Origin of the sequence: Desulfurococcus amylolyticus Z-533 (genome assembly GCF_000513855.1) — an archaeon.
GTDB classification, from domain to species: Archaea; Thermoproteota; Thermoprotei_A; order Sulfolobales; family Desulfurococcaceae; genus Desulfurococcus; species Desulfurococcus amylolyticus.
The window spans coordinates 113,113-169,548 of the sequence record NZ_KI911318.1 but is presented as its reverse complement, the minus strand read 5'-3'; the positions used below and the strand labels follow the sequence as shown (position 1 = coordinate 169,548).

Annotated in this window: 63 protein-coding genes, 7 tRNA genes and 2 pseudogenes (2 of these 72 cut by a window edge); 43 read left to right on the top strand and 29 right to left on the bottom strand. The window is 44.4% G+C overall.

The genetic code is table 11. The annotated features are described in order from the left end of the window. Window positions 1-561 carry the beginning of a glycosyltransferase family 87 protein gene (locus SPHMEL_RS00995; RefSeq protein WP_042666846.1) on the bottom strand. 768 nt of this gene lie to the left of the window's left edge, so 561 of the gene's 1,329 nt are visible here — the first part of the coding sequence; its start codon is at window positions 559-561; its stop codon lies off the left edge, out of view. Window positions 562-660: 99 nt separating this feature from the next. Here SPHMEL_RS00995 and SPHMEL_RS00990 point away from each other — a divergent pair, with 99 nt between their 5' ends. Then, window positions 661-1,449 carry an isopentenyl phosphate kinase gene (locus SPHMEL_RS00990; protein ID WP_042666845.1) on the top strand — a complete coding sequence of 263 codons (789 nt, stop codon included), beginning with the start codon at window positions 661-663 and terminating at the stop codon, window positions 1,447-1,449. A gap of 245 nt (window positions 1,450-1,694) precedes the next feature. After that, window positions 1,695-1,940, top strand: a complete 246-nt coding sequence (locus SPHMEL_RS00985) for a hypothetical protein (RefSeq protein WP_012609108.1) — start codon at window positions 1,695-1,697, stop codon at window positions 1,938-1,940. A 5-nt stretch (window positions 1,941-1,945) separates the two neighbouring features. Here the strand turns inward: SPHMEL_RS00985 and eno are convergent, their stop codons facing one another. Next, window positions 1,946-3,253, bottom strand: coding sequence for a phosphopyruvate hydratase (eno, locus tag SPHMEL_RS00980; protein ID WP_042666843.1), 1,308 nt, complete (start codon window positions 3,251-3,253; stop codon window positions 1,946-1,948). A gap of 28 nt (window positions 3,254-3,281) precedes the next feature. Between eno and SPHMEL_RS00975 the strand changes: the two genes are divergently transcribed. The 11 genes and pseudogenes from SPHMEL_RS00975 to SPHMEL_RS00935 all read left to right on the top strand — a co-directional run bounded on the left by SPHMEL_RS00975 (window position 3,282) and on the right by SPHMEL_RS00935 (window position 9,769). Then, window positions 3,282-3,578, top strand: a complete 297-nt coding sequence (locus SPHMEL_RS00975) for a hypothetical protein (RefSeq protein WP_232216699.1) — start codon at window positions 3,282-3,284, stop codon at window positions 3,576-3,578. A gap of 6 nt (window positions 3,579-3,584) precedes the next feature. Then, a complete protein-coding gene (locus SPHMEL_RS00970) occupies window positions 3,585-3,890 on the top strand; it encodes a zinc ribbon domain-containing protein (protein ID WP_042666841.1) in 306 nt (101 codons plus the stop codon). Window positions 3,891-3,895: 5 nt separating this feature from the next. Beyond that, a complete protein-coding gene (locus tag SPHMEL_RS00965; RefSeq protein WP_012609104.1) occupies window positions 3,896-4,354 on the top strand; it encodes a signal peptidase I in 459 nt (152 codons plus the stop codon). 242 nt (window positions 4,355-4,596) lie between these two features. Beyond that, window positions 4,597-4,671: transfer RNA gene (locus SPHMEL_RS00960), tRNA-Glu, on the top strand. Between the two features lie 475 nt (window positions 4,672-5,146). Further along, a complete protein-coding gene (locus SPHMEL_RS00955) occupies window positions 5,147-5,836 on the top strand; it encodes an FmdE family protein (RefSeq protein ID WP_042666840.1) in 690 nt (229 codons plus the stop codon). Further along, entirely contained in the window at window positions 5,826-6,983 is a 1,158-nt protein-coding gene (locus SPHMEL_RS00950) for an ABC transporter substrate-binding protein (protein WP_042666839.1), read from the top strand. Before SPHMEL_RS00955 ends, SPHMEL_RS00950 begins: the two co-directional genes overlap by 11 nt. A 6-nt stretch (window positions 6,984-6,989) precedes the next feature. Beyond that, on the top strand, window positions 6,990-8,021 hold the full coding sequence (locus SPHMEL_RS00945; RefSeq protein ID WP_051400970.1) for a FecCD family ABC transporter permease: 1,032 nt from the start codon (window positions 6,990-6,992) through the stop codon (window positions 8,019-8,021). Window positions 8,022-8,023: 2 nt separating this feature from the next. Then, the gene (locus SPHMEL_RS00940) at window positions 8,024-8,782 is read left to right on the top strand and encodes an ABC transporter ATP-binding protein (RefSeq protein ID WP_042666838.1); all 759 of its coding nucleotides are present in this window, start codon (window positions 8,024-8,026) and stop codon (window positions 8,780-8,782) included. A gap of 159 nt (window positions 8,783-8,941) precedes the next feature. Beyond that, a pseudogene (locus SPHMEL_RS07660) lies at window positions 8,942-9,144 on the top strand (4Fe-4S dicluster domain-containing protein). Between the two features lie 190 nt (window positions 9,145-9,334). Beyond that, a complete protein-coding gene (locus SPHMEL_RS07105) occupies window positions 9,335-9,475 on the top strand; it encodes a hypothetical protein (RefSeq protein ID WP_012609098.1) in 141 nt (46 codons plus the stop codon). 218 nt (window positions 9,476-9,693) lie between these two features. Continuing rightward, a tRNA-Gly gene (locus SPHMEL_RS00935) sits at window positions 9,694-9,769 on the top strand. Window positions 9,770-10,047: 278 nt separating this feature from the next. On the opposite strand, the gene SPHMEL_RS07655 is transcribed toward SPHMEL_RS00935, so the two are convergent. The 3 genes from SPHMEL_RS07655 to SPHMEL_RS00920 form a co-directional block, all read right to left on the bottom strand. Further along, entirely contained in the window at window positions 10,048-10,548 is a 501-nt protein-coding gene (locus SPHMEL_RS07655) for an ASCH domain-containing protein (protein ID WP_051400969.1), read from the bottom strand. Between the two features lie 260 nt (window positions 10,549-10,808). Further along, a complete protein-coding gene (locus tag SPHMEL_RS00925; protein WP_084322059.1) occupies window positions 10,809-12,053 on the bottom strand; it encodes an ORC1-type DNA replication protein in 1,245 nt (414 codons plus the stop codon). Window positions 12,054-12,058: 5 nt separating this feature from the next. After that, window positions 12,059-12,553, bottom strand: a complete 495-nt coding sequence (locus SPHMEL_RS00920; protein WP_042666837.1) for an RNA-binding protein — start codon at window positions 12,551-12,553, stop codon at window positions 12,059-12,061. 245 nt (window positions 12,554-12,798) lie between these two features. Here SPHMEL_RS00920 and SPHMEL_RS00915 point away from each other — a divergent pair, with 245 nt between their 5' ends. The 5 genes from SPHMEL_RS00915 (at window position 12,799) to SPHMEL_RS00895 (ending at window position 16,462) form a co-directional block, all read left to right on the top strand. Next, window positions 12,799-14,805 carry a hypothetical protein gene (locus SPHMEL_RS00915; RefSeq protein ID WP_042666836.1) on the top strand — a complete coding sequence of 669 codons (2,007 nt, stop codon included), beginning with the start codon at window positions 12,799-12,801 and terminating at the stop codon, window positions 14,803-14,805. A gap of 15 nt (window positions 14,806-14,820) precedes the next feature. Continuing rightward, a complete protein-coding gene (locus tag SPHMEL_RS00910) occupies window positions 14,821-15,615 on the top strand; it encodes a translation initiation factor IF-2 subunit alpha (protein ID WP_042666835.1) in 795 nt (264 codons plus the stop codon). Continuing rightward, window positions 15,612-15,812: an RNA-protein complex protein Nop10 gene (locus SPHMEL_RS00905; RefSeq protein WP_012609090.1), complete on the top strand. Its 201-nt coding sequence runs from the start codon at window positions 15,612-15,614 to the stop codon at window positions 15,810-15,812. The genes SPHMEL_RS00910 and SPHMEL_RS00905 overlap by 4 nt, the downstream gene beginning before the upstream one ends. A gap of 54 nt (window positions 15,813-15,866) precedes the next feature. Beyond that, window positions 15,867-15,941: transfer RNA gene (locus SPHMEL_RS00900), tRNA-Asp, on the top strand. A 125-nt stretch (window positions 15,942-16,066) separates the two neighbouring features. Further along, complete coding sequence (locus SPHMEL_RS00895) at window positions 16,067-16,462, top strand: hypothetical protein (protein ID WP_042666834.1); 396 nt, start codon at window positions 16,067-16,069, stop codon at window positions 16,460-16,462. A gap of 27 nt (window positions 16,463-16,489) precedes the next feature. Here the strand turns inward: SPHMEL_RS00895 and SPHMEL_RS00890 are convergent, their stop codons facing one another. From SPHMEL_RS00890 to SPHMEL_RS00845, 11 genes are all read right to left on the bottom strand, one after another. Then, window positions 16,490-16,993, bottom strand: coding sequence for a hypothetical protein (locus tag SPHMEL_RS00890; protein WP_012609088.1), 504 nt, complete (start codon window positions 16,991-16,993; stop codon window positions 16,490-16,492). Then, window positions 16,990-18,117, bottom strand: a complete 1,128-nt coding sequence (locus SPHMEL_RS00885; protein WP_042666833.1) for a DNA primase small subunit domain-containing protein — start codon at window positions 18,115-18,117, stop codon at window positions 16,990-16,992. Before SPHMEL_RS00885 ends, SPHMEL_RS00890 begins: the two co-directional genes overlap by 4 nt. Beyond that, window positions 18,095-18,844, bottom strand: coding sequence for a proliferating cell nuclear antigen (pcna) (gene pcn, locus SPHMEL_RS00880; protein WP_042666832.1), 750 nt, complete (start codon window positions 18,842-18,844; stop codon window positions 18,095-18,097). The genes SPHMEL_RS00885 and pcn overlap by 23 nt, the downstream gene beginning before the upstream one ends. A gap of 63 nt (window positions 18,845-18,907) precedes the next feature. Then, the gene (locus tag SPHMEL_RS00875; protein ID WP_084322058.1) at window positions 18,908-19,252 is read right to left on the bottom strand and encodes a transcription factor S; all 345 of its coding nucleotides are present in this window, start codon (window positions 19,250-19,252) and stop codon (window positions 18,908-18,910) included. Window positions 19,253-19,394: 142 nt separating this feature from the next. After that, window positions 19,395-19,637 carry a hypothetical protein gene (locus SPHMEL_RS07100; RefSeq protein ID WP_012609084.1) on the bottom strand — a complete coding sequence of 81 codons (243 nt, stop codon included), beginning with the start codon at window positions 19,635-19,637 and terminating at the stop codon, window positions 19,395-19,397. Window positions 19,638-19,781: 144 nt separating this feature from the next. Beyond that, window positions 19,782-20,063 (bottom strand): DNA-directed RNA polymerase subunit L, encoded by a 282-nt coding sequence (locus tag SPHMEL_RS00870; protein WP_042666830.1) that lies wholly within the window; start codon window positions 20,061-20,063, stop codon window positions 19,782-19,784. Between the two features lie 18 nt (window positions 20,064-20,081). Next, window positions 20,082-20,699 carry a DUF2067 family protein gene (locus tag SPHMEL_RS00865; protein ID WP_012609082.1) on the bottom strand — a complete coding sequence of 206 codons (618 nt, stop codon included), beginning with the start codon at window positions 20,697-20,699 and terminating at the stop codon, window positions 20,082-20,084. Window positions 20,700-20,703: 4 nt separating this feature from the next. Further along, window positions 20,704-21,249, bottom strand: coding sequence for an exosome complex RNA-binding protein Csl4 (locus SPHMEL_RS00860; protein ID WP_012609081.1), 546 nt, complete (start codon window positions 21,247-21,249; stop codon window positions 20,704-20,706). Window positions 21,250-21,255: 6 nt separating this feature from the next. Beyond that, window positions 21,256-21,894, bottom strand: a complete 639-nt coding sequence (locus tag SPHMEL_RS00855; protein WP_012609080.1) for an METTL5 family protein — start codon at window positions 21,892-21,894, stop codon at window positions 21,256-21,258. Between the two features lie 3 nt (window positions 21,895-21,897). Beyond that, a complete protein-coding gene (dph2, locus tag SPHMEL_RS00850) occupies window positions 21,898-22,899 on the bottom strand; it encodes a diphthamide biosynthesis enzyme Dph2 (protein ID WP_042666829.1) in 1,002 nt (333 codons plus the stop codon). A 135-nt stretch (window positions 22,900-23,034) separates the two neighbouring features. Then, window positions 23,035-23,559: a 50S ribosomal protein L16 gene (locus SPHMEL_RS00845; RefSeq protein ID WP_042666828.1), complete on the bottom strand. Its 525-nt coding sequence runs from the start codon at window positions 23,557-23,559 to the stop codon at window positions 23,035-23,037. A 127-nt stretch (window positions 23,560-23,686) separates the two neighbouring features. Here SPHMEL_RS00845 and SPHMEL_RS00840 point away from each other — a divergent pair. From SPHMEL_RS00840 to SPHMEL_RS00790, 11 genes are all read left to right on the top strand, one after another. Further along, window positions 23,687-23,787, top strand: a tRNA-Leu gene (locus tag SPHMEL_RS00840). 86 nt (window positions 23,788-23,873) lie between these two features. Next, window positions 23,874-25,223 carry a signal recognition particle protein Srp54 gene (locus SPHMEL_RS00835; protein ID WP_051400967.1) on the top strand — a complete coding sequence of 450 codons (1,350 nt, stop codon included), beginning with the start codon at window positions 23,874-23,876 and terminating at the stop codon, window positions 25,221-25,223. A gap of 15 nt (window positions 25,224-25,238) precedes the next feature. After that, window positions 25,239-26,582, top strand: coding sequence for a tRNA pseudouridine(54/55) synthase Pus10 (locus tag SPHMEL_RS00830; RefSeq protein ID WP_012609076.1), 1,344 nt, complete (start codon window positions 25,239-25,241; stop codon window positions 26,580-26,582). A gap of 80 nt (window positions 26,583-26,662) precedes the next feature. Further along, window positions 26,663-26,980, top strand: coding sequence for a 50S ribosomal protein L21e (locus SPHMEL_RS00825; RefSeq protein ID WP_042666827.1), 318 nt, complete (start codon window positions 26,663-26,665; stop codon window positions 26,978-26,980). 52 nt (window positions 26,981-27,032) lie between these two features. Continuing rightward, the gene (locus SPHMEL_RS00820; protein WP_012609074.1) at window positions 27,033-27,407 is read left to right on the top strand and encodes an RNA polymerase Rpb4 family protein; all 375 of its coding nucleotides are present in this window, start codon (window positions 27,033-27,035) and stop codon (window positions 27,405-27,407) included. A gap of 37 nt (window positions 27,408-27,444) precedes the next feature. Next, on the top strand, window positions 27,445-28,095 hold the full coding sequence (locus SPHMEL_RS00815; RefSeq protein ID WP_042666826.1) for a DUF655 domain-containing protein: 651 nt from the start codon (window positions 27,445-27,447) through the stop codon (window positions 28,093-28,095). After that, complete coding sequence (gene rsmA, locus SPHMEL_RS00810; protein ID WP_042666825.1) at window positions 28,079-28,915, top strand: 16S rRNA (adenine(1518)-N(6)/adenine(1519)-N(6))-dimethyltransferase RsmA; 837 nt, start codon at window positions 28,079-28,081, stop codon at window positions 28,913-28,915. Before SPHMEL_RS00815 ends, rsmA begins: the two co-directional genes overlap by 17 nt. Window positions 28,916-28,944: 29 nt before the next feature. Further along, window positions 28,945-29,526 (top strand): methyltransferase, encoded by a 582-nt coding sequence (locus tag SPHMEL_RS00805; protein ID WP_042666824.1) that lies wholly within the window; start codon window positions 28,945-28,947, stop codon window positions 29,524-29,526. Continuing rightward, window positions 29,498-30,202 (top strand): RNA methyltransferase, encoded by a 705-nt coding sequence (locus SPHMEL_RS00800; protein WP_042666823.1) that lies wholly within the window; start codon window positions 29,498-29,500, stop codon window positions 30,200-30,202. The genes SPHMEL_RS00805 and SPHMEL_RS00800 overlap by 29 nt, the downstream gene beginning before the upstream one ends. 62 nt (window positions 30,203-30,264) lie before the next feature. Continuing rightward, the gene (locus tag SPHMEL_RS07095) at window positions 30,265-30,561 is read left to right on the top strand and encodes an SDR family NAD(P)-dependent oxidoreductase (RefSeq protein ID WP_338033506.1); all 297 of its coding nucleotides are present in this window, start codon (window positions 30,265-30,267) and stop codon (window positions 30,559-30,561) included. Between the two features lie 277 nt (window positions 30,562-30,838). After that, the gene (locus SPHMEL_RS00790) at window positions 30,839-31,627 is read left to right on the top strand and encodes an SDR family oxidoreductase (RefSeq protein ID WP_042666821.1); all 789 of its coding nucleotides are present in this window, start codon (window positions 30,839-30,841) and stop codon (window positions 31,625-31,627) included. Window positions 31,628-31,643: 16 nt separating this feature from the next. On the opposite strand, the gene SPHMEL_RS00785 is transcribed toward SPHMEL_RS00790, so the two are convergent. Further along, complete coding sequence (locus SPHMEL_RS00785) at window positions 31,644-32,756, bottom strand: AAA family ATPase (protein WP_042666820.1); 1,113 nt, start codon at window positions 32,754-32,756, stop codon at window positions 31,644-31,646. Between the two features lie 99 nt (window positions 32,757-32,855). Beyond that, the gene (gene pyrH / locus SPHMEL_RS00780; RefSeq protein ID WP_042666819.1) at window positions 32,856-33,533 is read right to left on the bottom strand and encodes a UMP kinase; all 678 of its coding nucleotides are present in this window, start codon (window positions 33,531-33,533) and stop codon (window positions 32,856-32,858) included. A 67-nt stretch (window positions 33,534-33,600) separates the two neighbouring features. Between pyrH and glmS the strand changes: the two genes are divergently transcribed. After that, on the top strand, window positions 33,601-35,439 hold the full coding sequence (gene glmS / locus SPHMEL_RS00775; protein ID WP_042667883.1) for a glutamine--fructose-6-phosphate transaminase (isomerizing): 1,839 nt from the start codon (window positions 33,601-33,603) through the stop codon (window positions 35,437-35,439). Between the two features lie 46 nt (window positions 35,440-35,485). Here glmS and SPHMEL_RS00770 read toward each other — a convergent pair whose 3' ends face one another. Both SPHMEL_RS00770 and SPHMEL_RS00765 read right to left on the bottom strand, forming a co-directional pair. After that, entirely contained in the window at window positions 35,486-35,926 is a 441-nt protein-coding gene (locus SPHMEL_RS00770) for an RpiB/LacA/LacB family sugar-phosphate isomerase (protein ID WP_042666818.1), read from the bottom strand. Between the two features lie 44 nt (window positions 35,927-35,970). Next, the gene (locus tag SPHMEL_RS00765) at window positions 35,971-36,972 is read right to left on the bottom strand and encodes an MDR/zinc-dependent alcohol dehydrogenase-like family protein (protein ID WP_042666817.1); all 1,002 of its coding nucleotides are present in this window, start codon (window positions 36,970-36,972) and stop codon (window positions 35,971-35,973) included. Window positions 36,973-37,110: 138 nt separating this feature from the next. On the opposite strand from SPHMEL_RS00765, the gene SPHMEL_RS00760 reads away from it, so the two are divergent. From SPHMEL_RS00760 to SPHMEL_RS00725, 7 genes and pseudogenes are all read left to right on the top strand, one after another. Beyond that, a complete protein-coding gene (locus SPHMEL_RS00760) occupies window positions 37,111-38,343 on the top strand; it encodes a BMP family lipoprotein (RefSeq protein WP_042666816.1) in 1,233 nt (410 codons plus the stop codon). Window positions 38,344-38,429: 86 nt separating this feature from the next. Continuing rightward, window positions 38,430-39,932: an ABC transporter ATP-binding protein gene (locus tag SPHMEL_RS00755; protein WP_042666815.1), complete on the top strand. Its 1,503-nt coding sequence runs from the start codon at window positions 38,430-38,432 to the stop codon at window positions 39,930-39,932. Continuing rightward, complete coding sequence (locus SPHMEL_RS00750) at window positions 39,925-40,953, top strand: ABC transporter permease (RefSeq protein ID WP_042666814.1); 1,029 nt, start codon at window positions 39,925-39,927, stop codon at window positions 40,951-40,953. Before SPHMEL_RS00755 ends, SPHMEL_RS00750 begins: the two co-directional genes overlap by 8 nt. A gap of 1 nt (window position 40,954) precedes the next feature. Beyond that, a complete protein-coding gene (locus SPHMEL_RS00745) occupies window positions 40,955-41,875 on the top strand; it encodes an ABC transporter permease (protein ID WP_042666813.1) in 921 nt (306 codons plus the stop codon). A gap of 949 nt (window positions 41,876-42,824) precedes the next feature. Beyond that, window positions 42,825-43,340 (top strand): annotated as a pseudogene (locus SPHMEL_RS00740) (ferredoxin domain-containing protein). A 161-nt stretch (window positions 43,341-43,501) separates the two neighbouring features. Next, a complete protein-coding gene (locus tag SPHMEL_RS00735) occupies window positions 43,502-43,711 on the top strand; it encodes a hypothetical protein (RefSeq protein ID WP_232216695.1) in 210 nt (69 codons plus the stop codon). Window positions 43,712-44,080: 369 nt separating this feature from the next. After that, window positions 44,081-44,401 carry a MoaD/ThiS family protein gene (locus SPHMEL_RS00725; protein WP_232216694.1) on the top strand — a complete coding sequence of 107 codons (321 nt, stop codon included), beginning with the start codon at window positions 44,081-44,083 and terminating at the stop codon, window positions 44,399-44,401. Here SPHMEL_RS00725 and SPHMEL_RS00720 read toward each other — a convergent pair. The 4 genes from SPHMEL_RS00720 to SPHMEL_RS00705 are packed head-to-tail and all read right to left on the bottom strand — an operon-like array spanning window position 44,379 to window position 46,740. Then, window positions 44,379-45,146 carry a HesA/MoeB/ThiF family protein gene (locus tag SPHMEL_RS00720; protein WP_042666811.1) on the bottom strand — a complete coding sequence of 256 codons (768 nt, stop codon included), beginning with the start codon at window positions 45,144-45,146 and terminating at the stop codon, window positions 44,379-44,381. The genes SPHMEL_RS00725 and SPHMEL_RS00720 overlap by 23 nt on opposite strands. Window positions 45,147-45,148: 2 nt before the next feature. Beyond that, complete coding sequence (locus SPHMEL_RS00715; protein ID WP_232216693.1) at window positions 45,149-45,349, bottom strand: ubiquitin family protein; 201 nt, start codon at window positions 45,347-45,349, stop codon at window positions 45,149-45,151. Next, window positions 45,324-46,166: a GTPase gene (locus SPHMEL_RS00710; protein ID WP_012609052.1), complete on the bottom strand. Its 843-nt coding sequence runs from the start codon at window positions 46,164-46,166 to the stop codon at window positions 45,324-45,326. The genes SPHMEL_RS00715 and SPHMEL_RS00710 overlap by 26 nt, the downstream gene beginning before the upstream one ends. Beyond that, the gene (locus tag SPHMEL_RS00705; RefSeq protein WP_042666809.1) at window positions 46,159-46,740 is read right to left on the bottom strand and encodes an adenylate kinase family protein; all 582 of its coding nucleotides are present in this window, start codon (window positions 46,738-46,740) and stop codon (window positions 46,159-46,161) included. Before SPHMEL_RS00705 ends, SPHMEL_RS00710 begins: the two co-directional genes overlap by 8 nt. Window positions 46,741-46,830: 90 nt before the next feature. Here SPHMEL_RS00705 and tes point away from each other — a divergent pair, with 90 nt between their 5' ends. Beyond that, on the top strand, window positions 46,831-48,549 hold the full coding sequence (gene tes, locus SPHMEL_RS00700; RefSeq protein ID WP_051400965.1) for a tetraether lipid synthase Tes: 1,719 nt from the start codon (window positions 46,831-46,833) through the stop codon (window positions 48,547-48,549). Window positions 48,550-48,601: 52 nt separating this feature from the next. Here the strand turns inward: tes and SPHMEL_RS00695 are convergent, their stop codons facing one another. Then, a complete protein-coding gene (locus tag SPHMEL_RS00695; protein WP_042666807.1) occupies window positions 48,602-50,005 on the bottom strand; it encodes an alanine/glycine:cation symporter family protein in 1,404 nt (467 codons plus the stop codon). A gap of 126 nt (window positions 50,006-50,131) precedes the next feature. Here SPHMEL_RS00695 and SPHMEL_RS00690 point away from each other — a divergent pair, with 126 nt between their 5' ends. Both SPHMEL_RS00690 and SPHMEL_RS00685 read left to right on the top strand, forming a co-directional pair. Further along, a complete protein-coding gene (locus SPHMEL_RS00690) occupies window positions 50,132-50,356 on the top strand; it encodes a hypothetical protein (RefSeq protein WP_042666806.1) in 225 nt (74 codons plus the stop codon). Window positions 50,357-50,393: 37 nt separating this feature from the next. Beyond that, window positions 50,394-51,749, top strand: a complete 1,356-nt coding sequence (locus SPHMEL_RS00685; RefSeq protein ID WP_042666805.1) for an aspartate aminotransferase family protein — start codon at window positions 50,394-50,396, stop codon at window positions 51,747-51,749. Window positions 51,750-51,833: 84 nt separating this feature from the next. On the opposite strand, the gene SPHMEL_RS00680 is transcribed toward SPHMEL_RS00685, so the two are convergent. Next, window positions 51,834-51,906: transfer RNA gene (locus SPHMEL_RS00680), tRNA-Gln, on the bottom strand. A 91-nt stretch (window positions 51,907-51,997) separates the two neighbouring features. Here SPHMEL_RS00680 and SPHMEL_RS00675 point away from each other — a divergent pair. Then, window positions 51,998-52,071 (top strand) — tRNA-Lys (locus SPHMEL_RS00675). Between the two features lie 38 nt (window positions 52,072-52,109). On the opposite strand, the gene SPHMEL_RS00670 is transcribed toward SPHMEL_RS00675, so the two are convergent. The 3 genes from SPHMEL_RS00670 to SPHMEL_RS00660 form a co-directional block, all read right to left on the bottom strand. Next, on the bottom strand, window positions 52,110-54,002 hold the full coding sequence (locus SPHMEL_RS00670) for a phosphoenolpyruvate carboxykinase (GTP) (protein WP_042666804.1): 1,893 nt from the start codon (window positions 54,000-54,002) through the stop codon (window positions 52,110-52,112). Between the two features lie 104 nt (window positions 54,003-54,106). Beyond that, window positions 54,107-54,676, bottom strand: a complete 570-nt coding sequence (locus SPHMEL_RS00665; protein WP_042666803.1) for an endonuclease dU — start codon at window positions 54,674-54,676, stop codon at window positions 54,107-54,109. Window positions 54,677-54,693: 17 nt separating this feature from the next. Beyond that, entirely contained in the window at window positions 54,694-55,878 is a 1,185-nt protein-coding gene (locus SPHMEL_RS00660; RefSeq protein WP_042666802.1) for a Cdc6/Cdc18 family protein, read from the bottom strand. Between the two features lie 151 nt (window positions 55,879-56,029). Between SPHMEL_RS00660 and SPHMEL_RS00655 the strand changes: the two genes are divergently transcribed. Both SPHMEL_RS00655 and SPHMEL_RS00650 read left to right on the top strand, forming a co-directional pair. Continuing rightward, window positions 56,030-56,103, top strand: a tRNA-Ala gene (locus SPHMEL_RS00655). 125 nt (window positions 56,104-56,228) lie between these two features. After that, window positions 56,229-56,436: the 5' portion of a DNA-directed RNA polymerase subunit H gene (locus SPHMEL_RS00650; RefSeq protein WP_012609043.1), read on the top strand. 44 nt of this gene lie beyond the right edge of the window; the window shows 208 of its 252 coding nt (coding positions 1-208); it begins with the start codon at window positions 56,229-56,231; its stop codon lies off the right edge, out of view.

Sequence of the window (56,436 nt, the reverse complement as noted above, 5' to 3'; positions counted from 1 at the left end):
CCGGGCAAGCAGTATTAATGGTATAAATAGAAAGAACACCGCTAGTAACTGCTTTATAAGCGCTGAAAGCACTATCATTATGGTTGACCTCACATACCTCCCCTCGGTTAAGTATATGAAGCCCATGAGCAGGAATAATACTGCTACCATGTCGAATTGAAAACTAGCTATTATAGCGTACCCAATGTAGTTCAAGAGCCATAGATTGCCGGCTGAACTTCCATATCTCCTCCTCAAGATGAAGTATATACAGTTGAATGCCATGATTAAGGGAAGCTTATCTATTAGCTTAACAGCGAGATTACCACCTATGCTAGAAGCTATGAGGTGGGTTGAAATAAATAGGTATACCGCTAATGGTGGATAAGCAACTTTAGCCCTAAACGGCCCGCTATATATTTCTAGTAACCTGCCTTCCTTAAAGTAGTCGAACCAGTAGTTTATAAAGTACCTTACATCATAGTAGTTCCAGCCGGATACAGCTAATACAAACACCACTATGTTAGCTGCTATTATTCTCCATTCACGCCTGAGAAAGCTAGTGTTAAAGCCCGTCTTCACATTAGAGGCACCGCCGAATACTATTACTCAATAATGCTAGGAAAAACAATAAAATGTTTACCTGTGTTTCCAATACTTGAAACGCGAAGGGTGCACGAATTGACACCGTTACAGGACACAGTATATGTTAAATTAGGAGGCAGCTTCATAACCATAAAAGACAAGCCTGTCACACTCAGGAGAGAATCCCTCGATGCTGTGGCAGAGATCTTAAGGCAAGTATATGGTAGGGTAAAACTTATACTAGGGAATGGAGGGGGAAGCTTCGCTCACTATGCTGTGAGAAAGTATTGTGGAGACGGACGAATCGATTGTGTTGTGAAATGTCACCAGGCAACAAGGTTATTGAATAGGATAATCACAGATCACCTTGTCGAGGCCGGTATACCTGTATCAAGTATTCAAACAAGTGCAGTGATCACGGTAAGCCAGGATGGGGAATTCAAGGTTTTCTCGGAACCGGTGTACAATTTTATCTCGGCTGGACTCATACCGCTTCTATACGGGGAATGTATACCATGGAGCAATGGATACCATGTGGTATCCACTGAGAAAGTATTCGAATTACTTGCAGAAAGCATTAAACCAGCACGCATTGTGCTTTTAACAGATGTTAAAGGAGTATATACTTGTAACCCTTCCAGGTGTAGTGATCCGGTTTTAATTAAATCTATAAATAAGAATAATATCAGTCAAGTCCTTGAGCAACTTAGCAAAGAGAAGAATAATGATGCAACGGGTGGGATATATAGTAAGGTGAAATCAATGCATGAGTTATCTGAGAGACTAGGGGTTAGAGTGATCATAGCGTCCGGCTTCAGTAGGCAGGACGTTGTTAACGCTATTCTACATGGAGATATCTCCGAGGGTACTATAATAGAGCCATAGCTTCAACATCAGAAGCCTGGTGTATGTCATCGCCAAAGCGGCTACACGCTTTTAACCATCATCATCGATTAATACTACATGGCAAACTCGTTTAAATACATGGTTTATTAATTGGAGACTTTCACCCTGATATGATGTTTTTCAACGTTATCCTGAGGGGAATCGATAAAGGAACTGGAACAGTAATATCACTAGCCCTAGGATTTAAATGTCTTTAACAAGGGCATAATGATAAAGGGGTTTAAATGTGGATCGATAAAATAAGCAACGTGCTAAACGGGTTCTTTACGGTCTTAAGCGGTATAAATGGTGTAGGGGTATGGTTATTTCTAATAGGGTTCACCATACTAATGATTATTGGTCTATCAATAGCTATAACTATACTCATTAGGGCGGTAAAAGAGATACCGAACCTCACTGTGAGTCAGTTTATCAAGCTAACAGTGATAACGGCCATAGTATTAATGATTATAGGTATATTTATCCCGTGAAAAAATCATGGTTTTCTCGGGAACACCCTGAATCCAGGATACCTCGGCTTTTCCAATTCCTCGGCTATCTCTAGTAGCCTATTATATTTAGCAGTTCTCTCCCCTCTACCCGGCGCACCAGTCTTAATTAGTCCAGTGGATAATCCAACAGCTATATCAGCTATACTGGTGTCCTCTGTTTCACCACTCCTATGACTGATTATTGCTTTATACCTGTTTTCATGTGCCATCCTAACTACTTCAATGGTTTCGCTCAGGGTTCCAACCTGATTGACCTTAACTAATACGGCGTTTCCAGCATTGCTTTCGATACCCTTAGAGAGCCTGGCAGGGTTTGTTGTAAATAAGTCATCTCCAACTATCAGGATCTTATCCCCAAGTCTTCTACGCATTTCAGCGAATCCCTCGAAGTCCTCCTCGTATAACGGGTCCTCTATACTTACTATCGGGTAGTCCCCTACTAGTTTCTCGTATAATTCAAGCATTTCATTCCTACCTAACTCCCTTCCTTCAATGACGTATACCCCCTTATCCTCTCTATAAAATTGAGAGCTGGCTGCATCAAGTGCTATCGCTATCTCTCCACCCGGCTCATACCCAGCCTTCTTTACCGCTTCAACTAAGAGATCTAGTGCATCACGTATCTTCTCGAGGGGAGGAGCATACCCGCCTTCATCACCAACATTAACTGCTGAAGGACCATACTTGTTCTTTAAGACTATTTTTAATTCATGGTATACCTCGACAGCCGCCCTTATGGCGTCGTGGAAGCTGTTGAAGCCGGCGGGAACAATCATAAATTCTTGGAAATCTAGCTTGTTCCCAGCGTGTACCCCGCCATTAATTATATTTAGAAGCGGTACCGGGAGTAATTCCGCTGTCCTACCACCTAGATAGTAGTATAGGGGCACACCCATGGTTGATGCCGCAGCCTTGGCTACAGCGAGGCTTGTCGCCACAATAGCGTTTCCACCAAGCCTGGCCTTATTAGGGGTGCCATCTATCTCAATTAGTTTACCATCTACCTCGTATTGATGCCTTGAGTTCAAGCCTATTATGGTAGGGGCAATTACTTTGTTAACGTTTTCCACAGCTTTCGAGACACCTTTACCCTTGAACTCTTTTCCACCATCCCTTAATTCCACGGCTTCATGCTTGCCGGTGGATGCACCGCTGGGGGCGTTAGCTACCCCTATTCCAAGACCCTCTGTTACTACTCTGACCTGGACTGTTGGATTACCCCTGCTATCCAGTATCATCCTGGCTTTTACATCTTTTATTACATATACATCATCATATATTTCTAGATACATTCCAGACACACCCATGGTGGTAATTAACATGGAGGAGTTATTATGGTTATTGCTTCTAGTAAATATTACTGCATCATATATACTATGGTGTATATTCACCCTTCGATTCTACGGGAAGATAAAAAACACATACTTATACCTGGCTTTCCCACTAGCAATACTATCCATAGTGCTGGTTTTTAAAACCAATAACTATTATATCCTACTGCCCACCTTGCTCACAACACTGATATTGTACATTATATTGGCGAGGAATAAGGGTAGAAAAATTATTTTAGCACCTTTACCACTAATTATAGCAATACTGTTAACAATGGAGGGATAGTATACCATGAGTAAGCAGCCACAGTTGAAATGCCCTAAATGCGGTAGTAACGAGGTGGATGTTGAGAGAACATGGCAACTCACATCCCCCTTACCGGATACCCAGGGCAGGATCACTATAACAATTATGGGTGTAGTTAAGTGTAGAAGATGCGGGTATAAATGGAGAGGGGTTGTTAGCAAGTTAAAGGTTGGTGGTGGAAAAGTAGAGATAGAGGGGGAGAAGATGGGTAAAGTAATTGAGGGCGGAGAGGAGCCGAGACCGCCTAAGGAAATCGTACTGGATATCGACGACATTATGAATGAGGAGTAATAGTAATGAATTTAAGCTATAGTAGGATACTATATTATACGACAGTAATAGTATTCACAGCAATGCTCTTAACCCTGATCGCCTTGGTTGCTCTACCAATAATCCTGAACGGCTTCTCTCCCCTGGCCGTAGTAAAAGGATACAGCATGCTTCCAACACTAAGGGAGGGAGACATAGTTATCGTGCAAAAAGCGACTCCGGAGGCTATAAGACCCGGCGACGTGATAATATATAGTACTGGGGGAAAGCTCATAATACATAGGGTAATAAAAGTAGTAATCAGAGATGGAGAATACTATTATGTTACCAAGGGAGACAATAATTCACTACCGGACTTTATGTATTTCGAAAACAACATAGGAATACCATATAATAGGGTACTTGGAAAAGTAGTAAGCATCAACGATTATATAGTTAAAATACCTTATCTAGGGTACCTCGCCTTATTTCTTAAAGGAGGTTAAACCCGGCGGGAGCTATAGGGAATGTAGCCCAAACCTCCTGCTCCAAAGGAAACCCCGCCCATCAATGCATGGAGGAGATCGGGGTGAAGGAAGAAAAGAATAAAATATATCAAAGTTCAGCTAGGCTGGCTGGGCTGGACAATGGTTTGATACTAACAGAGAAATCGCACTGATCCATTCTAGAACAAGCTTGGAATTCTAAAGCTTTTAAAAGGAATGCTATGATATTATAATGAATGCGTGCCGCCGTAGTATAGCCCGGTCAAGTATGCGGGCCTTTCGAGCCCGTGACCCGGGTTCAAATCCCGGCGGCGGCATGTTTCCTCTCATCTCTTAGACCATTAGCGTTTTCTGCCTGCCATGGCTTATGCATGCTTTTAAATACTTTTAGTTACGACAGGTGATTCACCACGCTTCCTCCCGGAATCTCACCACGGTGGCTCAACCCCTGGTTGCCCAGGGGCTTACCGCTCCACGGGTCTCAGAAATCCAAGTTGACCTCCTCCCCGCTCTAGGCTGGGAGGTTTATTGGTTTCCTACATTTATTCGAGTTTACATCTGTGGTCTACGGGGCGGTTAAGATGATCAGAGATCCCTTCATTCAGGCTAGCTCTGTTCTCAATGTTTAGAACGATAATAGAAAACTTATAGGCTCTCGTCATCCCGCTCTAAAAGGACGGGGGATTTTTAGTTGTAAATCAGGTCATCGAGTTTTTGCTTCTGTGAAAGTTTAAAAAGATTAGATTTCATCATAGTATGAAGGTACACATTTAACTTAAAAAGGTGCACCTTATGGTGAGCAAGGAGCTCATAGAAAAAGCAAAAGAGTTTCATGGACACGTATGTCCATTCCTAGTTCTAGGTCTTAGAGCCTCTGAGATAGCTATGGGCAGGCTTGGTATAAACAAAGCTGGTGTAATGGAGACTATTAGAGAGGATATCATAGCCATCGTCGAAGCCAATAACTGCTTCGCTGATGGTGTTCAGATAGCTACTGGTTGTACTCTCGGTAATAACTCACTAATATATATCGATGCCGGAAAGAATGCCCTCACGTTGTTTAGGAGAGGGAGTAAGAAAGGTATCAGGGTCTACGTGGACTCTCAGAAACTGAGGGAAAAATACTTCCCTAGAGAAGCATTAGATCTCTTCAAGAAAGTGGTGACTGAGAGAAGGGGTAGTAGAGAAGAAACCGAGAAACTACACAAGCTTTGGAGTGAAATAGGATACAAGATGGCCAATATCCCAGAGGAAGAATTCATAATACAAGAGGTTGAAATCATAGAGGAGGTGGAGAGGGCTCCGATATACGAGAGTATTAGGTGCTCTAAATGCGGAGAGCTCATAATGGCGCCCAAGGCTATCTACATCGATGGAAAACCCCTGTGCATCCAGTGCGCAAATGGAGAGACCTTAGCTATAATAGGAAGAGGCATATCACACATGAGGATCCCCTACAGGGTGGTCTCCAATGCTTACTAAAAAAGTTGTCACGACAACCCTGGTCGCGATTATAGTTATTGCGGCGGTGGTTACCAGTCTCTATTACTCTTTCTTCTACGATAAAAACCTGCATACAGGGAAGGTTGAGGAGACCCCGTCATATATCATCGTCACAGATGTCACCAATAGAACAATCAAAATCCCAGCAAATCTAAGCAGAGTGGTCGCTATAGGCCCAGGAGCTCTGAGGCTAGTAGTATACCTGAATGCTACCGATCTCCTTGTTGGCGTAGAAGAAGTTGAGGTAACCCGAGATCCCACTGGGAAAGATTACGCAATGGCCCAGTACAACACCCTCAAGAACCTGCCTGTAGTAGGACCCGGGGGTCCAAATAATCCTCCAGACCCAGAGAAACTCAGGGCTGTAAAACCACAGTTGATAATAATGTCGGGGATATATGCGCAACTCTACCCACCTGATAGACTAGCCGAAGAGGTTAATGCCAGCGTCCTAGTGATCGATTACGGGAGCGCAGGCTATTTAGATATAGAAGCTCTTAAAAACGCATTACTGATTCTTGGAAAAGCCCTTGGGAGAGAGGAGAGAGCCGAGAACCTGGCAAACTACATTGATCAAATAGTGAGCGACTTAAACAACAGGACTAGAGGTATTGATCCAAGGCCAAAGGTGTATGTAGGTGCTATATCGTACAAGGGCGGACAACCATTTACATCGACACAGGCCAGATTCGCCCCTCTACAACTTCTAAACACACCCTCCATTGTCGACTCAGTCGCCAGTAAAGCCGGCTACATGTCAATAAACTTCGAGTATCTAGTGCAGCAACAACCGGACTTCGTGTTCATAGACGAGAATAACTTGAACAACGTACTAAGCGATTACAGGAAGGATCCGTCTCAATACTGTAGCCTAAACGCGTTCAGGACGGGGAGGGTTTATGGTGTCTTACCATTTAACTTCTATCACACAAATATCGCGACAGCATTCGCAAACGCGTACTTCATTGGGAAAGTGCTCTACCCGGATAGATTCGCTGACATAGACCCAGTTGTAAAGGCCGATGAAATTTTCACAATGTTTGTTGGTAAACCAATATACCAGGGGTTTATCGATGGTGGATACAAAGGATTCATGAACCTCAGCGAATTATTCCCATGTGGCTGAATACATATGACCGTGGAAAAGCTTTTTAAAGCGAGAAAAATCTTCATGCTGGCATCAGCAACTATATTAATATTCATATTACCCTTTTCTCTTTCCGTGGGATCATACAATGTTACTTACCTGGATACATTAAAGTTCATTCTTGGATACAGCAATCTACCACCAGACGCGACAAGTATTCTACTGATTAGATTGAGAAGAGCTCTAGCCGGTATCCTAATAGGGTTCATCCTCGGAGCCTCTGGTACCGCGATGCAGTCTGTGCTAAGAAACCCTATGGCATCTCCTTTCACGCTCGGTATATCTAGTGCTGCAGCGCTTGGGGTAGCAGTTGTCTTACTAACAGGTCTAGAAGGCTCTGTGAGAGGGGTCATTCTCACATATTCAAACCCATACATCATACCTATCTTCGCACTTGTCTTCGCGTTAATTCAAACAGCCATTGTTCTACTACTAGCTTACAGGGCCGGGTTGAGCGAGAGAGCCTTGGTTCTAGCAGCTATTGCAATGAATTTCTTTTACCAGGCACTGCTAAGTCTTATCCAGTACCTCAAGTTGAACGAACTTCAAGTCGCTCTAATAGTCTTCTGGAGCTTCGGTGATGTTGGTAGAATAGGGTGGGTGGAGCTGAAGATAATAGCCATTGCTGCCTCTGCGCTCTCAATATACTTCATTGCCAGAGCACTAGACTTCGATCTCATGGGTCTCGGAGACGATGTTGCCTATGCCAGCGGTGTAAACGCTAAGAGAGTTAGATTAGAGGCCTCGATAGTGGCGGCGATAGGGGCCTCAATTGTAACCGCATTCTCTGGCGTAATAGCCTTTCTCTGCCTGATTTCACCACATATAGCGAGACTCGTTGTCGGAAACAACCACAGGTACCTGATCCCAGAATCTATGATTGTAGCAGCAATCCTCCTCGTAGCTGCTGACAGTATTGGCAGATTTATACTCTCCCCGATAACACTCCCCGTTGGTGTAACATTATCCCTGATCGGGTCACCGCTACTCATATACCTTCTTCTGAAGAGGCGATAAATATGGTTGTTATAAGAGTGGCCAACGTAGATGTAAGATACAATTGTATCAGGGCTCTGCAAGATATCTCCATCGATATATACGAAGGGGAGGTTGTAGCCGTTGTAGGACCAAATGGTTCGGGAAAAACAACTCTTCTGAAAACAGTAGACGGTATCCTAAGACCCACGAAGGGATCTGTCTACATAGATATGAAAAACGTTCTCACGATCCCTAGGAGGGAAGTTGCAAAAAAGATCTCCCTAGTAACACAGTTAACGTATGTAGCACCCGGCGTCAAAGTCATAGACTTCGTTTTAACCGGGAGGAGGCCACACATAGACTTTGCACCAACCAGGAGAGACCTCGAGATCTCGATAAGCGCGCTTAGTGCAGTAAGAGCCGACAGCTTAGCAGAAAGGGATTTAACAGAGCTGAGTAGTGGAGAGTTCCAGAGAGTCTTGATCGCGAGAGCATTGGCGGCAGAACCAAAGGTGTTGCTACTAGATGAGCCCACATCGAATCTAGATCTATTGTTTCAGATAGAGATCCTGAATCTCATCAAGAGCCTCAGCGTAGACAGGAGGCTCACAGTGATGATGTCTCTTCACGACCTTACGCAAGCATACAGATTCTCAGACAAAGTCATTATTTTAAAGAATGGAAGAGTCTACGCTGTAGGAGAACCAGATAAAGTTCTAAACGAAGAGATCATCGAGAAGGTATACGGGGTCAAAGTAATGATCAACAAGGATTTAAAGGCAGTCATACCGCTTGTCTAACCTTCTTCCCCGCGACATGACTCTCGCTTTTGACTTCCTCCCTATTCAGAAGGGTAAACTTTTCAGTTGTAATAAGATAATCCATATGCTGGTGATCTAATTAAGATATAACTTTATGCAATCAAAGCGCTTCAAGACTAGGTTGGGCTGAAAATCACTATGGCTAAGAACCGGTACCCTATAATAGACTACGAGAAGTGCACTGGCTGCCTAATCTGCTACAACTTCTGCCTCCACAAAGTATACAGCATAGGCGTGAGTGAAAAGCCATGGTGGTAAACCCAGATAACTGTGCCGAGCTTTGTAGGGGATGTCAAAGAATTTGCCCAGCTGGAGCCATAAGATACTATGGGGAGCAATAAATTATTTATACCTTTAACCTACTTCTTTTTGGTGTAACATATGGTGAGCGAATTTTCTTTGAAAGAAGCAATAAAGAGAGTTAGGGAGCTGAATCTCTGTACCAGACCCCCCTCCCATCCAAGAAGCCGATAAAGTACTCCGCCTACCGGATAAAGATCTCGAGGACTTCCTCGGTTCCTTGAAAAAGAATTGAGCGAAGACGAGCTCAGGATCATAGATGCAGTTATAAAGCACGGTAGTATAAGGGAGGCATCGCTGAAACTCTATGGATCACTAAATAAGAAATGGATCATTAGAAAAACACTGAGAAACTGCTTAAGGATCCTTTAAAGAGTAGAAATAATTATTAAGATCTCGACCTACTATGATTTATGACTCTGGCCTCCTCATCCACCATTAGGGAACAGAGATCTCTACTAAGCTACATTATCCTGGAACGAACTCTATCTACAATTATCTCTTGGTACCTGGTAAATAAGGATTGAGAGCTAGGGATGATGACTGGGAAATATTTAAAACCCATCCATGACTCTAAGAGATTATTGGTTGCGGCGGTCGTCTAGCCTGGACTAGGACGCCGGCCTGCCACGCCGGAAATCCCGGGTTCAAATCCCGGCCGCCGCACTCAATTTCCATTTATCAAGTAAATGTCTCATGATTCAAACCGACTCAATGAGACATTTACTTGATAAATGGAAACACAGTATACTGATTCTTGTTCTTAAGTGATTAGATGATGTATTAGACTTAAGCAGAATAAACGATGAAGATAGATTCAGAGTCCTGGGTATGTGGTTTAGAAGGTTGGGGAAAGGGTTAAGGCAATGGAGGGTTCGGGTCTGGTGAATACCTGTAATTGCCTGCTTCACCCCTTATTTCTTATTCCCCCGCTCCGTCCGGCTTCATCCTTCACAACGGAGGTGCTTTGGGTGACCCCGGGCACCCCTGCATACGCTCGTAAAGCCCTCAGCCAGCAGTGAAGGGAAGATAGTTAAATCAGGTGTAAACACCCCGTATACCCATCCAGAGAATACCGGGGGAAGCTGAAGAAACCACACGGGGGAAAAGTAAAAGTAATAGTCATCGAGGAAAAGAAGTAAAGACACCAAGAAGATAAAACACGTCCAAGACATCCAAAAATATTTACAAGAATTCAGAACCCGTGACAGGCTAGCTATATCAGCCGGGCTGGGCCCCATGTATATGTCCCGCATGCTGAGGTCTAACAGGTTCTTGATCACCTCGAACTCTATTATTGTTACAAAATCACTTGGAGTTATTTTACGGTTGTATACTTTCTCGAGATCCTTGAGGAGCTCCTCTACAGAGCTGTATCCATCACCTCTATAAGCATCCCCCTCTGTAAGCTGACACACTCTCTTATAGACGACATTGGTTATCATGGCCTTGGCTACTGGTCTACCACCACCGTGTATGAAGACTTCCTTATATCTCGGGATAACACAACCAAGCCTGATTGTGGACCTCTTTTACCAGCGGGGGTGTGCTCGACAAACCTACCTTTAATCATTATATGGCGCCTGAGATATACCCCACTACATAATAATTGGTTTCTCCACGCAAGCCATCTACATCACTAATAGATGTTATTGGTTTACTGATCCATAAAAGAACTCTACTCACCAGTTATTGGGCAAGCCACCTAGTACTCTATCTCACTCTTCTTCGTTACTAGTGCAGTGATGTATTTCTCTAGTTCTTCTAGTGGTCCATAAGGTATGGATATGAGGGTTGTTCGACCACGGTTACCCATGTTCTTAGTGACAGCGTTGATGACGCCGGTCTTACTTAGGTTTCTGGTGTACTCGTATAGCTGTGTATGAGAGCGCGGTATTTCTCCGTGTATATTGCAGAGTAGCCTGTATTCGTCTTCGACCTCCCCCATTTCCACTTCTTTATCGTTTTTCTTGCGTAGGAGGCGTATTATGCTTAGTAGTAATAATAGCTCGTGAAGGGAGCTGTATTTTAATACATCGTTAATCCTCTCTATTTCCTTGCTTCTATCATGGATCGTTATAGCTTTCCTGACGTGCTCTATGCTGATTCTCCCAGCTCCTTCTTTCTCAGCTATATCTCCAGCTGTAAGTAGTATTGTCAAGGCGTGGCGTGCATTACCCTCGCCGCTCCTGTCTACCCCTTCATATTCAGCGATAAGCTCCAGTAATTTCTCATCATATGCATCCTCATGGAAGGCCAGGCTAGCCCTATACCTCAATATATCAAGTAACTGACTGGAGGTGTATGGCTGTAGTTTTATAATATATCTATTCAGATACGACTCGGTGACAGGGTCGAAGACCCCTATTATATTTGTATCGGTTGACACGAAGACCATGTTCAACCGCTTTGACTCATGGAAGGCTTCGTATGCCCTTGTAATAAAGTATATCGCTTCCTTACCAGCTATATTCACGAAGTAGTGAAAGTCGTCGAATACTATTAAAGTATACCGATCGTCCTCATCCAGGAACGAGATAACAGCATCCATTATCTCCTTCGATGATAATCCCCTATGTGGTACTGAGAGGCCTAGTTGCAAGGCTATATCCCTCACTATACTGAACAAGCTCCTATTCCTATAGCAGTTGACATGAATATAATCGAATGATAAGCCCTTCTCCCTTGCTATGCTCGTTAAATTAGTGGCAAAGGTCCTCATTAACGTCGTCTTACCGGTTCCAACTCTACCTACTATGAGTACTCTCTGAGACATGGAACCCGGGTTCGCTATTAAATGCCTGAAGTAGGAGGCTAATAATTTGAGCTCGTTCTCGCGGTGTGGCAGTGCTTCAGGTATGTATTCCGGCATAAGGCTTTCACGATTCTTAAAGATTGATTGCTTGTTTAACTCATCCTCTATTATTTTTCTTGCATCCCACTTCACCACCTACCTCATCCCCCACGTACTGCGATGCGTGTTCTACAGTGTCCTAGACCTATGTAGACTCTATCATTGATCCCCTCGATAAATAGGCATTCATCTGCTGAGGAAGTATGCACCACACCCCTAGACCTCAGATTCTTTAATACAAGTGCGAAGACGCGCGTACTCAGCTCCCTAACCCCTCGCATCCTAACCCTGATCTTTACCTCTCCAGGTATCTTCAAGCCGTCAATGCATTCGAGTCGTTCCCCCAATACCTCTTGAAGCCCCATGATACAGTGAACAGGTATTATGGTTTCAACGAATCCGTACTCCCTACTTATAGCCCTCCTATATATACTATCGACATCTCTACACCCATAGACCTGGAGAAGCCCCGGAAAACCCGTTTTCTCAACAACCACGCTATTATCGAGGCTGAAGATCACATCCCCTATCTCACGAGCACACCATTCATCGCTCCCGGTTCTACATGTTACCAGCAGAACTACTCTACAAGACATAGTTATCCTCGTAAAGATAAACTGAAAACGGGGTTTATTGCTTTAAAGACTATTTCCCCCTAGGTGTTCGCTCCAGTCATTTTATATGGTTTCATGGTTTCATCTAGGGACGCTCTGCTATAGGATCATCCATTTTAATCACTAGCAATAATTATAATTGATTCACAGGAGACTAGAGGGGATTTAAAACTTTATTTACTATTCACTCGTTATCTAGGATACAGCTAGTTTAAGGGTGCAGCCTTATGGATAGAAGAACCATAACAGGCATCATGTTGCTTGTTACAAGCATTCTAGCCAGCACAGTGTTAACCTATACAATGAACACCAAAGTACCTTTCGACAATGTGTCCTGGCTTACAGAGTATTTGTCAAGGAAGCCAGTACTAAGCGATGCATGTACCGGAATTAATCCGCTCGATAATACATGTAGTTATTTCATAACCTACACATGGTTGTCCGCTAGAATACTCGGGGTCCTAGGACCCTACGGGGCTCTCTCCATCCAAGTCCTCACGTTAATCCTATTATTCTACATGGTTTACAGGTTCTTTAAAGAGCCCGCGATAGCTGGGCTCACTACATTAATCTATGGAACCGCCCCGGTCACAGTGTTCTGGCTGACTCCATCTAATGTCGGTCCACATGTTTTCACTGGTATTCTAATAGCATTATTCCTGCTCACCTTATATAAGACGAGAGAAGTGAGAAGCACTCCTACTGTGCTTCTCACAGGTTTAACCGGGCTTGTACTCCAATTATTTAACCCCATGGGGTGGTTGATCGTTGAAGCCGCATTGATAGGTTTATCAGCAGAATACATAGTTGCACCCCTTAAGCGGGTTGATGTTAAGACAGTGTCATCAATTACTTTATTCACTACGCCACTACTGCTACTCCCATGGCTTAGAAACACTTACTCATTAATACCCCTCTTCACGGGCTCACTGATCTTAGCTACCAGTAAATTACTTGAGGACAGGAATTCCTCCACAGGTACACGCTTGGTGCTAGTAGCCACCGCTATCTCAGCATCCATAGCTTTATCAGCCGCATTAATACAGTTGCTTGGAGGCGGTGATTATACTAGTGTATTTATCAAGCCTTATAACCCGCTAATAGACTATGGGGTATTATGCGCCACGGGGTTATTGGGTTTAATAGTGTTCGCTAGGAGTAGAGTGCTCGAGGAGTTTCCCTCAGTAAGGATCACCATTATATCAGCCACCATAATACTGCTTATAGCATCCCTCTACGATCCAACCCTTGCACTAGCCGAGGCCCTGTTCTCAGCAGTGTTATCAGGATTGGCCCTATACATGGTTACGGATTATGTGTGGAGCCATGGGATCAAGGGTTTCGAGACAATACTATATAGGGTCATCGCCTTAATCATAGTATTGGGCATAATATCTAGTAGCATGCTTCTAGCAGTAGCACAGAATAAGAGCCAACCATATATATACACCTATGATATCCAGGGGTACAGCAATATAGGTACACCGATAAGAAATGAGAGCGCGTGGCTTAATGCGTTAACAGCGTTAAAGCAAGCTATATCTAATACCAGCGTAGACAATATATTAGTGATATCATACTGGGGATATACCTACTGGATCCAGGGCTTCCTAGCTGAATCGCTACCAGCGCCCAGGGTTTACACGTTAGCCCATATATTAGGAGGAGATAGGGGTAAATATATTGTTTCATCAATAATGTTAAGCAATGAGGTTGCTGCATCCAAGATAATAAGTAATGTCACATCAATGATAAACGCTGAGAGGACCTATATAATAATATCATATCTGGCTAGCATTAGAGTAATGATGGGTAATAAAACAAGTAACGCCTACCTTGGACTAGCTGTACCGGTTCAATCACAGAACTATTATGAATATATATACTATGCCGCAGCAGGTGATTTAGCCAGGCTGGTATTATACGCCAGCATCACTAACACTAGCTACGTGGATTACGTGAACATATATAATGCACGTACAGGTTATGAGATACCCCTCGCATGGAACAACAAGGGATCCAATACGTTGCTCGCGCAACTAGCAGTAGACTCACTACATAGGCTGGGTTACACCGTGTATAATGAACTATACAGTTACACACCCTTGTCAAGCAATCTAAATTACTTCAAACCAGTGGCAGTAATTGGTGTACCAGTTATGAATATAACTGGTTTATATAGCGAATACCAGATAATACATGTAGTAGCGGTTTACGAGTTCACTCAACAATAGCCTCGGTGAGAAGAAATGCTAGCTAGGAAGGAATTGCCCGAGATCGGGGAATACGTTATAGCCACGGTTAGGGAAATATACGATTATGGCGCCTATGTCACCCTCGATGAATACGGAGACTTAAAGGCCTTTCTACCATGGAGCGAAGTAGCAACCAAATGGGTTAAGAACATAAGGGATGTCATCAGGGAAGGAGAGAAGATAGTTGTGAAAGTCATCAGAATTGATAGAGCCAGGAAAGAAGTCGATGTCTCATTAAAGAAGGTATCTGATATCGATAAGAGAAAGAAGATGATGTGGTGGAAGCGGTATGTAAAAGCAGCCAAAATAGTCGAACTCGTCGCTGAAAGTCTCGGAAAAACCAAGGAGGCCGCCTATAAAGAAGTAGTATGGAAGCTTGAAGACTCCTATGGAGACCCACTTTACGTCCTCGAAGAAGCAGTACTGAGCGGTAGAGACATCCTGGAGAAAGCCGGGATACCTAGTGAATGGATAGAGCCATTATTAAACGAAGCGAAGAGACATATAAAGGTGAAAGAGGTATCAATACGTGTAAGACTACTACTCCAATCACGCCACCCCGATGGCGTTGAAAGAGTAAGGAAAGTACTTGACGTGATAGCCGAATCCCTTAACTCTGAAAATGTAAAGTTTAAACTCTACTCAGCCGGTGCGCCAAGATACATCCTCGAAGTATACTCCCATGACTATAAAACAGCTGAATCAGTAGTTGAGAAAATACTAAAGAAAGCTGAAGAGGCTAGCAGCGAATATGGTGTAATATTCAAGGGAGAACGTGAGAAAGCATGAACTGGCTACTTAGAAAATGTAGTAAATGTGGTAGGTATACTTTAAGCAGGGATAGATGCCCGTACTGCGGGGGAGAGCTAATAGTACCCCATCCACCACGCTTCAGCCCTATTGATAAATACGTGGAGTACAGGCTCGAGGAAAAACTCTCAAAGGGAATTATCAAGCTAGATGAAAAACCACCATATAAGCCTTGATTCATGGAACTAACAATTTAAAAACCCTGTGCATAATCAAAATTAGTGAAGGATGCCGCCGTAGTATAGCCCGGCCTAGTATGCGGGCCTGTCGAGCCCGTGACCCGGGTTCAAATCCCGGCGGCGGCGCTCGACACCCATCCCTTCTACGTACATTAATAGGGAGGCCTCATCATAATGGATGAGCAGGTATAATGGTTATTAGGTCTAGGTTTAATATTGGTATTCATAATAGTGTTGAACGGGGGTCTGCATTGAGGAGGTACAGCAGGGAGATATTTAGATACATTTTCGAGTACGATGTACTATTAAACACTGTTTCAAAGACACTCATGGCTGCTGCCATTGTTTCCTGGATTATTATAGGTGGGAACTGGCTGTACCTATGGTTTAACTATAGTTATCTATCCCAGCAACAGTTCAACCAATTGATCGCGACCTCACTACTCTACACGCTGTTGTTATCGTTCTCGGTATTGGTAGCATATTCTCTTCCCTACTATGTTCCATCAGCCAGGCCGAAGACGCATAAACGTATAAGTGAGACAAAACTAAGGGATATAATCATTATTGGCTCGCTCATATTGTTAATAATGATCATAGTGGCATACATACTGTTAGGATATTACTATATGAAAGCAGCCATGTAGAAAGATGAACTATCACCTTGAACCTCCTCAGGAAGACTTTTCTTCCTCACTAACCATTAATATATGTCTCAGCGGCTTCACGCATTCCTGTATCATTGCTACGAGTAGCTCGTTAAATGATAGAAGCGCTACATCATTCCTCCTATACTTCTCGCCACTTACTTCACAATCCTTTATAAATAAAACCAGCGTTTTATCACGGTACCTCACCGGAAGGGGGTATAAGAGTTCTTTCTCCAACTTGATAATGTTTTCAACGGCTTTCAAGACGCCTTCATCTATGGTGTCGGCTGGGAGCGGTGAGCCAAGTGCTACTTTAGTTATCCTCAATCTGCTTAAGTATTCAGTATCCAAGGCCATTTTATTAATCATCTCGATAAATAATTCCCTACTCTCAGGGTTTAATAGAGGCAGTTTGAACAGAGATCTCCTGATTAACTCGTTTACTTCATCTAGTCTAATCTTCTGGACAGGGGTACACTTTGATGCCTGTAATTCCTCTTTAATTAAGCGGATATATGTGTTACTCATAGTTTTACCCCAATCCCTGATGAATCCCTTACCTCTACTAGCCCATTGACAGCTAGATATAGAGCATAGGGTGCCTCTAATCTAATTATTTCTCCCTTTCTAAGCCCAATAAATTTATCTAGAACCAGGATCTGAGAAGCATCGACCAAGGGTTTAACCATGACTTCCCCATGGAATGGTGAGAAATCAGTGAAACCCTTTCCTCTTAGATCCACGGTGGGCTCAACCTCTACAACCCTTAACCCGGACTTCATGTTTAAGCTGTTAACGAATCTTGAGAGCCTTGACGTATCCATTGTTACAACCTTATCTACTTTAACACAGTTCTCCCGAATTAATTCATCGAGGGCGCTCTTATTGATTATTAATCCCCTTAAACCCGCTACGCTTTTTTCCTTCACTAGCTTCCTCGATATAGCTAACTCGAGCACCCTTCTTCTCAGGCCATATTCAACTCTGCGGAAAACCACTATATCTTTGTATGATGGGAAGATCCTGTCCACATCTATGTTGCTACATGCCACATAATCCGCTATTAATCGCCTCTGCTCACGTGTTAGAGGCAGTGCCTCCTCATCCATCACTCTTACATGGAATCCCCTGTTACCCGAGAAATATATTTTAACCTTGCTAAACCCGAAGTCCTGCACCAGTATATCACGTAGTTTTAAGGCGTCGCCCCAGGCTTTCAAGATGCACTCCCAGCTCACTGGGGAATATTTCAAAGGTTCCTCGCCTGAGGGACAGGACTCCCCATCATTAATTATTACTCCTGACTTGCTGCAGACTAAATACCTCTGTATGCATCCAGGATACTTGTCAGCATCTATATCGAATATTAACTCCGAGCCCTGCCACCCTTTGGCCTCCATTTCCTCGGCCGAGGGATTGCTGTAGAGGGCTGAAGAATAATACAGGTGGAGAGGTGTTTTCATGGTCTCTATGAAGTTATATAATTGCTCCATATATGGGAAGGATAGGTGCCTGATATACCTGCGATCCTCAAGGCTCTCTAAAGCAATCTCTCTCATATGTAGGTTGCCTGGTTCTTCGAGAGGTCTGAACCTATAGTAGTCCCTTATGACCTTCTTCAAGAAGTCGCTAGTCTTCCCGTGGGGCAACATAAAACACTAGTCTTCCTCCGCCGGGTATCTCGTATGTAAGCTTGAGCGGTGTTCCATCACCGAATTCTATCTCCATTAATTCAGCCGCCTGAGAAGCAACCGATATATCGATAAGATAGTCGATCGTGTATTTAGCCCTTGCATCACTTAGCACCTGGTACTCGATTAACGCACCATCTGAGGCTGAGAGCTCTATTTCAGCCTCAGCTATTTCACTCCTCGATGAGACAGTCAGCTTATCGCTGTCCTTGCTGGCTGAAAACTCGATGGAATCGCTGATGGGCTCTACCTCCCTAACTATGTCTCTAAACAACTTGGGAAGAAGCTTCCCCTTAAACCCTACTTCGAAACTAATCTCCGGTATCTCCTCGTAAGTCATCTCTATGCTTGGCAGGGTAAATCTTCTGACACCCCTACCCTCGAAGACTACGCTTAGCCTGCCGTCTTCTAGCACTTCTAAAACGAGTTCATCACCTCTCCTAGCCCTCTTCAACACCTTGGTCAGATCATCCATTCTTACCCCTACTACAAGTTCCCTTTCCACACTGTACTCTGAAAAAGCCTCCTTCGGTATTGCGAACTCTACAAGTACAACAGTACTGGGATCCATAGCTTTCAATAATAATCCGTCTTCACCGCTAATCCTAAAGTTTGCTTCATCAATAATCTTAGAGATGGATGTTATAGCATATCTCCATGCAACTGCGTCACTAAACTTAAGCCTCATTCGAACCACCTACTATACTTTTACCGTTATCCGAATAAATAAAATTATCAAGTACAGAGGATGCTAAGCATACTCTCTCCAAGTGTAACCGCACTTTGTACACTTAAAGAATCTTGTAGGCGGTTCATCCGCAGCCCTTGTCTGAATCACCCAGTAGTATGCCTCATGCCAACCACATTTCGGACACGTTACTTCCCTTGTAACAGGGAGGTTGACCTCTCCTCCGCTTTCGAGTACAAGGGTTTTCTCACCGGGCTTGTGATCGATTCTCGTGGAAACCTTGAAACCCGATGCCTCGGATGCATCAGCCTCTACTTTGTACCCACATCTAGTACAAATCAGATACAGTTTACCATCCATTTTACGGGGACGCATTAAGCCACCGCATTTCGGACACAACTTGGACATGTGAAACCACCGTCTTGAACCAAGTAGAGATAATCAACGAGTAGCCGTTTAAATATTGATGGGAATAATTGAAAGTATTCAAAAGTGACTAAAAGTATCATTGAGACCCGAATCCTGGATAAAAAAGGTATCACGTTAAACATTAACACGTGTAAATAACAGGGTAGCCGGATGACTCGGTCCCGGGGAGAGAGGTTTTCAACAGTGTATTCCTATACTGCATGTATAACTCCAGTAGGCGTAGCACCGTATCAACCACTCCGCAATAAACTGTTTTTAAAGCCAGGTACTCTGAGCTATTGAATCCTTTCAAACCAGTAAATACCGCGTTAAGTGGGCTACATCCGCATGGTAGTGCGAACCCTAGTTCTTCACGCGTCATCATAGAATCAAGCACATATTTGATGAATAGTGCCGGGGAGCCGGTGACCCTTAGTATTTTTAACTCCTCTAAAAATTTCCCCTATAAGTTGCAAAGACACCGTATCTCTCTGTAACACCATAGACAAGTATACGTGTCTCGCTTTTCCTACTCAACTACCTTCTCCTCTACAAGCCTTCTAAGCTCAGCGAGCGAGTTCTTTAATCCATTTACTATATCCCTTAGTATTGATTCCACGGTATAACCCGGCTTAACTATAATCGTGAACTCAAACATGTTTTTAAGAGGGTGTGGAACCCTGTATGCTGCATATTCTACACCGGGATGTCTTATCGCCTCCTTCGCTAATAGATTACCAAGTGTATGGTCTTCATCATATATTTCTAACACTAATTCTCTCTCACTCCTGGATACAACACGTACCTCCATTTAAAACACCTTTGACCCCTATTCGTTTTGCTGTTTAAAACTCTTAATAAATAAGTCTACTGCATCCCGCCACTCATGCTTTAAAACATATAAGCCTGACTCGTCGACCCCGAGGAGCCCTGCTTCCACTGCGTGATTTATGGCGTCATCTAACTGTAGCCCTGTTATAATGGTTACCGTTATGATGAAATACCTTGCTGCTGTACCCTTCACCCTGCCTCTAATAGCGGTGTTTAATTCACTTATTCTCTCAACTAATTCGAGAATCCTGTTCTTCTCTATATTGGTGTAAATGGTGCCATCCTCGAGTCTGGCCTTATACCCTTGTTTCTCAAGGATTTTCACGAGCACCTCGGGCGGGAAGGTCTTCCTGGTTAATTTAACTATCACGTCAATGCTGAATGCTTGTAAACCCGGCCCACTGACCCCCTTAGCCATCCTTGAATAATTCTTTAACTCAATCCACAGTTTTTTCAGGTCTGTTTCATATCCGTAGGCATCTACTATTAAGCCGTTACTGGTTACCGCGAACTCAACATGCTCTATTGAGGGAACCCTCTCCTTGACAAGCTCGTATAATTTTAAACATTCCTCGCCTCTACATGGAATCCTATATCTCCGCTTAACCAGTGGCAAGCGATCACCTTGAGACGTGTATATAGTTTAAACTGGTTTTACGTTTCTCAATATTCCCGCATGTATTACACACTAATTTATCATTGCTCTTGTAGAGCAGGGAGCCACATACACTGCAATACGCCTCTATAACGCCTAATCCTGGTTCCTTAATGGTTAATTGGTATGGTATAGAATTATTGAGCACCTTAGCCTTAACGAAGTCACCTGGTCTAATGGCCCCTAGAAGGCTCTGTGTAAACTCATTGGATGCCTGCGATACATGTATAATCCCGGAGGCTTCAACTCTTTGCCCTTCTATACTATATATCTTTAGAAAAGCCAGCTCATCAGTCACGGCCTCGACATATGCTTCGACAATGGTTCCCGGCTTAATCAACTCTATGTTTTTCACTTGTCTAACATATACTTGCTTCTTATATCTATCGAAGACCTTTAACCCGAATACCTGGGACCTGATCAAGCCCTTTTCATCAATGTATGCACCTTGGAGAGGCAGTGCCTCCTCCTCTACTGCAAGTGGTTCGCCAGGCATCACTATCTCTTGCATAATTAATCACGCCCTTGTCAGGATAATGAATACTGTTTTAACCCTATATATTCGCCTCCTATGGGTCTCAAACATCATTGGTATTTCAAAGTCCAGTAGCTCATACGAGTCCAGGGTAAACCCGTTGTCCTCGGCCACCTCCCTAGCGATATCCATGAATGCCTCAGAATACTTGTGTATACTATATATGCTTCTAGCCGTCGCCATAGCCCTCCTAAGGAAGACTATGTCCAAGCCCCTGTTTTCAGCGACCACGCCAAAAGGAGGGTTCATCAACACTGTGTCAACATTCTTGAGTCCTAAACGCTCCACGTCGGCATCCACGTAGAGAATCCTGCCCGCCGCACCTGGAAACAAGGATGATACTGTACCTAAACCATATAGTAATATATCTTCATCAATATCTACACAGATAGCTCTACGAGCACCCATCAGTATCGACGCAATAGATATTCTCCCATCGCCACATCCATAATCACCTATCGTCAACCCCTTCACGTCGCCCCTCATATACGCTGTCCAAACCATATGCGCCACTATGCTTGACGGTGTCTGGTATTGCTCAAGCCTCTTCTTCGAGTGCATGTACCAGTTGATCCGTGAGAGAATCAACTCTAGCTCCTTCTTACTCCTAATAAGCCCCATTGCTCACCACGGGTATACATATTTCTCCGAGCCTGTTAGAAGCATCAGGAATTCGCCAGGGGTTAACACCGGCTTATAGAAGTCATCTAAGTCGTCTATGGGGAGCCTCGGGCAACTCGTGACAACATATATGTCGAGATTGAGGGCGTTATCTATGGCTATTAATCGCTCAATACTAAGATACGTTGAGGAAACCTTGTAGACCCTATACCCTTTCTCCAAGGCTTCCCTCTCAAGTTTCTCAATAAGCCAGGGACGATACTGGCCCGGCCTAGACCCAATGATAAGTCCAACCCTAACACCGCTTATCTTAGCCTCGTAGATCTTCAGCAGCCTCTTCCTAAGGGTCTTCTGAGCCTCCTCACTAGCTGACCACACCCTACCCCTGTAGGGATCTAAGACTACTACAGGCTTCCTGGAAACCAGTGCAAGACCTAGGGGATGGAATATCCCACCGGCTATCACGAGGTGAGCATCGACTTTGTCATCCAGTGATGCTACATGTGTATAGAGGCAACCCAGTAGAGGGCTGTGTACCTCATGAATCCTAAACCCATTTGAGCTGAGGTGTTCCACAATAATCCTTCTTATTTTCTCCTCTACAATTGTTGAGGAGATGGAAACACCTATAATCCCCCGTGATCTGAGGTAACTAGTCAGCTCTCCAAGCACCCCCTCACTAATCATTGGACGGGCATAGACGGGTACGTAAACAATGCTTACACCAGGCTTAAACCCATGGTTAAAATACTCTAGATGCCCCAGGTGAATAAGGACGTCGACCCCGAGGGCCTCAGCCTCCTCCACAGGGACATCGCATGCTCCATATCCAGGGCTCGAGGAAAAGAATATTTCAATACCTCTTCCTTCGAAAACACCGGCGACGCATTTATATAAAGGCTTAAAGCCGTCTGGCGCGTGAAGAAGAACCCTTTTCACGCCTTTCTCAACAAGCCTATATAATACATCGAGCTCGATATCATAGAGGCTACATAGGTCCTCCATGAATAACACGCCTTTTAATCCCATTATACCAATGTGGAAGACTTAATATTATTCTACCTGGAAAAACAAGAGTTTCCAAATATAAGGATAACCTAGTTCCCAGGTCCTGTAGAAGAGAACACGCTTAGGGCTTAGCTATAGTGGTGGAAGACCTGGCTTCAATGGTTTAACAATTACTCTCGTCGGTAACGGAAGCTTCGACGCAGCTATTTTTAATGCTTCCTTACCTATCTTAGCATGCTCCGCCTTCACCCTTATCACTATTACCTCCTGCCCTGGGCTTACTCGTGCAGCTGTCCCGATGGGTTTACCAAATGAGAGCCTCATGCCATCCTGTAGACGGTCTGCACCAGCAAAGGCCATCATCTTGTTTTCCCTGATAACGTGGTGAGGATATGGTTTGACTTTAAGGTAAAAGTTGTTCTCGCCGGCATCAACGCTGAGCTTCTTTAAAGCCATTACACGGGCTGCCTCTAACGCGTTATGCCTTATCTGCCCTGCCTCCTCGACGACTAGTGCAAGCTCGTAATCATAGTCCAGTTTTGGATTACCCATCTCAAACTTAGTTATCTTCGGCTGGGGGACGCCTGGAATATACTCTTTCCTCGTATATGGTGGTCCGCTGAAATGCGTGTAGCACCTGGCTGGGCGTATAGGCATATTCTTAATCACCTACCCCTCATTCATGCAATCAGGCTTTATTAACCTTAACCCACCGCTTGTTTATATATCTTGACCCTCAGCCTAAGGATTTAATACTCCCGGGAATCATTAATTATGAATCAGTGCGGGGGTGCCCGAGCTTGGCCAAAGGGGGCGGACTCAAGACGAGCCCAGGGAGAGATCCGCTGGCGTAGGCCTGCGTGGGTTCAAATCCCACCCCCCGCACCTTCCATTACTCCCTGATCCTGGAGCAATCTGTATACGGTTAAAACCCTGGTTGAGATCCCTATTTTTGAGGATGGGTGTTGCTTATGGTGTTTGACAATATCAGGAGTGCTTTAACAAGGTTTCTGAAGGGAGGGGACTACGAGAAATCCGTGGAGGAGTTTATAAGGGAGCTGCAGAAGGAACTCGTAAGAGCCGATGTTAATTTGAAGCTAGCGGTGGAGATCACTAACAGGATAAAGGAGAGAGCCCTTAAATCAGAGCCTCCTCCAGGTATTAGTAGGAGAGAATGGTTTATAACAATAGTCTATGAGGAATTAACCAGGCTCCTAGGTGGTGATAAAAAACCCTCTATAAAGCCGTTGAAGAAGCCGTGGGTTATAATGCTCGTCGGCTTACAGGGTTCTGGTAAAACTACAACGGCCGCTAAACTAGCATACTTCTATAAGCTAGAGGGCTATAAGGTGGGACTAGTAGCGGCAGACACCTTCAGGCCTGCAGCATATACACAGCTTAAACAACTAGGTGAACAGATAGGCGTACCGGTTTATGGTGAGCCAGATAATAATAATGCTGTCTCAATAGCAGTGAAAGGAGTCTCCTTCTTCATTGAAAGGAGAACAGATATTATAATAATAGATACCGCTGGAAGACACCACAAGGAGGAAGACCTCTTAGATGAAATGAGGAAGATAAGTGAGCAGGTTAAACCAGATGAAGTAATACTCGTCATAGATGCATCCATAGGGCAGCAGGCTCATAATATAGCCAAGAAGTTCCATGAAACCACCCCAATAGGCTCTATAATAGTCACGAAGCTTGATGGAACGGCTAAAGGTGGAGGCGCGTTATCAGCAGTAGCGGCAACCAGTGCCATGGTGAAATTTATTGGAACCGGAGAAAAAATAGATGAATTAGAAGTATTCAACCCACCTAGATTCGTCTCGAGAATACTGGGGCTTGGAGATATAGAGAGCCTTGTTGAGAAAGTGAGGAGGCTACAACTAGACTTCACGGAGGAGGATGCTAAAAGACTCATCGAGGGAAAAATAAACATGAGGCTAGTCTACAAGCAACTAGTAAGCCTAAGAAAAATGGGCCCCCTTGCCAAGATAATGCAGATGATACCGGGTCTAGGGGTAAAGCTACCGCTCGAGGTGGATCCAAAACAACTAGAGGTGAAGCTGAGCAAGTGGCTTGCCGCAATAAATTCTATGACCTACGAGGAACTCGAGAACCCGGATATCATAGATAAATCCAGGATCAAGAGGATAGCTTATGGAGCCGGCGTCGAAATCGATGATGTAAGGGAATTACTTAAACAATACGAGCTAATGAAGAAGCTGAGTAAGCAACTACGTAGAAGAGATATATTAAAGAAACTTGGTATCAAACCCGAGGATCTTAAACTAGAAGAGGAGCCTGGTGGAAGCTAGGGATAAGAAGGATTGATGATCATGGAGACCCCTCAACAAAATAGATGTGGAGAACACTGCAGCATCATTGAGACAGCTGCAAAAATTCTCTCAGAATACCCTCTCTGCGATAGATGTCTAGGCCGGGTCTTCGCAAAGAAAGGGATCGAGTTATCCAACGAGGAAAGAGGAAGGGCTATCAAGACTCTACTAGCGATGAAGCTATACGCAGACTACACTAGTGAAATCATTGATGCCGAGTATATCGGTAAAATAGCATCAAACACGGGGGATCCCGTTACAAGGCTATATAGAAAAATAACTGACAGAGAGATCTCCGTTAATCCATGCTATATATGTCTCCACAGGGTATCCAGCGATTATATTGATGAAATAGCTAGGAGAGTAGCAGTGAAACTAAGCGAGTTGAATGCGTCCTCATTCATCATAGGTGTAAAACTGGATAGCGAGGTAGTTAAGAAGGAGCTGGATGTACACGTGTTGGCGGGATTGGAGTCAAGTGAGTCATTGAAAAACGAGTTGAAACGCGAGATAGGTAAGAGAGTGACTCAACTAACAAATATACCACCTGACTTTGATAAGCCGGATGTAGTAGTAATAGTGGATGTAAATAAGGACTTCGATTACTCAATACAGACGCAGGTAAACCCAATACTGTTAAAGGCGATATATTTCAAGAGAGGGCGTAGAATATCCCATGTACCATGGTTCACAAGCAATGGATCCAGGAAATACCCTGAGAGCATACAGGACTTTATAAGGGATAGTATAGCAAGACTCTTCGATGCGCGAGACATTAAAATTCATGCAGCTGGACGGGAAGACGTGGATGCTAGAATGCTTGGTTCCGGGAGACCCTTAGTAATAGAGGTTAAAGAACCCGGGTTCAGGAATGTCGATCTAGACTTGTTAAACTATATACTGGATGATCAATTTATCAAGGTCTCGGTAATAGGGGCCGCAACTAGAAGGGATATTGAGTCTATTAAGGAGGGATCCAGAAAGAGAAGGAAGATATATAGGGTAGCAGTCCTCACCGAGAAGCCAGTATCTGAAGGGGATCTCGAAAAGCTCTCAAGCTTCTTCAAGGAGAGAAGTGTTAAACAAAGAACACCAACGAGGATACTAAGGAGGAAAAAGGATCGTGAGAGGATTAAACGGGTATACCGCATCGAAGTTATCAGTATCTCCTCACGGGTTTTCGAGGCATTAATATATTGCGATGGCGGCTTATATGTTAAGGAACTAGTGCACTGCGACAATGGACGTACTACCCCTTGTTTCAGTGAGATACTGGGGACGCCTGCTTATCCATTAGAACTAGATGTACTTTATATTGAGAAGACATGGGATAAATAACTTTATAAGCTGGTTACAGGGGATTTTAGATATAGCGTGTCCAATGGATGCTTAAGCCTGCAGTATGAAAGGTGGAAAAGATGGTTAAAGCACCAAAGGGGTATAGGCATAGAACCAGGAAGCTCTTCAAGAAGAATGTCAGGGAGAAGGGGTCGATACCGCCTCTAAGCCTAGTGCTAAGAGAGTATAAAGAGGGGGAGAAGGTACACATAGTTATCAATCCATCAGTATACAGGGGAATGCCGTATAGGAGGTTCCATGGAAAAACCGGTGTAGTACTTGGAAAACGTGGAAGAGCCTATATTGTTAAAGTGATGATGGGGGATAAGGAGAAGATATTGTTTATAAGGCCAGAGCACATGAGACCCTTAAACATCCCTCAGGCACAGCAAGCCTGACCCGTAAACATTAATATTCCTAGTGCTTATAACTATATGGTGGTGACCAGTATTGTCGAATACCATAGTATTAAAAGCAATAGAGGAGAAACAGTTGTCAAATAGTGAGGCATACCTGATTCTCAGAAATATAGTGGAGAAGATAAAGGAGGAAACCGGAACAGTACCCCTTCTGCTTTCAAGGGTCTTAGAATACCTTAAAACCCATCATAAAATACCCCCGGAGAAAGCAGGGGAACTCCACGAGCTACTAGCTTCCAAAGGCTTGAAAGATGAAACCATTGTAATGTTAATGAATATCTGTCCCTCCTCGATAGATGAGTTAAGATACCTTATGGAGCTCGAAGAGAAGACTCCAGAGCAAGGCGTCTTAGAAGAGATACTGGCCACCCTAAGCAATTATTGCACTGGTGTAGCCCCTTCCTAATCCTCACCTACATCAAACCTGCTTAAAGGGGATTGTATTGTCACACCGTGATCACAATTTTAGATATAAGAGGCATGGGGAGAGACGCTGGGATGAAAGGCATGAGCCGGCGCTCTATGTTCTAGATTACCTTGAGCTTGGAAACCCCTCTGATCCCCATTATGAACACAGGAACCAGCCTTTCATCCAGGGTATCGGGGTGAAATACTTCTCTCTACTCGAAGCAACCCCCTTACCCGCGGTTAAAATAGAGATACTCGAGAAAATAGACCTTGGATACCCGAGTAAGGTTAAGAGAATCATACATATAGTATACAGTGAGCTCACTAGCGTTGCTAAAACCAATCTACCCGAGGCTCTTAAAAACATAGTACTTGAGAACGAGAAGATATTCGTTGAGTTCTTCAATATAGCTGAGCCAGTCAACATAAGGCTACACGCACTTGAATTGCTCCCCGAGATAGGTAAGAAGACAATGAACCAGATACTCGAGGAGAGAAGCAAGAAGAGGTTTGAGAGCTTCGAGGACATAAAGAAGAGGACTCGTATAGATCCTGTTAAAGCCCTTGTAAACAGGGTCATCAAGGAGTTGATTGGTGGGGAGAAGTACTATTTATTCATAAAATCCCCCGAGCCTAACACGATGTACCTAGGGTACTTGGAGAAACTATATGGGGAGCTATATTAGGCCAGATGAAATGAGTAGACGCGGCCTCCTTTCATGGACTATAAGCATACTCCGCGAGCATGGTTTAAGACCCAGGAGGAAGCTTAGTCAGAACTTCATCGTAGATCCCCGGCTTATAAGGGACTTCATAAGCCATGTAAACCATGCGGAAACCACTGAAATAGGCTGTGGACTAGGTACTTTAACCATTCCATTAAGCAGAGTGGTTCCTAGACTTATATGCATAGAGATCGACGAGAAACTACTGGGTATAGCTGTTAAAAACTTGAATACATCCAACACTCTCTTCATCAATGCTGATGCCACCAAGTACACGGTGTTCTCTAGGCAAGTGGTAGGGAATATACCATACCATGTTACATCCAATATATTGGTTTCAATAGCTAGATCGAATAACGTTGAAAGAGTTGTATTTACGCTTCAAAAAGATGTCGCTGAGAGACTTGTAGCCAAGCCAGGTAGTAAGCAGTATGGTAGGATAACTATTCTACTCAACACATTGTTTAACATAGAAATCACAGGTATATATGGCCCCTCCTCATTCTACCCTGAACCAAAGGTAGGGCACGCAATTATAACTTTAACCAGGCGACGCGTTTTTAACCAGGATGTACTCGCCCTCGAGAAGCTGACCAGGCTATTGTTTACGCAGAGGAGAAGGATAGCTTTAAGGGTTCTCACCAAGTCCCTTGGTATAGGGGAGGACAGCGAGATATATATGTATGCCCGTGAACTACTTGGAGATAAGAGAGTATATGAGGTAAGCGGAGAGGTGTATGCAGCATTAGCGAGAAGACTGAGGGAGAATGGATTACTGTAGGGAGCCTCAAACTAGTATTTAGGGGAAACGTGTACAGGCCTAGCGATGACTCATGGCTCGTAGTAAAGCTACTGGACTCCATTAAACCGAGAGCGGATCTCTGCATGGATCTCGGATGCGGTAGCGGTGTACTGGGACTCCACGCCTTGTTAAAAGGGTACTGTGAAAAAGTTATCTTCATAGACATCGATGAAGATGCTCTCAACACGGTTAGAGAAAACACCGTGTTAAACAATGCAGCTGGGAAAAACATCATCTTATCAAGTGACACGGGTATATCTATAAAGGAGTCATCAATAGATCTAGTCCTAGCCAACCCCCCATACCTGCCTGCATGGAGCGGTAGCATAGAGGATATAGCTACTGAGGGCGGTGCACATGGATACGAGGCAATACTCTACTTCATCAATGTAGCATGGTATGTTCTCAAGCCCGGTGGATTACTAGTGCTTGTTTACTCGTCGCTATCGAATCCACTGGTGGTGGAGGAGTACTTGTCTAAGAAGGGGTTTAGTAGGGTGGCCTCTATAACTAAAAACATGTTTTTTGAAACACTATATAGTGTTGGAGTAGTGAAGAGGCATGCTAAGGATAGTACTAGTGGGTATTGAGGGTCCAGTGAATCTTGGAGTCATAGCTAGAACCTGTGTAAACTTCAACGTTGATGAGCTATACATTGTTAAACCAGTAGCCAGTATCGAGGAGGCTTTAAACTACGCCGCCAGAGGAAAAGACTTCCTGCTTAAAGCCAGAGTCACTGATTCACTCGATGAAGCCATTAAGGGAGTTGACATGGTCGCGGCTACCAGTGATGAAGGATATAGTGCAGGAGACATGCTTAGACAAGCCGTTGATTTAAACGGGTTCGCCGAGAAAATATTCCCGAGAACCAGGAGTGTGGCTATATTATTCGGTAGGGAAAGCACTGGTTTAACACGGGAAGAAATCAGTAAAGCCGATGTCCTGGTCACGATACCAGCAAACCCATCATACCCGGCACTTAATATTAGCCAGGCAGTAGCCATAGTGCTGTGGGAGCTCTGGAAGCAGAGGAGTATTACTGCAATCAATATACCTCCTTTAGCCAGCAAGGAGACGCTGAGGCAATTACTTGATTTAACAGTGGAGATCTCAAAGCTAGTTATGACTACTGAGGAGAAAATAACTAGATCAAGGATCCTATGGAGGAGAATACTCGGCAAAGCGCTTCTTACAGAAAAAGAGGCTGCCTTATTAAGATACTGGCTTCAAAGAGTAAGAAGACATATTTCCTCTAATAAAACCTAAAAACACTACAGTTCTATAGCTAAGGATGAGACCTTGTACAATAGGTTTACGATAAAACCTGTATCGTAACAGGCGGTGCTAGAGACATTGAAGCAACCATTGCGACAAGATTAGCATTTGAGGAATACAACATCGCTATAATAGACATAGATGAAGAAGCAGGTAGGATAAGAGAGAACAAGCTAATCTCGAAAGGTCTTAAAGCGGTATTCATCAAAGCTGGCGTATCCATAGAGCATAATGTGATGAAGGCTGTGGAATACGTATTCAACAAGTATAACTCGATAAATGTTCTCGTGAATAATGCTGGCATAGGATTCACGGGAAGAAGCATAGAAGAACAGACACTTGAAGAATGAAACAGGATAATTAGTGTAAACCTCACCGGGCCATACCTCATAAGTAAACATGTTATTAAATACGTGAAGAACGAATAATACCTTACCCTTATCCAAGTTCTCGTCTTCAATGGACATTTATAGCCGTCAAGTAGCTCCTGTATCAGCTTGGACTGTTGGCTTGACAATAGGTTTTAAGCACTATAGCTACTATAGATACTAAGAGGTCGTCTTGCACAATGACTAATATATTAATATTTTATTAACTAGTATTCAAAAGTCTTTCTAGGTGAATATTATGGGTATAGTTGAAGGACTACGTGTTCTTGTAACGGCTTCCACGAGAGGCCTTGGAAGGGGTGCTGCTGAAGCATTACTAGAGGAGGGTGCGAAAGTCGTTATAAATGGGAGAAGCCGGGATAATGTTGAGAAAACCCTTGGAGAACTGAAAAGTAGATTTGGTGATAGAGTTCACGGGGTTGCAGCTGATTTAACCGTTAGGGGGGATGTCTATAGGCTGGTGGATGAGGCTGTGAAGTTCCTCGGGGGCCTTGACTCAATAATCTACATAACCGGTCCTCCTAGACCTGGCACATTTCAGGAGATACGCGAAGATGAATGGGAGTATAATGCAAGACTCCTTGTCTTCAATGCGATATGGATTGTTAATGCTTCTCTCCCATACTTAAGGAAGTCAAGTAATCCCTCGATAATCTTTTCAACTAGTTTAGCAGTTAAGGAACCAATAGATAATCTGGCATTATCAAACGTCCTCAGGCTAAGTATCCATGGCTTGGTTAAAACACTCGCTAAAGAGCTCGGCCGTGAGGGAATAAGGGTTAATGCAGTGATGCCAGGCTACATCGAGACTGATAGAATAAGAAAACTGATCGAGGATAGAGCCAGGAGGGGGAACAAGTCATACGAGGAGGCATATAGGGAATTCGTCAGCGATATACCTTTAGGAAGGCTTGGCTCACCAATAGAGTACGGTAGAGTAATAGTGTTCCTAGCAAGCAGGTATGCTTCATACCTTAACGGTGTCTCAATACCGATCGATGGAGGACTCATGAAATCAATATTCTAAAATAAAGCCACGGGTTTCATAGATCTCCGGAGTTAACAAGGTATTCCAGCACGGGGTCAGCTATTTTATACTCGTTATTTGTTTTCACCACTAAGCCATACTTGACCAGTGTAGTTAAGAGCTCAGTAAACCTGGCATCAGTTATAGGGCCTGTCCTGTACATCAAATACACCTTTATCTGCTTCCATGTTCTCGCCCCTCTGGCTATTGCTTCAAGTATTCCCAGATATCTACCTCGTGAAGAGGCAATTATCCTTGTTACTTCATCTTTAATGAGCTTACTGCCTTCGGAGAAAACAGCCGTTAAAGCTTCACTGTGACTGAGGCGTCTAACACCTCTGTAGTACCCATAGAGGGTGAGCCATCCCGGGATACCATCCACTAGGTTAACGGCTTCCTCAAGCTCGCTTCTCTGGACTTGAAGACTTAGTTCGCTAAATCCTTTCTCAAGGAATTCAAGGCTTTTATCACGAGTATACCTTTCTAACACTATTTCATGTCTATACCTGCCATAGAGGGGGGACTCGGGGTTTTCAAGCTTTAGAAAGTCCTTTAACACTCCAACCTCGCTCCCTGTAACAACTATAGTAATATTCTCAAGGTTATCAATAGACCACGCTATTATTTCATCATATCTAACACCACCAGAAAACCTAAGATATTGGGCCTCATCGAATGCCAGTATGAATCTAGTGCCATTTTCAGCTGAGCACTCATCAAGACTCCTAAGCAATACGGTTACATCTGGCAGTCTCTTAGTAGGAATTACTTCTATGCTTATCCCAGAGACCTTAAATATCTTGATTCTTTTAATAAAATCAAGGAATATAGAAGATAGCTTCTTGGAAAGACGCATTTGCGAGGTGAGAAACTCGGCTATCTTAGAGTATAATGAGTATTTAGAGACACTACCGTAAACACCATGTATCTCCCTAACATCGATAATTAAGTATGGATATTTTGATTCACTGAGTGCGACACGAATAAAGCTGGTTTTACCTATTCTTCTCGGCCCGCTTACAATAATTAATCTTTCATTAAGGTGTAAGCTCTTATTAAACTCCTCTAGCTCCTTTTCACGTCCAAATAAGTCTTCTCTCTTGGATTTTGGATTGAGATCGAAGAGCATGCTTTCTCCCCCGATAGTTACTTCCTCCCCCGATAGTTATTTTTCTAATACTCATATTTCTATCCTGTTAAATAGAGTTGAGACCCTGAGTAACTGAAGTTAAGCTGGGTGAATTAAGCTTCCAGGGTTTTCCCCTCTTAATGCATCCAAGAGTTTTTCGGGTTCGCGGTAGCTTATTAGTTGAACCAGTATCTTGCTTCTAATCGCTAAATCCAGTGCCTTCTCATCTATTAACGCGTATTCTCCCGGTAGCTGTTTCTGTTCTAGTATTTTTTTGAGGAGGCTTGCATTTACTTCTCTCAGTGGTTTTGCATCAGGGTATTTAGCTGGATCTCTATCATATACGTATCCAACTGCTGAGAAATAGTAGAGTTTCTCAGCGCCAACCGCTTCAACCACCTCTATAGCTGTCGATGCTGTTGATTGCCCTGGGATTAATCCACCCATTGCGACAACTCTGTGTGAAGATAATGCCTCCAATACTTCCTCAAGGTTTACAGCCGGCTTTGGGTAGGCATAGGGCTGCAGTGAAGAGGTTATGAGTAGGCTGTTGAGTCTTGATACCCATATTCCTATTAAGTCAAGCCAGTAATTCGAGGAGATGCCTAGTGATCTAGCGTCAGAGATGTACTTTCTAGCTGTGTTACCGCCCCCCGTTATTACTATCAGTCTATATTCGCTCACCATACTCTTCAGTAGCTTTACGTATCTAGAGATCAGGATTGAACCCTCGTCGAATGCCTTACCCGTTATCTTTAGGACAAGCACATCTCTCATCTTCACCACCGTCTTTTTTAAACATGCCCTGATATTTTAATATCGTACCTTGGGAGGATAGTTGGGTTTGTGCGGAATAATAGGTTTATGCCTACACGATAAGAATACTTTAAGGCTAGGGGAGGCCATATACAGGGGTCTTCTTAGGCTTGAGTACCGTGGATACGACTCGGCAGGCATAGCTGTAATCAGTGATAACGGGCTCATTATTTTAAAGGGCAAGGGTAAACTGAACGAGCTTGAAGGCAAGTATTCTTTCACAAGCCTCGAAGGTATAACCGGGATAGGTCATACCAGGTGGGCCACACATGGTGCTCCAAACGATGTAAACGCGCATCCCCACACTGATTGCAACAACATGTTTGCGATAGTACATAATGGCGTCATAGAGAACTATATGGAGTTGAAAAAGATCCTTGCCTTAAAGGGGCATGTCTTCAAGAGTGAAACAGATACAGAGATAGTGGCACACCTGATTGAGGAATATTATAAGGAGACGGGGAGTGTTTACCAAGCCTTTAAGAAGGCTATATCATCACTGAGAGGTACATACGCGATCCTCCTGATTACACCACTTGAACCCCATAAGATATTCTACGCTAGAAAGGATAGTCCTCTGGTAATAGGGGTGGGCAACGGATACAATGCCGTGGCAAGCGATATACCAGCCCTGCTAGAGCACACGAGGAGAGTAATAGTCATAAGGGATGGATGGATCGGCTACATTACTCCATCAGAGATACATATCGAGGAACTAGATACGGGCCATATACTCGAGTCAAGCAGGTATATCAGGGTGGTTGAATGGGATCTAAAAGACGCCGAGAAGGAGGGATACCCATTCTTCATGATTAAAGAGATATATGAGCAGCCAAGGGCCCTTAGAAGCACTATCCATGGATTAGTAAATGATGTAATAATTGATGAAGCAGTTAAGCTACTAGCTGATGCCGACAAGGTATTTATAACTGGAGCTGGCACGAGTTACCATGCCTCAGAATACTTCGCGTTAACAACGATGAAGCTATCTGGGAAACCAGTTATACCCTTCATAGCTAGCGAGTATGAGGTATATGCTGGGGTAGTTGGTTCCAGCGACATACTCATAGCTGTCAGCCAGAGCGGGGAGACAATGGATACTATGAAGGCTGTGAGAGCCTTCAAGGCGAAGGGGTGCAGAATCATTAGCTTAACAAATGTAGTCGACTCAGCCATAGCTAGGGAAAGCGATATAGCTCTCTACACTAGGGCCGGGCCAGAGATAGGGGTAGCTGCCACCAAGACCTTCCTAACTCAAACCCTATTCCTCTCATGGATATCCATTCTATTAGCCGGTGAGACAGGTAGATTAAACAGTAATGAAGCAGCCAAGCTACTGGAGGAGCTGAGAAATGCACCTAGATATGTTGAGGAATCATTATCGATGAGTGGTGAAACCGTGAAGAAGCTAGCTGAGAAACTGGTCCCAGTTAAAAGCATGTACTACCTCAGCAGGGATATCGGGCTACCGGTTGCCAGAGAGGGAGCCCTCAAGATAAAGGAGATCGCATATATACATGCTGAAGCGTATCCAGCCGGCGAATCCAAGCATGGTCCCATAGCATTGGTAGAGCCTTCATTCCCAGTAGTATTCACAGTACCAAGTGATAGAAAGCTTGAGAAACTATTATTGGGGAACATAGAGGAGATGAAGGCTAGAGGCGGATTCGTAATCGGTGTTGCTCCACAGGGATTCAACTTAAATGAGAGAGCAGACATAGTGATAGAAGTCCCAAGGACGCATTGGATACTGACGTCTCTAACCCATACACCACCGCTTCAACTACTCGCATACTATGTCGCCACGATGAAGGGCCTTGACCCGGATAAGCCGAGAAACCTGGCTAAAACCGTTACAGTGGAATAGCTCTTAAGTCATCATCAATTCCTCAACGATCTCGATGACTTTACCCTCAAGCATTATCAATAGCCTTCAGCTTCTCTATGTTCTCTACCTCAGATGAATCTATTTCCCTAGTATTGAAGAACGCATCCACTATCTCCTTAGCCAGCTCCTCACTAGTTAACCTGGCACTTAACGCGAGGACATTGGCATCATTCCATCTCCTAGCTCCCTCAGCGTTCCTGGCATCTGTGACGAGTGCTGCCCTAACTCCCTTGATCTTATTGGCTGCTATTGATACACCTGTACCAGTGTAACATATAACAATGCCATAATCTACCTCGCCTCTAGCCACCATAGAGCCGACCTCAAAGCCTACATCGGGCCATGGATACGGCTTTCCCGTCGCGAGGGCGCCGACTAGTTTAACCTCGAATCCCTTCTTCCTCAGGTAGTCCACGATGAATCTTGCAACACTATATACGTCATCTGATCCAACCGCTATACGCATGGATTCATCCCTCCTAAAATAATTATTCAAACATAAAAATAAACCTAGGTGACCAGGTGTATTTTCACCTGGTCTCTCTCAAAACTCTTCTCGAAGGCTTCAACACCCCTTGTCAACGGATATTCTGAGGTAACTAGTTTATCGACAACCACTATTCTTTTCCTCAACAGGCTTATCGCTTTATCGAAGGGACCGCACCTGGACGTCGATAGCCTTAACTCCTTTACAACAGCCTTGGTCTGATCAAAGCTTACCGGGGAGCCATGGGTTGACTTCAACGCGACAACACCTCTCGGCCTAGCTACGTCAAGCGCTACTTCTAAACCGCTGGAGCTACCAGTGGCCTCAACGACGTAGTCAAACCCCTGTCCCTCTGGGGTATCCTTCTTAACTACTTCACTAAGCCCTTGGTAATCTACGACTAAATCTGCTCCAAGCTCCCTGGCTAGACGAGCCTTCGGAGAGCCGGGCCTCGAGACAGCTACCAGGAGCTCCGGCTCGAATAGTTTGAGCACTTGTATGGCGAGTAATCCAATTGCACCAACACCTATAACTGCAACTCTGCTTAATGGTTTAACCGGTTCCATCTCAATCATCTCGACCACTGCCGCAAGCGGCTCAATAAATGCCGCCTGAAGCGGTGTTAAGTCATCGACTACATGGATGAGATCCCGTCTTGTTACCATGTATTCTGCCATACCCCCGTTACGTGTTATCCCTATGGTCTCCCTGTAGGGGCAGTGAGTATACATTCCACTTCTACAATACCAGCACCTACCACAGTAGACATTTATCTCGGTTGTAACCCTGTGCCCTACGAGATCCCTTGAAACCCCCTCGCCAACATCGACAACTATACCTGAAACCTCGTGACCCGGGATAAGGGGCTTCTTGAGTAGCTTATATGTCCCAGAGTACATGGCCTTATCTGTTCCACAGATGCCGACCCTCTCAACTTTGATGAGGACCCATTCTGGAGCAGGTCTTGGTTCTTCAACTTCTTCAAGCCTCAGATCTCTTGCTCCGAGAAGTAGAAGAGCCTTCATACTGTATCCCCACACATGCTCTAACCTTCTTCCCGCCCTAAAGGGCGGGCTTTTAGTTGTAATGTATCTAAGAAACATATTTGTTTTCATAATTTTTATATATCATCGATATTTAAATTATCAATAAGGGGTGAACTGATGAGATCCCTGGCTATGAGAACCCTTGTATTAGTTATAATAGTAGTCATCATAGTGGCATCAATAGGGGTATACTACTATTATAACTATGCATCCCCCTCCACCACATCAACTAATAAACCTATCAAGGTTGCAATACTCTTTGATGTAGGTGGGAGAGGAGACCTAAGCTTCAACGATATGGCGTGGCTTGGTGCTGAGAAAGCCAGGAAGGACTTCAATATACAGGTTGAGTACACGACTCCACAAAGCCAGGCTAAGATGCAGGATCTATTGGAGTCATTATCGGCCAGCGGCGAATACGACTTAATAGTATTGGTAGGATTCCTATGGACATCCCCGTTGAACGCTACAGCTGATAAATACCCCAATCAGAAGTATGCTTTAATTGATTCATCCACGTTCATCAATAGACCCAACGAGGTCGACATCTTATTCTCCGAACAAGAAGCGGGGGCGCTAGTAGGTGTTTTAGCAGCTGACATGGCTTCTAAAATAGGGTGTAACAAGGTAGGTGCTGTAGCCGGTATGTCTATACCGCCTCTATGGAGATTCCACATAGGCTACTTATTCAGTGTTAAATACTATGAGATGAAAACAAATAAGACAATAGACTTTCTCTGGGAGTACACGGGTACATTCGGGGACACTCAGAAGGGATACCAGTATGCTACATCAATGCTACAGGAGAGAGCATGCGTACTCTATGGTTTAGCTGGCTTAACACATGTTGGAATGTTCGATGCTGTTCGAGACTGGAACAAGCAGGGTAAGGGGGTTGCATTAGCCATAGGCCAAGACGCCAGCCAGGAGTGGTATATGCCGAGATACATGCCTATAAGCGGTGCTAAAAGAGTTGATATAGCAGTATATGATGCCATTAAAATGGTTGCTGAAAACAAGTGGACACCCGGAATACATGTGTTAGGGTTGAAAGATAGTGGAGTAGGTATATGGGATCTCGATGGCGTTAAATACTTCGCAGAGATAGCTTACAACCAGAGCAAGCTGGAAACCGGGCTCACGCCGGATGATGTTGTAAGAATAGTTAATGAAACCAGAAACACCTATATTACGGAGACTGGTTGGAACATAATGAGTGAATTAGAGCAACTAATTATAAGTGGACAGATAGCATTCAAGAATCCCTCCACAGAGGAGGAATACACTCAAATAGTGAATGCCCTCAAGAATGGAGACTTAAATGCGGCTTTAAGCAGGGGAAGCATCTAGAGAAGAAGAAAACCTTTTTTATACATTCCTTCCTTTTCATCAATGAAACAGGAATAACATGTGAGCCTCTTTATGGGCGTCCAACTATGAAGACTATTGAGATGCACGGTATTAGAAAGATTTATCCTGACGGCGTAATAGCTTTACATGGAGTCGATTTCGAGGCTGAAGAGGGGGAGATACACGGGTTACTGGGGGAAAACGGGGCCGGTAAAACCACTTTAATGCGAATACTTTATGGCGAGATACGCCCAACAGAGGGGGAGATCAAGGTACTCGGTAGAAGAGTTAGATACAGGAGCCCAAGGGATGCTATTAAGCAGGGCATAGCAATGATATACCAACATTTCTCCCTTGTCCCAACGATGACGGTGCTGGATAACCTCTACCTTGCCTTAGCAACTATTAATCCACGTATTACTAGAAACGAGGTCGAAGCACGAGCCAAGAAGCTGATCGGTGAGACACGGTTAAAGATACCCCTTGACAAAGTAGTCGAGGAGCTCCCTGCCGGTGTCCAGCAGAGGGTCGAGATACTTAAAGCCCTCATAAGGGATGCACGTATACTTATACTCGACGAGCCCACAAGCGTGTTAACACCTCTTGAAGCGGAGGAATTATTTCAATCCTTGAAGAAGTTAAAGGAGAAGAGAATGACGATAATATTGATTACACATAAACTTAGAGAGGTCAAGGCTATAACCGATAGAGTAACAGTTCTCAGGAGAGGGATTAAAGTAGGGACGGTGAGGACTAGCGAGGTCACTGAGGCCCAGTTAGCTAGAATGATGGTTGCCAGGGATGTTGAACTAGTCTTGGAGAAGCCCCCTGGCATTCAGCCTGGTCGGGAAGTATTGAGGATAGAGTATCTATGGGTTAGAAACAGTGAAGGAGTGGATGTTTTGAAAGGCGTTAATCTATCGGTAAGGGAGGGGGAAATCATTGGAGTAGCTGGTGTTCAAGGCAACGGCCAGACAGAGCTGGCAGAGGCTATTGCTGGGTTAAGGAGGCCTTACCGGGGTAGGATAATCCTTGACTCGAAGGATATCACCATGCTTGACCCTATGAGTAGATACAAGCTGGGTATATCATATGTTCCTGAAAGCAGGAGGAACGGGTTAATCCATGAAATGAATCTCATCGAGAACTCGGTGTTAACGAGCACATATAGTTACATTGGGAGATATGGTTTCATAGATTGGGGTAGAGCCGTGGAAACCGCCCTTAAAATAATCAAGGAGTACGATATCAACCCTCCCAACCCCTATACTATGGTGAAGAATCTCAGCGGAGGAAATCAACAAAAGCTCCTGGTTGGCAGGGAGCTAGTGAAGAAGCCAAGGGTCCTCGTGGTTTCCGAGCCCACTCAAGGCGTGGATGTTGCCTCGACAGAGTTTATACGGAGAAAGCTATTGGAGCTTAAGACCAGGGGGGTTGGAATACTCTTGATATCCACGGACCTAGACGAAGTGATTCAGTTGAGCGATAGGATAATCGTGATGTACGAGGGTAGAGTAATTGGTGAGGGAAGAACAGAGGAATTTACCCTTGAGAAGCTAGGGCTTTTAATGGGTGGTATCAGTGCCTGAGGCCTCTAACTACATGAGGATAGTCAAGGTGATTATAGAGGAAGCCGTCTCACTCTTGGTGGGCTTCGCAGTAGCCGTAATCATATTGTTGTTCAGCGGGTATGAACCACTCTCTGTTATCAGTATCCTGTTCAGCGAGGGATTCAGGAATACAGAGGTATTAATGAAGCAAAGCATACCAGTGATCGCGACAGGGCTCGCGTTCTCTATACCCGCCTTAGCCGGGTTATTCAATATAGGAGGCGAGTCCCAGCTGTACATAGGTGCCTTTACAGGGCTTGTGTCAACATATATTATATATAACGCCACCGGCCAACCCGTGTTATCCTCCGTAACAGGCCTGGTATCAGGGACCTTGGCAGGGGGATTCTGGGGCTTTATAATAGGGTATTTGAGGGCGCGCAGGAGTGTTAACGAGGTTGTCGTCGCGATAATGATGAACTGGACCACTTACTATCTCGTGCTCTACTTAATTGTCTCGAGGTTCACTGACCCGATCTACTCCCATATGAGTGTCTTCGTGCCCGCATCCTCCAGGATACCCGATGTCCTCGGCTTCATAATGATTACCGGAGTGGCTGTACTGACATACATCGTGTTAAGGTATAGCTCGCTCGGCTACTCTATAAGGGTTGCCGGCTTGAATCCTAAGGCAGCTGTTTACGCCGGGTTCAACTTGGAGAAGATCTTCATAACAGCTATGTCTATTTCTGGAGCGATCGCTGGACTCGGGGGCGCGCTCTTCGTGCTCTCAGTCATATACTCGATTGATACGACGATGTCCGCTATCTATGGCCTCGGCTTCCTCGGTATAGGTATAGGCTTACTTGGAAGGAATAACCCCATCGGGGTGGTGTTAGCCGGGTTATTTATAAGTGGACTCCAATTCGGCGGGCAATGGGTTGAGCTACGTACTGGGGCACCTCCCTACTTAACCGATGTAGTCATAGGTATCATAGTTATTGCTTTATCAGCTACCTACACCTACGAGCTACTGGTATCCAAGTTGAGGAGGGGATAGAATGATAGATTTCCTTATAGCCTTAATCGAGAACACGCTGTATTCAGCTACAGTAGTGTTACTCGGAGCGCTTGGAGCCATAATCAATGAGAAAAGCGGTGTGGTGAATATAGGTGTTGAGGGCGTCTTCATACTATCGGCTTTCTCCACAGTATACTTCACCCTGGCCTCAGGGAACCTGGCTATAGGTATCCTCCTAGCCCTGGCGGTGAGCGGGTTAGCGGGCTTAATTCATGGCTTGATCTCCATATACCTCAGAGGGGACCAGGTGATTATAGGCGTAGGCTTCAACATGGTTGCAGCCGGGTTAACAATAGTAATGATGGTGACGACATGGGGGGACTACTCCCAGACCCCTCAGATACAGAAGCTGCAAGGATTGCAGTTTACCATAGGCGGGAAAGTCTTCATCATCCCATTATTCTCCATAGCAGCAATCCTCGTCGGGCTCGCCGAGTGGTTTATCCTCGAGAAGACGAAATACGGGCTCGTCCTGAAGGCATGTGGCGACGAGCCACGCGCAGCAGAGGCAATGGGAATCAACGTCTTCAGGACTAGACTCCTAGCAACTGTTCTCGGGGCGGTTGTGATGGGTTTAGGCGGCGTCTTCCTTTCAGCCGAGTGGTTCGGGAACTATACTAAGGCGACGACAGCTGGGAGAGGCTTCATAGCATTGGCTAATGAGGCATTCAGTAACTGGAATCCCGCGATGGCCATTGCCGGTGCACTGCTCTTCGGGTTCTTCGAGGCATTATCGATAAGTCTACCGATACAGCTTCAATCCGTGCTGGGCAGGCAGTTCACTGCTGAAACATATCTCTTCAAGATGATGCCTTATGTTGCGACTATTATTGTGATAACTATGGTAATGAAGAAAATCAGGATGCCGAGGGCCCTGGGTAAGCCATACATAAAGGAGTAACAGTGGCATATTACAAGATAATTGGTAAAATCCCTGCTTATTGATTAAGTAGTCTCCATCAATAGATCCGATTCATAGTTTCATATTGATTTTTACATCTATATTCAATTGATTAATTTATAGTCATGTACTTGATTACTTAGTTTTAATCATTATTCAATATCAACTATTTTACATATCTCTATCAATAATCATGAAACATCATTAACAATTTATGATTTAGAAGCAATTACCCATAATAATATAATCTACTCATGAATCATTATATCATGTATTATCCATGTATGACTCATTTACAACGGTATTACCCTTGAAAAGTGATCTAGGAAGATAATCTTTGATGCACTTATATCCCATGGGAGTCCCTTGGCTAGATCACTTTTCAAGGGTAATACCTTACTAAAACAGTATTCGTGTTTCAATTCTTGATACACTATACAAAGTTGATTATCTAGGATTATAATTATATTATTATAATACATGAACTATATTATTATACATAATCATGATGGTATTACCTATTGAAGCCGATCAAGACAGGGCCCTGTTGTTTGATATAGGTGTTCGAGTAGACGGGGGAGTTGACCGGGTTTCATGGGTATTATCGAGCCTATCCCTGTATTCATGTACAATGTTGTTTAACTCTGATACATATTCATGTACACTTATCCTCAGTGCCATGATGCCCCGGGAACCATGCAGCATCTAATAGATACTCGTCCATGAGGGGCGATCGCCTTCATACCATGGTTGGATCACTGGTTAACTTGACACTCTTCCAGTTAATAAGCGATTAACTACCCCCATTGATCAATACATGATTAACCGATCCCTGCATACTTAGACATGCCATGTACATGGTTTACAAATATAGCACAGTAATCAAGGAACTAGGGGATCGGCATGGAGACCAGTATATATTCTTGAGGGTAGATCTATATAGTGCAACATGGTGGTAGGCTTGATAACCGAGCAGGAGGCATTAAAGAAAGCCGTTGAAACCACCGCATCACTAATGCTCGCATCAGCTAAGACAGCGCCTAAGGCACGGGGCATAGACAACATAGTATCAGCCATTATAACCGAGAAATAGGAGTTAGAGACGCTGGCAGAGTACATGAAGAAGCTCGCAGAAAAGTACGGTGCGTTCTTCGAGAGAGACGCTGAGAACGTGTTGAATAGCAACGCGGTAGTACTAATAGGCTGTAAAATAGCGAGGCTCAACCTAGCTAAGCCGGAGAAATGGGTGCTCGACGCAGACACCGTTAACTCAATAGTAAACCTGGGCATAACACTAGGTTCAGCAGTCAAGACTGCATCAATGCTAAACATAGACAATAGGATAATGTACTCTATAGGCGTGGCGGCTCAGGAGCTGGGATTAATAGACGCTGACATCGTATACGGGATACCATTATCAGTTAAAGGCAAGAACATATACTTCGACAGGAAATTCCCCAAGTAACCCAGTGAACCCTGGAGACTTGTTTTCAACATACCTAAACCACACAATATGATCTCACTTATACTGGGTGAAATATTACTTAGTTGATTCAAAAACACCCGGGAACCGGTTCCAAAATATATAGATACCAAGTAACCAATAAATTTCAAAAAGTGGTAAAAGTGATATGCGCCAAGATACTTCCACAAGGTGAAACCCTATGTATAGATGCTGAGGAAGCCCGGGTAGCAGACCTGGTGGAATCAGCCAGGGACAAGCTTACAGGAAACAACATCATAGTACTAGTAGATGACAGGCTCGTAGAGGACTACACTATGAAGATAACAAGTGGAAACCGTGTCCTAATAATAGAGGAATTCCTCGGTGGCTAACCAATTACCAAATCCTAAAAGATAGTCTCCAGATACAGCATCACCAGCCAACCTCTCCCTGTCCTGAAGGATAAGGTCCACCGGTGAGGTGAGCTCTTAGTGACGAGCTTTATAATAGGTGGATCAACGATGTTCGTTATTGGCTCATCTATACCTCCACACTCATCCACAAACATGCATACGTAGCCTGTCAATATTGAATGCGAATAAATCGCTTGAAACCCCCGCTTCTTTAAGGGACATAAACCGGCTTACTGGTTGCTCGTCTCTGAAAGTTCTCTACGATGGTGTCCAGAAATTACTCAATCATCGAGGATGATATCATAGGTGGCGATGGAAGCGTTTTCACATATTTGAAGCTGTATAACCGTGTTAAGATTTAAGAGAGTAGTAAGGATAATAGTAGCTAGGGGAGAGGACCACCTTATGAGAATCACAGTGATCACGCTGGGGAGGGCGAGCGATTACACTGGTAGAAGCATAGTGGAGCTAGAGCTCCCCGAGGGAGCCATGCTAAGGGATGCCATTAGGGTTCTCAGCGAGAAAACCAACCCATTGCTCTACGAGAGATATATTGATGGACACTACATATTTGTAACACTCGTAAACGATAAGCCAGTTCTATCCCCAGATACTCCTTTGAAAGACGGCGATAGGATAGCGCTGGTTACTCCCGAGATGGGTGGTTGACTCCGGGTTCGCCACAGTATTTTTCTATTTCTTCACTATTCTCATACTTCACTTCAACAAGGTCTATCGAAGGGGTTTTCGCATTGAACAATAGTATTTTACCGGCTAATGGAGAACCGTAGCCCAGTATGAGCTTAAATACTTCGTTTACCTCCAGTAATCCAAGCAAGCCCGGTATATGAGCCATGACTATGATCCTTCCCCTCTCGCCTCCTCCAACACTGCGGAACAAGTATCTAAGACAGGGGGTTTTACCAGGTATCACAACTGTTAATTGTCCATAATACTCTCCAACCCCAGCGTGAACAAGTGGTTTTCCATACCTCCAGGCAGACTCGTCAAGCAGGAATCGTGTCTCCCAGTTATCTAGGGCATCGACAACTATATCCACGCTGGGGACTAGTTTATCCAGGAGTTCCCTACTTATAGTCGCCTGTATAGGTTCCAGCGTCACACCTGGATTCAGCTTCCCCAGCTTCTCATATGAAGCCAGCACCTTTGGTCTCCCTATGTCCTCTGTATTGTATAGTATCTGCCTCTGGAGATTACTCAGCTCCACCAGCCCGTCATCGATAAACACTATCCTCCCGACCCCAGCTGCTGTTAAATAATAGAGTATCGTGGATGCGAGGCCGCCGGCACCAGCGACCAGGATGCTCGTCTTCTTAAGCTTCAACTGCCCTTCCACGCCTATTATTGGCAACTGCCTACTATACCTCTCATACTCTACACTGCTTAGACTCATCCCTACCCACCTGATTTAACCAGGTATACAACTACCTCGTCTCCATCCCTGATGATGTCGTCCTCTGTTAGAGGGATTCCCTCCCTTAGCACTATATGCTCTGATTTAGAGAGCCCCAGCCTTCTAAGTAGCTCTGAAACACTTATCTCTCCGACATCAAGTATTCTAGGTGCTTGCTCACCGGTCACCTTCACCTTGATCACATGGCTCACCAATATCTCTGATCCAAGCCGGTCTTATATAGAATTTCACGACTCCATCATGGTAATCCCTAATCACCTTCCTAGCTGCTTCCTCGATTAAGGGCTCCCTGGTAGTTTTATAGAACCACCCGTGCCTTACAGCTATCTCCTCAAGGATCCTCAAGGGATCCCTTTCACTAACACCATAAGCCTCCATGAACGCGTTGGGGTGGTAGGTCATTATCCTCTCGATGAGCTTCATAGCTGGGAGAACTGGGTCCTCGAGCTTCTCTATTGGATAACCCCTTATCACCCTTTCAAGTTCCCCTCCTTCGACAGGTATCACTCCAGGCGAGTCGACCAGCAGTATATCCTTGTCTACACGGTATAATTGGAAATGCCTCGTGTACCCTGGGCTTCCCGGGTACGGGCTTGTCGGGGCTGAATGCCTCCCCTTCAACCCGTTTATTATGGATGACTTACCGACCTTGGGATACCCTGTTACAGCCACTATCGTCGGCAGCGAGGGGGCTACTCTACGTATAGTCCTCCTGAGCCTGAGGGTACCCATGTGTCTGGCGGCAGCCATGTAGACCGTTGTATATCCTTTCTCCATGAAGTACTTCTTCCACTCCTCTACCACGTTCCTGGGAACCAGGTCAGACTTGTTTAACACCAGGATAAGCTTCTTCCCTCTTTCCCTAACAATGGATTCAAGCCTCTTACTGAACGTGCCTAAGGGATCCCTTGCATCCAGCACCATTAAGACGACGTCTACCCTGGAGATCATTCTATCTAGCTGGCTCCACGACGCTAGTATGAATCCCCCCCTACTCATAGCTCTCAAACCTCGATAACTCCTCGGCTGAGAGTACTGAGAGCCAGTCTATTCTGATGCCTGGGGGGATAACAGTCTTATTGCTTAGTATATCGGCTACGAGCCCTGCTACCTCGCCTGGTGTAGTGTTAGATGTATCGATCTCATATATTTTTTCCTCACCGAACACTGTTAACGCATTATATGATACGACACCAAGTATCTCGGCCATCACGTTCTCATTGATCTTCCTCCTATCCCACCCCCTCGACTCAAGCCTCTTCTCCAGTACCAGGGGATGTGTTCTCAGCACGAATACTTTTTCAACTACACTGGGATCCAGGATCTCAGGGTAATGGGTGCTAACTATGATATAGCCTTCACTATTCCCAGCAAGCATTGACACCTCACGCGACAAAGCATCCTCATCTATCACATAGCTACCCCTCTCATCGTCGAAACCAGTAACTAGCCCTCTCTCCAAGGCATACCTTCCAAGCTCGATTAGCTGAAACCCCGTCAGGGAGGCCAGCTCCCTTGATACACTGGTCTTCCCTGTACCAGGTACCCCAGCTACCACTATTATCTTACCCATTTAAACACCCCTGGTTTATTAGCGAAGTCGCCCTTATTATAACACGAACCTGGAGCCAGCCAAGTTTTTAAATAGGGATCCCGTTATAACATGTTTATAGACTACCTGGTGAGTGATTTGAGTATTCAGGAGTCATCAAAGAAGCCCGGTGAAATAGTTTACATCCTGCCGAAGCTACATAGCGGCGAGGAAGTATTATCCCTTACAACAAGTGTTTGCCCATACTGCTACAGGGTTCTCCCAGCTGTAATAGTTGAGAGAGATGGGAAGGTATATATTAGAAGAATCTGCCCGGAACACGGTGAAATCGAGGAACTATACTACGGCGATGTAGATTTCTATAAGAGGGTTGTAAAGTACACTGAAGACGGGAGGGGGGCTAGACACATATACACACAGGTTAAAACACTATGTCCATTCAACTGTGGATTATGCCCGATGCATAAACAACATACGGCGCTGGTGAATATGGTTGTAACAAATAGATGTAACTTATCCTGCTGGTACTGCTTCTTTTACTCGGAGGCCTCGGGATACGTCTACGAGCCGAGACTGGATCAAATAAGGGAGATGGTTAGAAGCATTAAGAAGCAGGGTGTAACCGTTGCAATACAGTTGACTGGAGGGGAACCATTATTAAGGGAGGATCTCGTCGACATCGTGAAGCTATTAAAGGAAGAGGGGGTAAGACACATACAGTTAAATACTAATGGGATAAGATTCGCCGAGCTATATATAGAGGACCCAGTTAAAGCAGTCGAGTACGCTAGGGAGCTGAGAAGCAGCGGCGTAAACACAGTATACCTCAGCTTCGACGGGGTAACGCCCGTAACAAACTGGAAGAACCACTGGGAGGTACCATACATACTTGAGACGTTCAGGAAGGCCGGCATGACCAGTACTGTACTGGTTCCAACGGTTATTAAAGGCGTGAACACACATGAGCTCGGAGCTATAGTCAGGTTCGCTGCTAAACACATGGATGTTATAAGAGCAGTGAACTTCCAGCCGGTGAGCCTCACTGGATACATGAAGAAGCATGAGAGGGAAAAGTACAGGATAACAATACCAGAGGTAGTAAAGTTGATAGAGGAGCAGACCGATGGACAGGTAACCAGAGATGCATGGTTCCCGATAAACGTTAGCGCATTATTCTCAAGGTTCATAGAGGGATTCAGCGGCGAATTCAAGTTCGAGATGAGTAACCACCCGATATGCGGCGTTGGAACCTATATATATGTCGAGAAAAAAAGCAACGAGATAAAGCTGATACCTATCACTAGTTTCGTTGATGTGGAGGGTTTACTCGAATACCTAAGAGAGAAATGGGAGGACCTCGTAACTGGGTCGAACAGGTATATGGTTGGGCTGAGGCTGTTATATTCCATAAGGAAATTCATTGACTCAAGCAAGCAGCCCGAGGAATTCGACTTATACAAGCTATTGTTCAACGTTATAATAAAGCGAAGCTATGAGGCACTGGGTGAGCTCCATTACAAGCTATTATTCCTGGGCCAAATGCACTTCATGGACCTCTACAACTACGATATACAGAGGGTACAGAGATGTAATATACATTACTCGGTGCCAGATGGTAGATTAATACCTTTCTGCGCATTCAACATATTCGACGACATATACAGGGATAAAATACATAAAGAATACGGTATATCACTTGAAGAATACTCGAGCAAATACGGTCTACCAAAAGGACAGGTAACCAGGAAATATATTAGGGATAGGAGGAGGCTGGAGTCCAGTGAAATATATAAGCTAGCATATGAAGGAGTAATCCGCTCCAAGGCATGATAAATGAGTTAGCAAAAAAAATTATTTTAAATGAATCGGATGCATGAATCAATTATATTTTTCCAGACCTTAGGAAATCCCTTATAAGCCCTATACCCACTGGTGCAAAATACGCGACAGCTATCAGGTTTGGTATAGCCATGAGACCATTTGCCATATCAGCGAAATTCCAGAATACCTCGAACATTTTTGTTTCAGCAATTGCTGCAGGTATTATGGGTATAACCCACATGAACCTCCATATCCACCTCATTGGTTTCTCAGGTAATTTAAGTGTTTTAACCCAGAAGTAGATCCAGTTGACCTCACCATACCACTCCCATGTCAACAGGGTTGTAAACGCGAATAATGCTAATGCTAAACCAAGTACTACAGGCGCCCATATTCCATAGGCTCTATAGAAAGCCTCCATGGCTAATTGTGCACCAGATAGATCTGGTCTCTCGATATATACACGGGTAACTATATCAACTATACCGGTCATAGAGCATATGACTATTGTATCCATGAAAACCTCGAAGACACCGTAGAGACCTACTCTACCAGGGTGGTCGACAGTCATATACGCATACATGTTTGGAGCACTACCCAATCCAGCCTCATTAGAGAACAACCCCCTTGCAAAGCCGTATCTGATAGCCGAGTAAACTAGCCAACCAGAGAGACCGCCTGCTGCTGCCTGCGGTGTGAATGCATAAGTAAATATCTCGCTGAAAGCCAGCGGGAGATTACTGCCATATTTTATCCATATCACAAGTGATGCCACAATATACCATGTAGCCATGAACGGCACCAGGAAGTTCGATGCATCAGTGATCCTTCTGACACCGCCCAAGACTACTATTGCTGTAAATATGAAAATTAATATACCCGTTATCAACTTTGCTTGGAAAACATCAAATCCATAGGCTTTAGCAATATATTCAACACCAAGGGCCACATTATTCGCCTGCACAGTATTACCTATACCATACGCAGCGATAAATGCGAATATAGAGAATAACACTGCGAGCGCCGGGCCTACAGTCGGCACCAGCCTTATATAATATGGTGTACCCCCTTCAACTTTCCCATCCGGCGTGATTCTCCGAGACCAAGCACCCAGCGTGGCTTCAACGGCTTTAGTACCCATCCCAAGGATAGCGCAAACCCACATCCAGAAGAGCGCGCCAGCACCACCTAAATGAACAGCTGTGGAGACACCGGCTATATTACCTACACCTACCGTGGCCCCCATAACTGCAGCCCATGTCGCAAATGGACTTACCTCTCCCTTACCACCCGTACCCTTATACAACATGTTCTTAAGTACAGCTTTAAACTTGGTTACCTGGAATAAACGGCCGAGAATCGCTATCGAGAGCCCTGTTCCAGCCAATATTATTACCGCAGGAAGACCCCATACTAGTCCATCTATGAAGTTTATTGCTTCAATTATCGATTCAAGTACACCCACTCAAGATCCCCATCACATTTTTACCTATCCACAGTTTATATACTATTGCATTATTTTTAAATGTTTCCAAATAATAAGGAAACATTTATTATGTGTTCCTATTAATATTCTATTATGGGATGGGAAATGAGTGGAGAAAACATCTATCAGAGATCGACGGCTAGTTTAATAGTATGGGTCTCATCGCTAATACTGTTAACAATACTCTTACTAGAACTAGGGTTCATGACAAGTATAGATGAAGTAGTATCTAATTGGCCGGCGCATATAACCATAGTGGCCATACTTCTAGTGCTTGAGATAGTGCCATGGCTCACAGGTAGGAAAAGCCAGCCGGTGAAACCCTCGTAATACCGGGTTGCATGCTTGAGTTTCCTGGTGTTATGTAATGGATAATGAGAGCCCTGGAAAAGATCTTCAACTCATAGAGAAATATTGGAGACATGTTTCAAGTAGTCAGGGATTCAAGTATTTTCCCCTGGTGGTTAGTAGGGCAAAGGCGTCTAAGGTGTGGGATATAAATGGGAGAGAATATATAGACTTCCTCAGTAGTGCCGCAACATATAATATAGGTCACAGTAACGAGGAGGTTATCAAAGCCATCAAGGAGCACCTAGATAAATTCATACATTACTGTCTCTATTTATACCATGAACCAGTAATAGAATTATCGGAGCTACTTACAGGAATCACGTTGGGAAACCATAGGAAAAAAGTTGTATTCGGTCTCTCAGGTGGGGATGCTAATGATACAGCGCTTAAAGCCGCGTTCATCTATACCCGTAGACCCGGCGTGATATCGTATACTTACTCATACCATGGGACAACAGCTCTTGGGATAGCTGTAGGTGGATCATTCAGGGAGGAGATCAGGAAAGCAATACCGTTTAAAGACGTGTACTTCGTGGAGTACCCGGATACATATAGATGTGGTAATATAGAAGACCCTAGAGAATGCGGCGATCACCACCTTTCAAAATTAGAGGACTTACTGAAGAAGATTAACCCGTCCAGTTTTGCAGCTATAATAATGGAGCCCATACAGGGCGATGGCGGAGTATTAGTTCCCCCGGAGAACTATGTTAAAGGCTTATTCAAGCTAGCCAGGGAAAACGGGATAATAATTATAGATGATGAAGTCCAGACAGGTATGGGTAGGACAGGTAAATGGCTGGCAATAGAGCACTTTAACGTGGAGCCAGACCTAGTAGTCCTAGGTAAAGCACTAGGGGGAGGCATGCCTATATCAGCTGTTATCGGTAGAAGCGAAATACTGGATGCCGCGCCGCCTCAAACATTCTTTGCCACCTCAGCCGCACATGCATTATCCTGCGTGGCAGCCATAGCCACCATCAAATACATTAAGAATTATAACCTAGTAGAGAAAGCCAGGGAACTCGGCGACTATGCTGTAAAAAGGTTGAATGAGCTGAAGGAAAAATACGAAATAGTTGGCGATGTAAGGGGTAAGGGACTAATGATCGGGGTTGAAATAGTCAAGGAGAAGAAGCAGAAGATCCCTGACAGAAAAACAGCACTTAAAATAATATGGAGGGCATGGGAGAAAGGGGTAATAATGATGACCTACGGTAAATACGGTAATGTCCTGAGGATTGCCCCTCCACTCGTGATATCAAGGGAGGAACTTGACGCTGGGATAAACATTGTAGACGAGACAATCAAGGATGTGTTAGAGGGAAGGGTCCCGGATGATGTAATAAATAAAATGAAAGCATGGGAGTAAAACATCTCAAACACGCATCTTTAATACTTTTTTATATTTTCATTCCTAGGCTAGTATTCAATAGTGCCATGAAAAATAGAGAGGTAGCCGGGCGGGGATTCGAACCCCGGTCACGGGGGCCAGAGCCCCGCATCCTTGGCCGCTAGACGACCCGGCTACTTCATTACTTACTAAGGGGTACCAGGGGTTTTAAAGATTCCTAAAGCAATACTTTTAAAATCCCTGTCCAATATTCCATGAAAATAGTTGGGCCCGTAGCTCAGCTTGGTAGAGCGGCGGGCTTTTAACCCGTAGGTCCCGGGTTCAAATCCCGGCGGGCCCGCATTACCCGCCTTAAACCGGTGAACCATCTTTTTCCTTTCATCTCCTATCTAACTTGGACGGTGGGATCAACGAGCCATATTTATCCAGTGCCTGCTTAAGCCTTCTCTTATGCTCTAATAACGTGTCGAAGAATAACCTGGGTGTTTCAGGTGTTTTCTCATAATATATCCTATATATTCTCTCCGCTTTCTCGAGGTGCTTACCCACCCTTATCGTGAAGAGTTTCTCATATAGCTCCACGGGAAACTCCTTATTGAGCTCCCTCCTGAATAATTCAGCCAGGTCATCATACAACGGTATGAAGCCTGTAGGAGTCTCCAATGCATCCACGTCATTGTTTGCCCTGAGCTCCATCCATTTTAACCATACTCTTTTATCCACTTTCTCAGTCAGGTACCTTCCTTTATCATCCCTGAGGAAGTAGTTGACACCATATATCCTCGGCTCTCTGGTTAATTCCTCGCCGAATTTAAAGTGTAGGTTTATGAAGTCCCCTGGTGATATTGAGAGGAAGTCCAGTATAGCAAATGGATTGAACTCTCTTTCGCCGGCCTTGCCGAGCACAGCCGTGGTTCTCTCGGATTCCAGTGATGCAGCCTTTGTGACTATTCCATGAACCCAGTTAAACGCCTCCTCCACAGGCACCCATGTATCTGAGTCTCTTCCGCCAAAGATCATACCGTGAACCGGTACACCAATAGGGTCATTTATCCTGGGGTCCACCTTACTCAGGTAGAATATACTGGTTGTGAACCTGGCGTTTGGATGAGATGGTGGTACAGGCTTACCCTTTTCATCCAGTTTACCCAGCCACCATTCGCCGGCATAGTTTATTCCCTTCCTGGGCTCACTAGTCTTGCCATTCCACCATACTTCACCGTCTTCTGTTAGAAGGACATTTGCAAATATGACCTCTGTATCCCTAGATGTAAGTATCCTATATATCTCGGGGTCATCCACGGGGTTGACTCCATCAATTATTCCAAACATGCCTACTTCAGGGTTCACTCCCCTTGCCTCACCATTAACGTTTCTTATTATTGCTAAATCATCCCCGACCACGGTATCAGCTATTAATGCTGTAGAGGTCTTACCGCATCCAGCTGGGAATGCGCCCGTGAAATATGATACTCTATCACCCGGCCCCTTGACTCCAACTATGAACATATGCTCGCAGAGCCATCCCTCCCTGTACCCCTGGTAGACGCAGAGCCTTAATGAGAGCTTCTTTAATCCCACTGTGTTTCCAGCATACTGGGTGTTAACGCTGTATGTCATATTCTCCAACAGATCCACGTAGATCCTTCTCTTCGACACATTCTTACTCCATCCATACTCGTTCAATTCTCCTGTACTATGGAGGAACCTCATGTATCTTAGTGACTCGCCTTTCTCAACAAATACATCGTAGCATACCCTGTAGAGTATATTCTCACTATGCATGACATACGCTGAATCAGTCACCTGAACACCGTAGAGTGTGAACGATGAATCTTTTGGACCGAAGCAGTAGAACCCTATATACATCTCCTTACCCTTCATTATACCCTTATATATCTCCCTAAGTTCCCTCAAGCCCTCCTCTCTATCCCTGGTATTAATCATCGAGATAGATGTACCACCCACAGTGAGAATCCTAGTATTCTCCCTATCCCTTGCTAAATCAAACACGCCATCGAAGTGAACCGTGTGGAGCGGATTGTATTTACTGGGTATCTCCTCTCCTTTCTCAATAGCCCGTCTCCTAATATACTCTAGATCCTCCTTTGTACCAGTGTTAACGAATATGGAGCTGGGCTCGAGAAGCTCCGCGACCTCTGTAATCCATTCAATGAGTTTTCTATTATTTATCCTCGAGATTCTCTCAATGGATTCTCTGCTAGCATATCTGGAGAGACGGGTAAGCATATCATCCATGTAAGTATCCATATATGTTCCCCGTATCATAATATATTTACAAAATTAATAAAACATCTGACCTCATCCCTGTCCTAAAGGGCGAGGCTTTCGGTTGTAACCCGTGTTCCCCTGGACTAGGAGATGAATAGTTTCGAGAGAGAGGATGCTATCTTATCAGCTATTCTAAGGGGCTCTGGCTCAGGGCTATATATACATACATGCCTTAAGACTCTTACTACCCTACCTAGATCTATTCCCACAGCCATTACCTGTATTATTCTCCACGCCGTCTCAATTGGGATAAGACTCTCATAATAATTCCTCACCACCCTAAACCTTTCCTCCCCATCTGGAAAATGCTTTAGCAATGCTGACCTAACTCTCTCAAGGTTTAAGGGATATAGTTGAACCGCTACAACGGGCTTCCCTGTTTCGCTGTGAAGTAGAAAGGGATCTACGACATCGAACCCTGCATAAGTTACGCCGTCAAGCATTATGAGTTCACCGTTTAGAAGCCCCGACATCTCCACTATCCTCTTATATGTTTCTCCACCGTCGACAAGTACTCTTGAAACAGCTATATCGAGAACTCTGAAACCACTGGTTTTAACCCCTACTATAAAGGTGTCTCCCCTCCCGCCCTTGAATTCGGGAGGGAAAAACCCGTCGTCATAGGCCTCTATGATACAACAGTGTTTAGTCATTATGAAACACTTGATGGCTATGCTTCAACATCCTTTAATGCATCCTTAATGACTGGGAGCATATCCTTTCTTATCTTTATTATCCTCGTGATACCATATTTGCCTCTATTAACCACCTCTGAGATAATCAGCCCCATCATATCTAGTTGTGAAATAATCTCACTGATCCTGCGCAGAGAGAGCGGCTCGTATTTAAGGTTCCTCATTATATTGGAGTATGCTGTATATACTTCCCCGGTTGTCGTGGATTCCTTGGCCTCAACAAGCTCCACTATCTTCTTCAACACGAGCTTCTGGTGAAGAGGTAGCGTGACGACGCTCTGGTATATCCTGCCCTCCTCGATCTCAAGGGTGGCTTTCTTCACATGCTCTATTGTAACCCTCTCAGCACCTTCTCTTTCAGCTATTTCACCGGACACTCTGAGTAAATCCAGCGCTCTCCTTGCATCTCCATGTTCTCTCGCAGCCAGGGCTGAACAGTATGATATCACACCATCCTCTATTACGCCCTGATTGAACGCTAGTTCAGCCCTCTGCTTCAATATGGTGAATAATTGCTCGGCATTATATGGCGGGAAAACCATCTCTATCTCCCCCATACTAGACCTAACCCTTGGATCAAGGTTCTCGACGAAGTTGACGTCGTTTGTTATACCGATCAAGACTATCTTAGCCTTGCTTAATTCCTCATTGGCTCTCACAAGCTTGTATATTAGATCATCTCCTTCACGCTTAACATAGTAATCCACCTCGTCTAAGACGATTATGTGGAGGCCTCCCCAGCTATCCAACGCATTAATATATCTTCTATATACTTCACTTATCGCTAGCCCGGTGTGGGGCACCCTTAACCCGATGCTTTGAGCTATACTAGCTATCACCCTATAGGTTGTGTCAAGCTTCCTCGTGTTAACATAAGCGTAGTCAAGCCTCTTATTCAATGATGATGCCTTCTCCTTGAGCTTGGATACGACATACTTCACCACAACGGTTTTACCAGTACCTGTTAAACCATAGATTAGGACATTACTGGGCCTCATACCCTGTGCAGAAACAAGAAGATGCTCTGCAAGCCTCCTGATCTCGTTTTCTCTATGGGGCAGAGTATCAGGTATGTAGTCTGGGTGGAGGACCTCTCTGTTCCTAAATATCCTTGATGCAAATCCTCGCTTCCTAATGAGCTCGTCGATGATATCAGCCAAGATACACACCCATAAGCTTTGATACGGTTAAACACTATAGCTATAAATAATACTAGACATCCCATATCTCCCTTCAAATATTTATTTTTTCCCTGAGAGCAACTGCCTAGGAAAATCTTAAAACCCCTTGAATCATTAATCTAAAAGCGGTGGGCCGGTAGCTCAGCCTGGAAGAGCGCTCGGTTGGCATCCGAGAGGTCCCGGGTTCAAGTCCCGGCCGGTCCACTTTTTTCCCAATAGTGGAAAAAATGAGTTGATATAATGGGCATTATCTTTAAAAATCGTTTAACGATTTCTAGAAATAGGTTTAGAAAAAAGTATAGAACATATATAGCTTTGGGTGTTTACTTATGAATAAGAAAATCAATATCCTGGAACACGAGTTAGTACCGAAGCATGAAACCCTAACACCAGAAGAGGCATATGAGGTATTGAAAAAGCTGGGTGTGGAGCCGTGGCAACTCCCGTGGATATCGATCAACGATCCAGTAATTAAAGCTATTGGTGCAAGGCCAGGCGATATTGTTAGAATAATAAGGAAGAGCCCTACAGCCGGAG

What these genes read in the sequence shown, in the direction of transcription:
- SPHMEL_RS00705 (WP_042666809.1), bottom strand. Translation starts at nt 46,740, where the DNA reads ATGGGTAAGATAATAGTGGTAGCTGGGGTACCTGGTACAGGGAAGACC.
- tes (WP_051400965.1), top strand. Translation starts at nt 46,831, where the DNA reads ATGTTTATAGACTACCTGGTGAGTGATTTGAGTATTCAGGAGTCATCA.
- SPHMEL_RS00870 (WP_042666830.1), bottom strand. Translation starts at nt 20,063, where the DNA reads ATGGAGGTACGTGTTGTATCCAGGAGTGAGAGAGAATTAGTGTTAGAA.
- SPHMEL_RS00720 (WP_042666811.1), bottom strand. Translation starts at nt 45,146, where the DNA reads ATGAGTCTAAGCAGTGTAGAGTATGAGAGGTATAGTAGGCAGTTGCCA.
- SPHMEL_RS00905 (WP_012609090.1), top strand. Translation starts at nt 15,612, where the DNA reads ATGAACTGGCTACTTAGAAAATGTAGTAAATGTGGTAGGTATACTTTA.
- SPHMEL_RS00785 (WP_042666820.1), bottom strand. Translation starts at nt 32,756, where the DNA reads ATGCTCTTCGATCTCAATCCAAAATCCAAGAGAGAAGACTTATTTGGA.
- SPHMEL_RS00690 (WP_042666806.1), top strand. Translation starts at nt 50,132, where the DNA reads ATGAGTGGAGAAAACATCTATCAGAGATCGACGGCTAGTTTAATAGTA.
- SPHMEL_RS00950 (WP_042666839.1), top strand. Translation starts at nt 5,826, where the DNA reads ATGCTTACTAAAAAAGTTGTCACGACAACCCTGGTCGCGATTATAGTT.
- SPHMEL_RS00670 (WP_042666804.1), bottom strand. Translation starts at nt 54,002, where the DNA reads ATGGATACTTACATGGATGATATGCTTACCCGTCTCTCCAGATATGCT.
- SPHMEL_RS00955 (WP_042666840.1), top strand. Translation starts at nt 5,147, where the DNA reads ATGGTGAGCAAGGAGCTCATAGAAAAAGCAAAAGAGTTTCATGGACAC.
- SPHMEL_RS00885 (WP_042666833.1), bottom strand. Translation starts at nt 18,117, where the DNA reads ATGTTGCCCCACGGGAAGACTAGCGACTTCTTGAAGAAGGTCATAAGG.
- SPHMEL_RS00710 (WP_012609052.1), bottom strand. Translation starts at nt 46,166, where the DNA reads ATGAGTAGGGGGGGATTCATACTAGCGTCGTGGAGCCAGCTAGATAGA.
- dph2 (WP_042666829.1), bottom strand. Translation starts at nt 22,899, where the DNA reads ATGGAGGACCTATGTAGCCTCTATGATATCGAGCTCGATGTATTATAT.
- SPHMEL_RS00945 (WP_051400970.1), top strand. Translation starts at nt 6,990, where the DNA reads ATGACCGTGGAAAAGCTTTTTAAAGCGAGAAAAATCTTCATGCTGGCA.
- SPHMEL_RS07655 (WP_051400969.1), bottom strand. Translation starts at nt 10,548, where the DNA reads ATGATAACCAATGTCGTCTATAAGAGAGTGTGTCAGCTTACAGAGGGG.
- SPHMEL_RS00755 (WP_042666815.1), top strand. Translation starts at nt 38,430, where the DNA reads ATGAAGACTATTGAGATGCACGGTATTAGAAAGATTTATCCTGACGGC.
- SPHMEL_RS00825 (WP_042666827.1), top strand. Translation starts at nt 26,663, where the DNA reads ATGGTTAAAGCACCAAAGGGGTATAGGCATAGAACCAGGAAGCTCTTC.
- SPHMEL_RS00940 (WP_042666838.1), top strand. Translation starts at nt 8,024, where the DNA reads ATGGTTGTTATAAGAGTGGCCAACGTAGATGTAAGATACAATTGTATC.
- SPHMEL_RS00790 (WP_042666821.1), top strand. Translation starts at nt 30,839, where the DNA reads ATGGGTATAGTTGAAGGACTACGTGTTCTTGTAACGGCTTCCACGAGA.
- pyrH (WP_042666819.1), bottom strand. Translation starts at nt 33,533, where the DNA reads ATGAGAGATGTGCTTGTCCTAAAGATAACGGGTAAGGCATTCGACGAG.
- SPHMEL_RS00890 (WP_012609088.1), bottom strand. Translation starts at nt 16,993, where the DNA reads ATGAGTAACACATATATCCGCTTAATTAAAGAGGAATTACAGGCATCA.
- SPHMEL_RS00875 (WP_084322058.1), bottom strand. Translation starts at nt 19,252, where the DNA reads ATGTCCAAGTTGTGTCCGAAATGCGGTGGCTTAATGCGTCCCCGTAAA.
- rsmA (WP_042666825.1), top strand. Translation starts at nt 28,079, where the DNA reads ATGGGGAGCTATATTAGGCCAGATGAAATGAGTAGACGCGGCCTCCTT.
- SPHMEL_RS00830 (WP_012609076.1), top strand. Translation starts at nt 25,239, where the DNA reads ATGATCATGGAGACCCCTCAACAAAATAGATGTGGAGAACACTGCAGC.
- SPHMEL_RS00965 (WP_012609104.1), top strand. Translation starts at nt 3,896, where the DNA reads ATGAATTTAAGCTATAGTAGGATACTATATTATACGACAGTAATAGTA.
- SPHMEL_RS00970 (WP_042666841.1), top strand. Translation starts at nt 3,585, where the DNA reads ATGAGTAAGCAGCCACAGTTGAAATGCCCTAAATGCGGTAGTAACGAG.
- SPHMEL_RS00860 (WP_012609081.1), bottom strand. Translation starts at nt 21,249, where the DNA reads ATGCAAGAGATAGTGATGCCTGGCGAACCACTTGCAGTAGAGGAGGAG.
- SPHMEL_RS00745 (WP_042666813.1), top strand. Translation starts at nt 40,955, where the DNA reads ATGATAGATTTCCTTATAGCCTTAATCGAGAACACGCTGTATTCAGCT.
- SPHMEL_RS00915 (WP_042666836.1), top strand. Translation starts at nt 12,799, where the DNA reads ATGGATAGAAGAACCATAACAGGCATCATGTTGCTTGTTACAAGCATT.
- SPHMEL_RS00920 (WP_042666837.1), bottom strand. Translation starts at nt 12,553, where the DNA reads ATGTCTTGTAGAGTAGTTCTGCTGGTAACATGTAGAACCGGGAGCGAT.
- SPHMEL_RS00800 (WP_042666823.1), top strand. Translation starts at nt 29,498, where the DNA reads ATGCTAAGGATAGTACTAGTGGGTATTGAGGGTCCAGTGAATCTTGGA.
- SPHMEL_RS00855 (WP_012609080.1), bottom strand. Translation starts at nt 21,894, where the DNA reads ATGGGGCTTATTAGGAGTAAGAAGGAGCTAGAGTTGATTCTCTCACGG.
- eno (WP_042666843.1), bottom strand. Translation starts at nt 3,253, where the DNA reads ATGTATCTAGAAATATATGATGATGTATATGTAATAAAAGATGTAAAA.
- SPHMEL_RS07100 (WP_012609084.1), bottom strand. Translation starts at nt 19,637, where the DNA reads ATGATGACGCGTGAAGAACTAGGGTTCGCACTACCATGCGGATGTAGC.
- SPHMEL_RS00770 (WP_042666818.1), bottom strand. Translation starts at nt 35,926, where the DNA reads ATGCGTATAGCGGTTGGATCAGATGACGTATATAGTGTTGCAAGATTC.
- SPHMEL_RS00985 (WP_012609108.1), top strand. Translation starts at nt 1,695, where the DNA reads ATGTGGATCGATAAAATAAGCAACGTGCTAAACGGGTTCTTTACGGTC.
- SPHMEL_RS00685 (WP_042666805.1), top strand. Translation starts at nt 50,394, where the DNA reads ATGGATAATGAGAGCCCTGGAAAAGATCTTCAACTCATAGAGAAATAT.
- SPHMEL_RS00760 (WP_042666816.1), top strand. Translation starts at nt 37,111, where the DNA reads ATGAGATCCCTGGCTATGAGAACCCTTGTATTAGTTATAATAGTAGTC.
- SPHMEL_RS00835 (WP_051400967.1), top strand. Translation starts at nt 23,874, where the DNA reads ATGGTGTTTGACAATATCAGGAGTGCTTTAACAAGGTTTCTGAAGGGA.
- SPHMEL_RS00910 (WP_042666835.1), top strand. Translation starts at nt 14,821, where the DNA reads ATGCTAGCTAGGAAGGAATTGCCCGAGATCGGGGAATACGTTATAGCC.
- SPHMEL_RS00845 (WP_042666828.1), bottom strand. Translation starts at nt 23,559, where the DNA reads ATGCCTATACGCCCAGCCAGGTGCTACACGCATTTCAGCGGACCACCA.
- SPHMEL_RS00765 (WP_042666817.1), bottom strand. Translation starts at nt 36,972, where the DNA reads ATGAAGGCTCTTCTACTTCTCGGAGCAAGAGATCTGAGGCTTGAAGAA.
- SPHMEL_RS00975 (WP_232216699.1), top strand. Translation starts at nt 3,282, where the DNA reads ATGGAGGAGTTATTATGGTTATTGCTTCTAGTAAATATTACTGCATCA.
- SPHMEL_RS00665 (WP_042666803.1), bottom strand. Translation starts at nt 54,676, where the DNA reads ATGACTAAACACTGTTGTATCATAGAGGCCTATGACGACGGGTTTTTC.
- pcn (WP_042666832.1), bottom strand. Translation starts at nt 18,844, where the DNA reads ATGAGGCTTAAGTTTAGTGACGCAGTTGCATGGAGATATGCTATAACA.